Source organism: Desulfovibrio aminophilus DSM 12254, assembly GCF_000422565.1.
GTDB lineage: Bacteria > Desulfobacterota > Desulfovibrionia > Desulfovibrionales > Desulfovibrionaceae > Aminidesulfovibrio > Aminidesulfovibrio aminophilus.
The window spans coordinates 1-54,350 of record NZ_AUMA01000018.1 but is presented as its reverse complement, the minus strand read 5'-3'; the positions used below and the strand labels follow the sequence as shown (position 1 = coordinate 54,350).

The window sequence follows — 54,350 nt, the reverse complement described above, 5'->3', positions numbered from 1 at the left end:
TTGTCCGTGGCCCCGCGCACGTCGGCCACCACCTCGCGCAGGCGGTCGGCCATCTCGTTGAGCGAGCGGGCCAGCACGCCGATCTCGTCCTTCTGGTCGATGTCCAGGCTGCTGGTGAAGTCGCCGTGGCTCATGGCCTGGGCGAAGGCCACTCCCTTGGTAACCGGACCCGTGATGGCCCGGGTGAGGAATATCCCCAGAAGCACGGAGAGGGCGAGACCGACGCCGACGCCCGCCAGGGTCATGAATTTGGCCGCGGCTGCGTCGGACAGCATGGCCTTGGACGCTTTCTGGGCCTCTTCCTTGTGGTGCTCGGCCAGCTTGTTGGCAGCGACGATGACGTTGTTCGTGCGTTCCCGGGACTCGCCGAAAAGCACGGTCGCCATGCCGTTGAAGAGCTCCTGGGCCTTGGCCGCCTCCTCACGCATTGCACGGAAATGTTCGAAGACGAGTTCGGCGGAGGGCACGGTGACCTGCTGCAGCACGGTCTTGGCCCGGTTGATATCCCCCTCCTGGACGGCTTGCTTGGCGTCCGCCACCGATTTGTGGAACGCGGCGTGGGGGGCCTTGAGCTTTTCCAATTGCTCCGTGAGGAGCTTGTTCTCCGTCTTGAACGAGGCCATCCATTTGCCGAAGGCGCAGGCCGTGGGGTCTTCCCCGCCCTCGAAACTCTTGCCGGAGAAGATCGCCTGGGCCAACATCGCTTCCAGCTTGTAGTGGTCGCCGCGGAATTGTTGGAGGTCCGCCTGCAGTTCGTCGGGTTTCAGGATGTCGTTTTCGGCCAGCCGCTTGGCCATGTCCAGCGCCTTCGCGTTGGCGGACTTGGTTTCGGCCACGCGGCTCTTCACGTCCTCGAAGAGCTTCCCGGCTTCAGGGGACACGTCCAGGGCGGCATAGGCATCAAAGGCCGAGGAGTATCTGTCCCTGGCCTTGTCGATGTTCGCGAACTGGCGGGCACGGTCCTCGCGTCCCACCTCGGCGCTCATGAGAGTCCGCAGCGCCTGCCCGACGGCGTACATTTCCGCACGCACGGTGAGCGACTCCTGTACGCCGGGCAGGTCTCCCGTGGCGATCCCGGCGCTTTGGGAAGCGAGGCCTGACAACTGGACGAAGGCCGTGACGCCCACCGCCAGGGTGATGGCGGCGGTGAGCAGGAATCCTCCGAAAAGCTTGATGGCGAGCTTGATGTTTTTCATGGGCCCCCCGGCATAATGTGATTACTTGCTCATATTAGCTCCAATTGGAGTGGAAACGTCAACCGGAGGGAAAAATTTATAAGAAGCGGGCGAGGGATTGGATGGGGGCGCAGGCAGGATGAGAACGGTCAGGCACGAGGGGCGGTCCGGCGGAATATAGGCGGAATACAGACCGGCCAGGGCTGCGCTGAAAGGTCGAGGGCAAAATGCGTCGAGGAAAGAGTTGAGAACGAGGTTTTTTTCGGGGGCGGCTGTGCATTTCAAGTGAGAACAAAAACGTGGGGTGCGTCTAATGCGTCAGAAATACGAGGGAAGAAAAAAGCCGCCCTGCTTGCGTCCCGCGGAACCAGTTTTGAAGGTTTCGCGGATACCGGCTTGGGAGCCTCGACCCGGCCGCGTGGTGACGTTTTATCCCAAGGGGCAAGCATAGCGTCAGATCGAATATAGAGCGATTGAAACATGGAGTCAATGAATACGGACAAAGAAAAGCCGCCTTGCTCGAATCCCGGAGCGCCCCGTTTGTGGACGCTTCGGATACATCCCGGGGGAATAACCCCTCTCCCTCCCGAGAGTCGAGCAGCACGGCTGAACGGAATATAGACTAGCTGAAACATGAAGTCAGCCGGGCCTCGGAGCGCGCGGACATGGTCTAGTCAAGATCATTCATGACTCCGGGGAACCTTACCCCAAGAAGGAGGGTCAGCAGGTCACGCGCCAGGATATGCTGGATTTCCCCCGCGTGGTGGGGGATTACGCGCCCAGCGCCGTGGAAAAGAAAAAAGGGACGCAATCCCGCGTCTGGGTTGTGCCGGGAGAACGCGGGGGGCAGGTCATCCATGTGGCCACGCTGTTTGTGGATAAGGATCACCGCCCGCACCTCGTGACCTCCCACAAGGCCAATGAGGGTACACCGTCTACTCCCTCCAGGCTGTACACGGACAAAGAAAAAGCCGCCCTGCTTGCGTCCCGTGGGACCAGCTTTCCAGGTCCCCCGGATACCGGCCTGGGCCCCTCCACCCGGACGACCCAAGGGGCAAGCATAGCGGCTGAACAAAATATAGGGCAGCCGAAGCGCGAGGTCAACTGGGCCAGGGAAGGCGCGGACCCGGCCGGGGCCGCCCCGGCTGCCGGGGGGGCGACCAGCCGTCCGGAAGGCATGACTGATGGCTCGACCGAAGAAGCAAAGCCGGTTGGAACACACGGTCGGTGTGCGCCTGAGTCTGCATGATTATTCGGAGGCTCAAGTACGAGCCATGACATACGGCTTGCCGGTATCCGCGTGGTTGCGCGAGGCCGCGTTTGGTCGTCGCTTGGCGAAGGCGCGGCCAGCGGTGAATCACGAGGTATGGGGACTGTTGGGGAGGCTTATAGCGACTGTAAAGTCCCCTGTTCTAGGGCCAGCTAGGAGTAGAGACTCTGGGTTGGAGGTTCAACTTCTACAATACCCGCCAGCCATATTCCGTTTTTGGCGGCAAGAAACCGATGAAGATATATGAGAATGGCCCCATCCAGAGGAAGAATCTCATCTGGTCTGGGCCGAGAGAGCGGCGTAGCTCTTGAACCTGTCCACCTTGAGACCGTCACCCCTTGCTCCGATGAAACAAGACCATCTCTGACCATGCGGCTCCTGGAGTATGAATACATCTGTCCGCACGTTTCGAGAGTGGAAGCGATCAACGCAAGGGAATTGTAGATTGTCACTGGCGCTATAGCGAACGTTGCTCCATTCGTCTGAGGGGGCGAGTGGCCGAAGTATACACGGAATTGACTGGCTGCACCGACAGCAGCAATGCCTTATTAAATCAACCAGATCGTCCAATAGATGGCGGCCATTTTTTTAGGTAATTCCTAGCCAGACCGGACCTGTGATATGGGAGTCTGGCCATGAGAAGTTGCCCTCAATGTGATGGGGTCTGGGCGTACAGTCTGTCCGACGGCCGTTTCAAGTGTCGGAGATGTGGGCATCGCTACAGCTGGCGTTCGGTGTGGGGCTCCAGCCGCCTGCCGGAAAGCACGAAACGCCGCCTGGTGGAGTTGTTCGCCTTCGGGGTTCCGGTGTACCGCCAGCGGTTTCGTGAGGACGGCAGCAGCGCGGCGAAGGAGCGGTTTTACCGCCTGCTCCGCGCTTGCTGCGCCTACCGCGAAGGATTGCGCGAACCGTTCGAAGGGGCGCTGGAGTGCGACGAATCCACGTTCGGCGGCTCCCGCCACGGCAAGCGCGGCTGGGGCGCGGCGGGTAAGGTGATCGTCTTCGGAATCATCAAGCGCAACGGCATGGTCAAGGCCTCGCCCATCGCGGCCCACAACAAGGTTTCGGTGATGGGCGAGATTCAGGCTCACACCCGGCCGGGATCATTGTACTACACCGATGACTGGCAGGCTTACGCCACACTGCGGATGCGCGGGGAGCACGTGGTCATCCGCAAGGAGAAAGGCAGACCCAAGGGCCGCGACCACATCAACGGCATCGAAGGCTTTTGGTCCTACGCCAAGACCTGGTTGGCTCCGTTTCGCGGTGTTCCGCGAAAATTCTTTCACCTTTATCTGGGTGAAATTTGTTTTCGGTTTAATCACCGTCATGAGGACATTGAAAAGCAATTAATAAAGCTTGTTAAGTCTGTTTCCATAAAGCAGATCGACAAAACTTTGGTCCGAATAGGCTAGGAATTACCTTTTTTTATGGCGCTACGAGCAATTCAGTCACTTCATCAAGATTGAAATTGAATGCATGAGTCGGCGCTTCGAAAACTTTCGAGGCTTCCGCCGCGGCCAAGGGAATTTCCGTAAGCAGTTTATGAGCCAAGACTCTGTCCAAACGCACAGTGGGGACTGAGCAGCTTATTGTGGCGATGATTTTCCCCGAGTCATCAAAGACAGGCGCGGCAATGCATCGTATTCCTTTAAAAAGTTCTTCAAAATCCAAGCCGATACCTTTTTCCCGCGTAGATTCAATTTCTTTGTATATCAAATTTATTTTATCTGAATTTATATCTATATTTGTACGGCGCAATTCCTTAATGAAATTGCGCAATTCATCTTCGGTCAAGAAGGCAAGGAAAACTTTTCCAGATGCGGATAGATATGCCGGAAAAGATGTTCCGACAATCGAGTCCATCTGCAGTGCGTGGCCAGAAGTATTTTGGTGAACAACAACCATTTCTATGCCTGAGAGAACACTCAAATTTACAGTCTCATCAACTTTTTCGCGTAATTTTTGTAAAATCGGTTGAAGAAGGGCCGTCATATTGCTTTGAGAAACAATCTGTTTGCCCAGCTTGTAAAACTTCAGAGTCAACGCGTAGGCTCCACCTCGCTCGACTTGACGGACATACCCCAGGTCTTCAAACGTCCGTAAAATCCGTTGCAGTGTCCCTTTTGGGATAGAGCAGGCGGCGCTGAGTGTTTTCAACTGCCAGTTGTTTTTTGTCGCCATTGTTTCCGCGACGAAAAGAGCTTTTTCTAAAGAAAGCATCATATAATATTTGTCATCCTGTGGCATTGTCACCCCGGAAAAAGATTTCTGGCGTCGACCCTTGTCGAACCTAACTTGAAAAGTGTTCCTTTTTTCAATACCGTAAAGTAAATATTATCGAATTTCAGACTCCTTGTCCAGCCAGTCAGGTTTGCTGAGTAAATGCACGCCATCTTTTACAAGGGAAATGCACAGAGCGAAAGTGAATATCATCATCGGGAAGCCGGCAAGGGAAATCAACCCACGCACGGGTTCTATCCCGCCAGATATGCAGAGGACATAGGCGATCAATCCGACGACGAGTCCCCAAATGATCTTCAATTTTCTGGGAGGTTCTTCATCGGCCTGCACTCCTTTTGTCGATATGATCGCCAATGTCGACACCAAGGAATCCGTCATCGTCGCGAATGAGAAGATGATTATTATAACGAAGATGGACATGAGAACCTTGCTGAATGGGAATTGCGAAAAGAGAATGTATACCATTGACTCAAGACCGAATTTTTGTATTCCGGACCAGACATCGACCAGGCCGCTCCACTGATAAAAAACCGCCGTTCCGCCGAAAATTGAAATCCAGAAGTGGCAGAATATCGTCGGCGGGATGACATTTATGAGAATGAATTGGCGGATGGTCCTTCCTTTTCCCATCCTCGCCAGGAAATGGCCGAGCAGCGGCGCGAAGATGAAAAATATCTCCATATACGGAACGAGCCATTGCATTGGCCATTTGTCGTTGATCTGCATCGTGTTGAGAAGGGTGCTGTTGCGGAAGAAATTGTTCGCGAAATATCCGAAGGATTCGACACCAATTCCAAGAATGAAAAGGGTTGGACCGGAAAAAAGAACCAGCGCCATCAAGAAGAAGAAAGCTCTTGTGTTCCCTGTTGAGAGGATGCGCATACCTTTGCGTAATCCGGAATAAGATGAAATGACGTATATCGGAATGATGATCGCAGCAGAAACGCCCCATGTGACGGGGCCTGGGGTATAGTCGAATATTATTCCAGTTCCGCTGCCGATTTGCATGAGGCCTGCGCCCATGCTGGTCGCGATCGCGCAACAGAGTGAAAAAAGACAGATCGCATGGATGACGGCTGTCAAGACAGGACGATACTTGGTTGGAAAAATCGCGTACATGCCTGCAGCGACAGATAATGGGTAATTACGATTGTAACTTACCAGGGCGATGGCGACGCCACAAATTGTATAAAAACAATATTGCGCTATGGTCCAATGCAAGGTCGTTTGCGCGACGGCGAAAACTCCAGCGTCTTTGGATCCCGGCTCGATATGCAGGCTGAGGGGCGGCTGCATCATGTGAAAGATGGGTTCGCCCATGGCCCAGAAGAGTATCCCGATGCCGATGCAGCCACAGAGGGAGAGAGCGAACCACTGCCAAAACGTGAACTCGGGCTTGGCGTCTTTCCCGCCGAGGCGGATGTCTCCGATGGGTGAGAGGGCTATCCCCACGGTAAACATGACGATGATGATGCCGAGGGAGACCTCCAGCCAGCCGAAGTTCACGTGAATCCAGTCCATCGTGCGGGCCAGGATGCCGACGAGCCCTTCATTGTACACCAATCCCATCCCGATTCCCGTGAGCAGGAGAACGAAACCCGGCCAGAATGTGTAGTGGTTGAGCTTGTACCTTTCCTCTTGCGACCTTGCTTCTCGCATAATCGTCCTTCCTCCATCCGAAGAATGTCCCGGCGTGCGGGGCGGATGTCACGGAACCGAGCCGTAGAGTCTGTCCAAGCAGGGCGGAGATTCCTTGGCGTTTTCCTTCTGGTGGCGTATGCTTGAACGGCCCGTATTGTAGTACATCGTTCCATTTTGTGGTAAGACTAAAAGGGATAGGAACTGATGTCAACGGGCAAGCGCGCTTTTTTTGGGGAGCAAATTTTCACTGAGAGCACGGAGCGGGCGATTGGATGAGGGTGTTTTTTTACGAAAATTTGCGTCGCATGGGGGTGGTGACGGTTGACGGCATTGGCGGCTTTCGGTAGGGTTCAATTTAATGGTACGTCGTATCGCATTACGGTACGACGTTGCGCGGGTGAGCTCGCGCGTATACGGTACGATATACCGCTTTGTGGAACAACTGGGTAGCAAAGATTTCACCGAGGGAGCTATGAGCCAGGAAACCATGTTTTTGAAAAACACGGAAACATTCGCCGAGAGTCTTGCCCGGTGCGGGGTGAAGTATCACTTCGCGTATCCGATCACTCCGGCGACGGATGTCATGAAGCGGATGGCGGTCATCCTCCCTAAGTACGGCGGGGAGATGATGCAGATGGAAAGTGAGTTGGCCGTCTCCAGTGCCCTGGCTGGCGCCGCCTGCACCGGGAAGCTGGTGGCGACGTCGAGTTCAGGGCCGGGCGTGACACTCATGCACGAGGCCATTGGATTCATGTGCGCGGCGGAATTGCCCTGTCTCGTGGTGGATTCCATGCGTGTCGGCCCCGGCGATGGGGACATCCTCGGCGCCCAGAGCGATTATCATGTCGCCACCCGCGGCGGCGCGCACGGCGACTATCGCGTGATCGTCCTGGCCCCGGCTTCCGGACAGGAAATCGCGGACATCATGCCGCATGGCATCAGGCTGGCATACAAATACCGTACGCCCGTCATGTTCCTGCTGGACGGCGTGAGCGCCCAGACCACGGAATCCACCACTCTTCCCGCCTACACAGACTATTCCGCCGAATTCGACACCTCTGGCTGGGCCTTCACCGGAACGCAGGACCATCCCAAGCGGGCCCTCATCACGGGCAGCTATTCTCACCAGGATGGCTACGAGATGAATGAGAAACTCCGCGCCAAGTATGAAAAAATCCGCGAAAACGAGCAGATGTGGGAAGCCGAACAGGTCGAGGACGCCGAACTGGTGGTCGCCGCGTTCGGCATTCACGGCCGCATGTGCAGGGACATGGTCGCCAAGATGCGGGGCAAGGGCAAAAAGGTCGGGTTCATTCGGCCGATCACCTTGTGGCCGTTCCCGGACCGCGCCTTCGCCGTGCTGCCTGATTCGGTGAAGAACATCCTGGTCGTTGAAATGAATCTCGGGCAGATGGTGGATGATGTCAGACTGGCCGTCAACGGGCGAATCCCTGTCCATTTCCTCGGCAAAACCGGCGGGGACATGCCCATGCGCACCCTGGCGGAGATGATCGCCGAAGCAGACAGGATTCTGGGGGAGTAAGCAATGGAAAATCTGAGCGCGAAATACGGGAAAACATTAAACCTGGACAAGCTGACCAGCTACTGTCCGGGTTGTGGGCACGGCATCGTGACCAGGCTTGTGGCCGAGGCCATCGAGAGCCTGGGTATCATGAAGCGGACGATCGCCATCGTCGGCATCGGCTGCGGCGGATTCTCCCATCACTATATGGACATCGACGCCATCGAAGCCACCCACGGCCGGGCGCCGTCCTTCGCCGAAGGGTATAAGCTGGCCCGCCCGGACAACATCGTCTTCACCTATGCCGGCGACGGGGACACCTGCGCCATCGGCCTCGGCGACTTGCTGCACGCGGCCAACAAGGGCATGCCCATCACGACCATCATGGTCAACAACACGGTGTTCGGCATGACCGGCGGCCAAATGTCGCCCACGACCCTGGAGGGCCAAGTCACGACCACGACGGTGAAGGGGCGCGCCGTTCCGCATCAGGGTTACCCTCTGCTGGTGCCGGAAATGATGCGGGCCATGCCCGGCGTGAAGTATCTGGCCAGAGAATCCGTCGCCACCCCTAAGGCCATCCGCAAGGCCAAGAAGAGCATTCACAAGGCGTTCGAGTGCCAGGTCAAGGGGTTGGGCTATTCCTTCGTGGAGGTGATTGTTCCCTGCCCCACGGGTCTCAAGATGAAGGTCAAGGACTCTTACGCACGGTGCGCCAAGGAAATGACTGAGTACTTCAAACCTCAGGTCTTCAAAGACGAAACGGAGCAGGGCGATGCTGCATAAATGCATGTTTTCTGGTTCCGGCGGACAGGGATCCGCGCTCATGGCGAAGATGGTCTGTCTTGGCGCGATCAAGGAGAATCTGAAGGTCGTCATGACCCAGACCTACGGGATTGAGCAACGTGGCGGCGACTCCACCGCGTACGTGATCGTTTCCGACGTCCCCATCGGCAGCCCGATCGTGGAAAATGACGCGAACATCGCCGTGGCCCTCAGTCAGTCGATCTATGACAATTGTTTCGAGGCGGTCGTACCCGGCGGAAAGCTCTTCACCAACAGCTCGATGGTGGAGGCGCCGAAGGAGGCCAAGGGCTTCGATCAGGTTCTCCTCCCGGTTTCGGACAAGGCGGTTGAACTCGGTACCGTGCGCTGCGCCAACATGGTCATGCTGGGCGCGGTCATCGCCGGGACTCATCTGCTGAAGCTGGAAACGGTCGAGGAGGTCGTCAGGGAAACGCTCGGCACGAAAAAGCCTCAACTGGTGGAACTGAACATCGGCGCGGTGCGCGCCGGATATGACGCTGTGAAAAAGGGGTCCCGGCAATGAGTGAGAAGCATCACATCATCGACACCCGCCGCTGCAAGGCGTGCGGACTCTGTGTGGACAATTGCCCCAAGGAGGTCCTCTCCCTCGGCAGCGCGATCAATGGCCAGGGATACAACTATGTTTTCCAGGAACATCCAGAGAAGTGCATCCTGTGCGATATCTGCGGCACGGTATGCCCCGATATGGCCATTGGTGTCGTGACGAACAATTAAAGGAACCATTCTTGGAACATTCCGGGGATGATCGTCATAAGGAGCTTTTCTCATGAGTGATCTGGTTCCCTTGTTTCAGCCGAAAAGCGTCGCCCTGATCGGCGCTTCTTCCAATTCGAAGAAGTACGGCTATTGGACGGCGAAAAGCCTGATCGAAAACGGATTCGAAGGCGACATCCACCTCGTCTCCCGCACCGGCGGCGAGATTTTCGGCCATCCCACCTATCCCGATATTCTTTCCGTTCCCGGCGACGTGGACATGGCCATCATCGCCATCGCTCCCAATCACATTTTGCCCGTCATGGAGCAGTGCGTTGAAAAAGGCGTCAAATGCGCCATCGTCGTCTCCACCGGATTCGGTGAAACCGGGCCGGAAGGCAAGGAGCTTGAGCGCAAGATGCTCGAGATAGCTCGCAAGGGTAACATGCGGGTGCAGGGGCCGAACTGCATGGGCACCTACAGCGCGGTCAAGAGCATGAACGCCAGCATCATCGACTTGGCTCCCGGTCCCATGAGTCTTGTCTTGCAGAGCGGCAACTTCGGCATCGACATCAACTTCAACGCCAAGTCCAGAAACCTCGGCTACAGCTGTTGGGCGACCATCGGAAATCAGCTGGACATGAGGTTCCATGACTTCGTGGAATACATCGAGGCCGACGACGACACCAAGGTTCTCCTCTTGTACATGGAAGGCCTCCGGGTCGAGAGTGAGGAGGACGGCCGCAAGTTCATCAAGGCCGCCCAAAAGACGGCGGCCAGGGTGCCCATCGCGGCGATCAAGATCGGCCGTAGCGCGGCTGGGGCCCGGGCCGCCGCGTCCCATACCGGATCTCTTGCCGGAAGCGAAAAAGTTTTTGACGCCGCACTGCGGCAGGCCGGGGTCATCCGCGTGGACACCCCCCGCCAGCTCCTGGACGCCGCGGAAGCCTTCTCCAAGTGCAAGCCCGCCAAGGGCAAGCGCATCGCCATCCTGACCGATGGAGGCGGCCATGGGGTCATGGCCACGGATTTCGCCGAACGGTTCAACCTGGGGGCGCCGGTCCTTTCCGAAGCCACTCAGGACAAACTGAAAGAAATCCTCATGCCGCATTGCCCCATCAAGAATCCGGTAGACCTCGCCGGAACGCCTGAAGCGGACATGTGGGTGTTCGATCGTTGCCTGGACGTTTTGCTGAAGGATCCCGACGTGGACGGCGTCGTCATCGTGGGCCTGTACGGCGGCTACGCCGACCTCTCCGAAGAGTTCAGGATCCTGGAGATGGACGTGGCCAAGAGCATGGTCGAAAGGATCGCCGCAAGCGACAAGCCGGTCGTCATGCACTCCATCTACCAGCCGCAGCAGCCTGAGTGCTTGAAATACATCAGCGAGCACGGCGTCCCGGTGTTCGGAGAGGTTGATGCCGCGGTCAGGACCATGGGAGTGCTGGCCAGCTATGCCGACATCAAGAAGTCCCTGCGGGAGGAGGCCGACGGCGAGTTGGCGGATATGCCCCACGACCGCCGGGAGAGGGTCGGCGCCATCATCCAGGCGGTCAGAGCGTCGGGACGCACCAATCTCGTCGAGACCGAGGCCCGGAACGTGCTCCGTTGTTACGGCCTGAACATCGATGAAGACTATCTGGCGACGAGCGCTGATGAGGCCGCCGCCTTTTATAAGAGGATAGGCGGCAAGGCGGTCATGAAAATCGTCTCTCCCGACATCCTGCACAAGACCGATGCCGGGGGCGTGGCCCTGAACATCGACTCCGAGGCCAAGGCTCGCGAAGCCTACGAGCAGTTGGTGAAGAACGGACGCAGATATAAATCCGAAGCCGACATTTTCGGCGTCATGGTGACGCGCATGCTCCCCGGCGGAGTGGAATGCATCATCGGTTCAAGCCACGACAACACCTTCGGGCCTACGGTGATGTTCGGCCTGGGGGGAATCTTCGTGGAGATCTTGAAGGACGTCTCATTCAGGGTCGCGCCGGTGAACATGCCTGAATGCCGGAAGATGATAAGAGAAATCAAAGGACTGGGCATGCTTCAGGGCGCCAGGGGAAGCAAGCCCTGCGATCTTGAGGCTCTGGCTGAGACAGCGTGCATCATTTCCCACCTCGTTGATGAAATGAAAGACGTGGTTGAGGTTGATCTTAACCCTGTATTCGCGCGGGAAAAGGGTCTGTCCATAGCTGATGCAAGAATCATCTTGCGCAGTTGAAGTATATTTGAACAAACTTTTAGTATAAGGATTGAACCATGAGAGACGTCAAACGCTATCCAACGACTACTGGTGAAAGCTGGCTCGAAATGTCAGCCTACAAGCATCATCAGTTCAAAAGGCATACGGAAATCAGGGATGAGTACGATTATATCGTCGTCGGCGCGGGGTATGGCGGACAGGCCGCAGCCCGGCACCTCGCCGAGCTGCATCCGGATGCGAAGATCGCGGTGTTCGAGGCGATTCTCATCGGAAACAACGATAGCGGCAAGAACGCCGGTTTCATCATCGACGTTCCTCACGATTTCGGCGACCAGGGGAATTCTTCTTTCGTGGAGAACCAAAAGTACTTCGAGCTGAACACGTTCATCATCAAATGGATGGAAGACACGATCAAGGAAAAGGGAATAGAAGACGTCGACTGGGATCACTGCGGAAAGTACTTGTGCTGCGCCGAGGAAAAGAGCTTCAAGCTGATCGACCACGAGATCGCTGAACTCAAGAAGATGAATTGTTCATATGAAGTGGTCGAAGGCGAAGACCTGTATCGCCGCACAGGGACAAGGTACTACAAAAAGGCCTTGTACACTTCTGGAACCGTGCTCATCAATCCTGCCGACGTTCTCCGCGGGTTGTTCAGCGTGATGCCTGAGAATGTCGATGTTTTTGAAGAATGCCCGGTGATGCGCATCGATGAGGAGCAGCCGGCGGGCATCGTGCTCCGCAACGGCAGAAAGATTTGCGCGAAATTCGTCCTGGTGACCGGCGGGCCTTTCATCGAAGAATTCGGAATTGTGAAGAGTGTTTTTTGCCCGGTGCTTTCGTACGGAGCGTTCACCAGGCGGTTGAACGACGAAGAGATGAGCCAGATGGCCGGCGTCAAGCCGTGGGGATGCACGGCTGGGCATCCCGCCGGGACGACGGTCCGCTTCACCCGCGACAATCGTATCTTCGTCCGCAACGGGTTCTCCTTCGCGACCGATCTCACCACCTCGCACCAGCGTATCAGACGGGCCATCCCCAAGCTGCGGAAGGCCTACGAGAACCGCTACCCGAACCTCAAGCACGTCAATTTTGAATTCATCTACGGCGGCATGATCAACATGACCATGAACTACCGTCCGTTGATGATGCAGAAACATCCCACGGTGTTCGCCTCAGCCTGCGGCGAAGGCGCGGGCGTCGCCAAGACGAGCCTGCTCGGCTACTACCTGGCGGAATGGGTCAGCGGCATGCCGAGCGAAAACCTGGCCTTCCTCAAAAAAATCTCCACTCCGAAACGGCTTCCCCCCGAGCCTTTCTTGACCATGGGCGCCGAAGCCAGGCTCTTTTACGAAGAGTTCAACGCCAAAACAGAGATCTAACGCCCTACCCCTAACCCGCTCCTGTCGAATGGGAGGGGCGCCGTTCACAGTCGGCGCCCCTCCCGCAGGAGCCTCGCACTGAAGGAGCGTCGCATGAAATTCATCAATTCCGAAGGATCCGCCGAAGTCGTAGGGCCTTACAGCCATTGTGTGAAGGCAGGAAACACATATTACATCTGTGGACAGGTGCCCTTTCATCCTGTCAGCGGCAAGGTGGTCGGAACCACGATCAAGGAACAGGCTTTCCAGACCCTGTACAACCTCAAGATGGTGTTGGACTCCGCCGGGCTCGACATTTCGGACATCGCGAAGACGAACGTCTTCTTGACCAGCATGGATGACTTTGACGGATTCAACGAAGTCTATGCCGAATTCATGGGGAACCACCGTCCGGCTCGGCTGTGCCTGGGGGCCAAGGAGATCGCCCATGGCTGCCTGCTGGAGCTGGATGCGATCGCCTTCAAGGAATAATTCGCGTTTAGGGTGGCATGCCAGTTCTACAAATATTACGGATAGTTGAGGAGGAGGTGTGCGATGGCGTCTCAGGGACGACAAATCATGAGTTTTGAAGATGCTCCATTTTCACCCGTTCACAAAAAAATCGCGGCCGGTACCTTCATGGGCCAGGTTTGCGATGGATATATCCTCGGTATCGTCGGTATCGCCCTGTCTTACGCCACGGGGGCTCTGGCACTGGACGGATTCTGGATGGGACTGATCGGCGCGGGCGCGCTCTTCGGCATCCTGCTCGGGAGCCTCCTGACCGGAATCATCATCGATTGCGTGGGAAGAAAGGGCGCCTACATGCTGGTCGCTGTCTTCAGCCTGGCTCTGTCCGTGGCCCAGTTCTTCCTGACCGACCCCCTGCACTTGGTCATCGCGCGGTTCCTGCTCGGGATGTGCGTCGGCGCCGACTACACCATCGGCGTCGCGTTGCTCAGTGAATGGACCCCCGAACGGATCCGGACGAAGATGATGAGCTGGCTGATGGCTGCCTGGACATTCGGCTACATCATCTCCTACTTCGCCGGTTTGTTCATCGCCTCCATGGGCGACCTGGGCGAAAACGGATGGCGCTGGATCATCGCCTCCTCGTCCGTGCTCGCGCTGCTCACCTTCCTCGTGCGCCTGGGCTCCCCGGAGTCGCCGGGCTGGATGCTCACCAAGAAGCGCGGCGATGAGGCCTTGGGCCTGATCCACCGCTATCTCGGTGCGAACTACGGCTTGCCCGTGGAAAAGAAACAGACCGCTTCCGCCTCCTTCTTCAGGCTCTTCAGCGCTGAACTGTGGCGGAACACCATCACCTCCTGCACCTTCTTCCTCTGTCAGGTGCTTCCGTTCTTCGCCATCTCCATCTTCTTGCCGGTGGTCGTCAAAGGGCTGAACATCGCCAATCCCCATGCGTCCGGGATGATGTACAACGGGTTCACCATGGTCGGCGTCTTGATCGGCATTTTGATCGCCGACAAGATCTCGCGCCGCGCCTTCCTGCTCTGGACGTTCTACGGCGCCGCCGCGATCCTGACCCTGATGACGGTCTGGCGGAGCATGCCTCCCACCATCGCCCTCATCCTGCTGGGCGCATTCTCCACTGTCCTGGCCATCTCCATCGTCGCCGAGTGGTTGTATCCGCCGGAGCTCTTCCCCACGGAACTCCGGGGCTCCGGCGTCGGCCTGACCATCGCCGCCAGCCGCATCGGCGCCGGCATGGGCACCTGGATGCTGCCGATCGTCACGGAGCAGTATGGAGTCACCGTGACCCTGACCTGCTGCATCGCGACGCTGGTCATCGGCGGCCTCGTCTGCCAGGCCCTTGCTCCTGAAACCTCCCCGCAATTCGCGGGGAGAAACTCCAAGGCAGTCCCCTCCATATCCCGGGTATAAAAAGATCCTCCGGGATACCCCGCCACCGTGATGCCCCCCGGCCTGAGTCGGGGGGCATCACCTCTTCACATCCCGGCGAAGGGAGCGGACGCCTATCGAGAGCCGACGCCCGACGACGCATTGCCCCTTGGAGTTGATGAACGGAAATGGTGCGCAACGTTTGGATAAACAGCAGTGAGGCCTCCGGCGACATGTATGCCGGAGCCCTGGCCGGCGAACTGCTCCGGCGCGACTCGTCGCTTGAGATCGGCGGCATGGGGGGGGCGATGATGGCCCGGGGGGGAGCCAATGTGCATTTCCCGATGAGCCGCATATGCTTTGCCGGTTTCATCGACGTCTTGCGGGGCCTGCCGGGAATCTTCCGCCTGCGCCGGGAAATCATCAAGTTCTGGGAAGGGAACCGCCCGGACGTGATCGTCATGGTGGATTGCCCGGACTTCAACCTGCCTCTTGCGAAGGCGGCCCACGCCTTGCACATCCCGGTGTTTTACTTCATGGCGCCGCAATTCTGGGCTTGGCGGCAGGGCGGCCTGAACATCTTGCGGGAATGCGTGCGGACGACTCTTTGCGCCTTGCCTTTCGAGCCGCGATATTTTCATGGCAGGGGCTGCCGGACGCTGTATGCCGGGCACCCGCTCCTGGATATGATTCCCCTTCGGACCCTGGATGCGTTGCGCCCCGACCCGCATCGCATCGGCATCATGCCGGGAAGCAGAAAAAAAGAGATCTCCTTCCTCTTGCCGGAATTTGCCGCGGCGGCGGCCAGAATCCACCGGGAAATGCCCGAAACGACTTTTCACATCGCCCGGGCCCCGGGCATCGGCGCGGATATCCTGCGGCGGTTCTGGCCCGAGGATCTGCCCGTGGACATCGTGGAGCCGGAGAACAGGTTCCAGATGATCCGCAGGTCCGGTTTGGTCCTGGCCGCATCCGGAACGGCGACCCTGGAAACGGGGCTCATCGGCACTCCCACCATAGTCGCCTACAAAATCGATTCCCTTGCCGCATACGTCCTGCGCAAATTGGCCCTATCAAAAATGGTCAGCCTGACCAACATCCTGCTCAATAAGGAACTCTTCCCGGAATATCTCCAGGAACGAGCCACCGCCGAGAATTATTACAAGCAAATGGCGGCTTGGTTGAACAACCGCGATTTGCTGCTGGATATTCGTCGCGAGTTGCAAGAGTTGCGCAACGCCGTCGGCCCTTCGGGAGGCGTCCGATTCGCGGCGGATATGATTCTCGCACAACAATAGAGAAGTGAGAAATGAACGTCGGATTCATCGGAACTGGCAACATGGGGGCCGCCATCATCAAAACGCTTCAGAGCGTGGACGGCTTTACTGTTTTCGGACTGAACCAAACGCGAAGCAAATTGGAGACGCTGGCGAGGGAAACAGGGCTCACTCCCTGTGACGACATCCGGGAATTGACGGATAAATCGGATTTTGTCGTTCTGGCGGTAAAGCCGCAACAGGCTCAAGCGGTATGGCCCGACCTGGTACCGGCCTTGACGCGGGAGAAGTGCTTGGTTTCCATCGCAGCGGGCCTGACCCAGAAGGATCTGATGCGCGGCGTGGGCGGCATTTGCCCCGTCGTCCGGACCATGCCCAACAGCCCTGCCCTGATCGGAGAGGGGGTGACCGCCGTATGTTTCGATGATCCTGCACTTACCGACAGGCAAAAACAGGCCGTCCAGGCCATGTTTCAATATTCGGGTGATGTACACGTCCTGCCTGAACAGCTGTTCGACGTATTTACCGCAGTGATCGGTTCGGGACCGGCGTTCATTTTCTATCTCATCGAAACCATGATCGAGTCTGGAGTGGAGTTGGGACTGGAGAGGGAGAGCTCTTCTCGAATGGTTAAGAAAATGTTCCGAGGCGCGAGTCTCATGGCTGAACAATCGACTCTGCATATCAGCCTGCTCAGGGAAATGTCCGTCGCGCCACGTGGTACAACCATCGCGGCCTTGGCTCATTTCGATCATGCCGCCGTGCGCGGGAACATCATGGATGCGATCCGGGTGGCCTTCAATCGCAGCGTGGAGATGGGGGGCGGGTCGGCCTCATAGGTCCATGGGAAAAGGATCAGACGCAATCTGTTCTAGGCTGCTGCTCGTCGTGCGGATGCTTCTGGCTCTCCGTAACAGTCCTCCGTTCCAGAGCTGGAGACGAGAGAGGCTCTGGGGCGACGGTGTCGGGGAGGCTGGACGGCACCCTTCTGACCTCAGGGCTGTGGATTCTTCTGGCGTCATGCGTCAGAGGGATTCATGGGACTACTCTTCATTTTCACTGCGGATGAATTTCCCTGCCGCATCTTGGATCCCAGTCAATCTGTCGAACGAGAGCGCAACGTCAGCCTGCTCAATCTGATCGTTCTGGCCCATGCCTGCGGCGTGGGGCTGGGCGTCTTGCTGGAGGGTGTGGACGAGAACGGGCGGTGATGTTTCGGGCCGCTACCCCCGCGGCGTTTTCAGCGCGCCGTGATCCGCTGCGACAATCGTCTCAAGCAGTTCATCGCGTTTCTGTTCCAGCCTCTTCATGTCCTTTCCGATGCTCAGCAACTCCGTGTGAGCCCGCCGTATCCGTTCCGCCTCTTCCGGCGACAGCGTCGGCAGGGGCAGATCGCTCATGTCCGCGGTCTTGATCTGGGGCACGATGCCGCCGGTGACGAGCCGGGCGATGTGCTCCTGAGTCTCCCGCGACCGGAGCTGGTGGAAGAGGCAGATCGGGTCCGCGCCGTCGCGGGGCCGGAGCACCTGGAACGACTGGCTGGGGATTCAGTTCGGCCCGCAATCCTCGGGCGCCAGGACGACCTTGCCCACGGCTCCCTTGCAGCAGAAGAGGATGTCGCCGGGACGCAACACCTGGCTTCTCTGGGCTTCGGACAAGGCCCCCGAATAGACCGAACCCTTCACCGGCCGCCGGAGCAGACCGTCGGTCTCGATGTCTCTTATGGCGGCCTCAAGGAAGAGGTGCTCCTCGGGAACCGTTTCCCCGGGCGCGAGACGCCGGGCGCCGGGCCAGGCCTGCCCCCGGATGCCTTGGACGAGCAGGCGCAGGGGCTTGGTCTCGGCTTCCTTGGGCACGGGCGCGGCGTCCCGGACATGGCGGCGCGGAGTGATGTCGCAGTCGGCCTGGACCAATGCTTGACCCCCGAGGAGGCGGACGCGATCCGAGCGACCCTCCCGCAGAAGGCCCGCCACTTCCCTCCAGCCTTTGAGCCTCGCCTGGGTGGACCGCGCTCCTTGAGCAGGTCGTGAAAGCCTCCGGAGGCGTCCAGGAGCCGGACCGGCGCGCCCGCGTGGCGCTCGGCGTCCAAAACCAGCAGGGCGGGGTTCCAGCGGGTGCCTGGAATGAGATTGACCGGCAACTGGATCACCGCATCCAGAACACCGGCCCCCAGAAGCGAGGCCTTGAACAGGCTTTCGAGCTTCCTGCCCGCGGCCAGAAAGCCCCAGCTCACCAGGGCCGCCAGACGCCGGCATCGCCCGAACAGGAGCTCGAGTTTCTGGACGACGAGCCGGATGTTGACGCGGCCAAGGCCCGCGCCATGCGCCAACGCATGAAGATGGTGGCGCGGCAGGTGGCGATGAACCCCGATGACGGAATCGACCTTTGAGGACACGCCCATGGCAACCAGAACCCGCCTGAATCTCTATTTCGACCCCGCGCTTATTCCGCAGATCGAGGCGATGGCGCTGCGTCGCTCGGTGGTGCGGCGCCGCAATGTCTCGAAATCCGCCATCGTGGAGGCGGCCGTCATGTCCTATCTGTCCGGCGATTCCGCCGGCCAACTCGAAGCGGCCATGTCGCGCCGTCTGGACAAGCTCGGCCGGCAGATCGACACGCTCGACCTATATCTCGCCGTCCTCGGCGAGATGGTCGCGCAGTTCATCCATTTCTGGATGATCATCACGCCGTCGCTTACAGGAGCCGCACAATCCGCTGCCCGGGCGAAAGGAGCAGAGCGGTTCGAGGGTTTCTTGCAGAATCTCGGCCGGCGTCTGGCGACCGGTGACAGGTTCCTGAGAGAGCTTTCGCGAGATTTCGAGCACGACAGCGCATCAAGGTGGGAACAAGACGATGCTGTTGAATGAAATCCAAGCTTGGGAAAGCCGTGCTTGTTGACGAAGCTCAGACTTCAAGCTAACGGTGCGCCATGGATAACGAAGGCGAAATCCTTATACTTACCGGAACTCCCGGCGCGGGGAAGACCACGGCCGCACAGCTTCTGGCTATGACAACGGGATCGCCGAAAGTTCATCTTCATTCAGATGATTTTTGGCATTTCATTAAGAATGGAGCGGTTCCTCCCTATTTACCCGAGGCTCATAGGCAAAATTCTGTTGTCGTCGAAGTGCTCGCAAACGCTGCGGCCGGATATGCCAGAGGTGGCTATTTTGTGATAGTGGACGGCATCATCGGTCCATGGTTTCTGGAGCCGTTCAAGGCGTTGTCTCTTCCGCTCCACTATGCAGTTCTTCGTCCATCATTGGAGAATGCTATTCAGCGCTGCCGTGAGCGCGGCGACGAATCGATTACTCCAGAAGCTATTGCAGCCCTCCACAACCAGCTCTCTTCACTTGGAGAGCTTGAACGACATGCCATCTTAGTTGATGGAAAGTCACGCGAAGAAATGGTGAGCGCATTAGCCGAAGCTGTTCATAGCGGGGCGTTTCGTTTGTTGCCTTGAACGCAAACTGCCATCGCGTGCTAGCTTCGACGGAACCCATCCTATTTACCGCCGTTCGCCGCAGATCACCGCACGCAGCTAGATACTTGTTGAACCGGCCGGATTTCGGTCTCTCTTAATCGACCCCGATCCGGGGATCGTTTGTCGCGTCCCCCAAGAAGCCGGGGCCGACATGACCAACAATCACCAAAGACCGGAAGCCATTGCACGCGGCGCACGTATGTTGCGCACGGCATTGGGGCCGGCAATCGCGCGACTGCTCGAAGACCCCGCCGTGGTCGAGGTGATGTTGAACCCGGACGGGCGGTTGTGGATCGACCGCCTTTCCGAAGGGCTTTCCGATACGGGCGAGCGTTTGCCCGCCGTCGATGGCGAACGTATCGCGCGGCTGGTCGCCCATCATGTCGGCGCAGAGGTTCATGCCCGCAGCCCCCGCGTCTCGGCGGAATTGCCGGAGAGCGGTTCGAGGGCCTGTTGCCGTCCGTGGTCGCCGCCCCGACCGTCGCCATCCGCAAGCCCGCCGTCGCGGGCGTCCTGGCGGACGCCACGGAGCGAGCCTTCGCCGACGAGGCCGACCCGACCTCCGGGGTCTTCCCCGCGCACGCGGGGTAGTTGATGAGGGCCCCGACCTGACGGGGCGAAAGAGAGGGTCTTCCCCGCGCACGCGGGGTAGTTGCGCACCGGGGCCCTGACCGCCTTCTACATCGAGGGTCTTCCTCGCGCACGCGGGGTAGTTGCGTAGGGAATGGGCCCGGCCCGCGCTGGGGGTGGGGCTTCCCCGCGCATGCGGGAGTAGTCCCTACGCGGCGGAAACGGGCCGCAAGCCGGGCATCGTCCTCATCTTTGAACGCCCTGGCGACCTCCGCAACATGGGCCGCATCCAGGCCGTGGACGCCGCATTCGGCCTGGGGCTCACCGTCTGGACCGTGGGACCGGCGGCACCCTGACCTGGCTTCTGTTGACCGGCTGCCAGATAGCGGTTATTGTTCAAATGGCGGCGTACCCTGACCCTCTCCCGGGGGGGGCCGAAGCAAGGGTGCCGTCGGCCCAGCTGGCCCGGGACTGCTGGGCTTTTTTCATGGCTCCCGGTACAGCAACGCCGCAGCGCCCGCCGCGTCGAGCGCCTTGCGCCGTTGGTCGTCCAGATAGCGCAACAGATCCTCATCCCTGCCCATCGGCGGGAACACCGTGCTCCCGCTCCACTGCCTGCCGCCGTAGAGGCGGAACACGGCGAACCCTCCTCTCTTGCGGTCCTCCCCGGCGAGCAACCGGATGAGGTCTTCCCCGCGTACGCGGGGGTAGTCCCGACGTGATCTGCTTCTCCGGCCGTGGTCATGGCGTCTTCCTCGCTTGCGCGGGGATGGACCGGCTATTGCCGAGGGGGGCCTGTCTCCCCCCATTTCCCCTCACGCTCCCCGTTTTTTCCCCGCTAAACGGTCCACCAGTCGGTCAGCCCGAAGATGCGCATAGCGCACGAGCATTTGCAGCGTCTTGTGGCCGGTGATGCTCTTGATCTCCATGATGTCCAGGTCGGTGTTCTCGAACAGGCGGCTGGTGGCCTCGTGCCGGAGATCGTGGAAGGTCAGGCCGCTGATGCCGGCCTTGCGGCAGGCCTTGCTCATGGTGTGGGTGATGCCGTCCTTGGAACAGCCGAACACCGAACCGGAGAGGTTGCGGGGCAGGCCGCGAAGCAGGTCGAGGGCCGCGGGGGAAAGAGGCACGGTCCGGGGATCGCCGTTCTTGGTCTTGGGCAGCAACAGACAGCTGGTCCGCAGGTTCACCTGGCTCCACATGAGCGAGGCGATTTCCGAGCGACGCATGGCGGTTTCCAAGGCGAAGAGCACCACCGCGCGGAAGGAGGGCGGGCAAGCCTCAAGCAGTCGTTCTTCCTCGCCCCATTCCAGACGCCGCTGCCGACCTCCCGGAAGCTTGGGATGCGGCGTCGTCTGCACCGGATTACTCAGACTTTCCATTCCCCAGGCGGTCCGAGCCAGATTGAACACGCGTGAGAGAGTGGCCAGATCGAGGCGGATGGTGTTGGCGGCCATGCCTTCTTCCTCACGTTCCCGGATGAAGTCCGCGATGTCCTTGCCTCGGATGGCCGCAAGCATTTGGCTGGCGATCTTGCGTTCCTGGAGCTTGTGCGCCCGGCGGGCATCCGTGGCCCCGGCCGCCAACTGCGGGGTGTATTCCCGGATGAAGCGCTCCAACGCCTCGGCCAGCGTCGTGGTCTCGGCCTCCTTGCGGGAGATGAAAACGCCCCGATCCATTTCGGACTCAATGGACCTGGCCCAGGTTTCCGCGTCCACCCGTGTGTCGAAGGTGCGGGTCTGGACGGGATGGCCCTGCCTTCTGATGAGGACTCTCCACTGCCTTGGTCCACGTTTCTGGATAGTCGCCATGGGGCCCCTCTTTTTGGGGCGACTGTACCAAAATTGTACCAAATGTGGAAGTGGACATAAAAAAGGGTCGGATGAATCATCCAACCCTTTGTTTTCTCTGGAGCCGGCGATGGGACTTGAACCCGCGACCTGCTGATTACGAATCAGCTGCTCTACCAACTGAGCTACGCCGGCCCGATGGAGGAAGGATTGATATACAACCAGGGCATCGCAAGTCAAGACCCGGGGAGCGGCGTCCATCGGAGCGGCCGGGCCGCTGTACACGAGGGGCCGCTTCGTGCTAGCAGGGGTGCGGTTTCGCAGTCAGGAGCGGGCGCATGTTCGATCGCCATTATTACAAATCGCTGACCCGGAGCATGGTCCTCACCGTGTTCCTCGTTTCCCTGACGCCCTTGGCCCTGGTCAGCGCCATCACCAGCTACCAGTTTCACACTTCCTACAAGGACCGCGTCAATGCCCACCTGAGGGAACTGGTCCTCAAGCACAAGCGCAACATCGACGGTTTCCTGGCCGAAAAGCTGGCCGTGATCCGCGTCCTGGCCGACCTCATCCCCGAGAGCCGTTTCCGCGATCCCGCCGCGCTCCAGACCATCCTCAAGAGCCTTCAGGACCGTCACCACGGCGCGTTTGTGGACATGGGGCTGGTGGACGCCCATGGGGTCCAGGTGGCCTACGCCGGTCCCCTGCGGCTGGAGCGGGCCCGCTACGCCGAGACCCGCTGGTTCCGCGAGGCCATGCGCCACGAACTCTACGTCAGCGACGTCTTCCTGGGGTTGCGCGGTTCGCCGCATTTCATCGTGGCGGTAAGGGTGCGGGCCTCTGGAGCGGAGTGGATATTACGCGCCACCGTGGACTTCGAGAGTTTCAACGAGTTGGTCGAGAGCGTGGCCGTGGGGCAGACCGGCTTGGCCTACATCGTCAACAACCAAGGCGAGTTCCAGACGCGGCCTCGGCGCGAGGCCGCCGTGGGCCCGGCGGAGATGCGCGGCATCCTGGCCCGCGCCTCCGAAGGAGCCGGGCGTGGCGATTTCTCTCCGGAATCCGCCGCCGCCGGGATCAGGATGTCCCAGGCCGCCGTGGCCCTGGACGTGATCCACGGGTCCGCCGGAGGCGGGGACGTCTTGCTGCTCACCGCGCCGCTCAAGGACGGGGCCTGGACTCTGGCCTATCAGCAGGACGAGGCCGACGCCTACGAGAGCCTGTACCACGCCCGCAATCTTTCGCTCTTCGCCATCCTCGGGGGCGGCGTGGGCATCCTGCTCATGGCCGTGCTCGTGTCCAACCGCATGGTCAACCGGATCGTCGAGGCCGACCGCGAACGGGACATGATGAACGAGCAGGTCATCGAGGCGGGCAAGCTGGCCAGCGTGGGCGAACTGGCCGCGGGCATCGCCCACGAAATCAACAATCCCCTGGCGATCATGCTCGAGGAGGCGGGCTGGGTTCTCGACCTCCTGGACGACGAACATCTCCGCAGGCACGAGAGCCACGCCGAGATGGTTCGGGCCCTGAAGCAGATTCGCCAGCAGGGCGGCCGCTGTCGGGACATCACCCACAAACTCCTGAGCTTCGCCCGCAAGATCGACCCCACGGTCAAGCCCGTGCAGGTCAACGAGATCGTGCGCGACATGGCCGCCCTGTCGGATCAGCGGGCCCATCTGGCCAACGTGCGCATCAGCGTGGACCTGGCCCCGGACCTGCCCGAGATTCCGGCCTCGCCCTCGGAGTTGCAACAGGTTCTGGTGAATCTCATCAACAACGCCATCGACGCCATGGAGCGTGGCGGTGAGCTGAAGGTCAGCACCCGCCTGGAGGGCGCGTCCGTCATCCTGGACGTGGCGGATTCCGGCATGGGCATCCCCAAGGCCAACATGGCCCGCATCTTCGATCCCTTCTACACCACCAAGCCGGTGGGCAAGGGCACGGGGCTCGGGCTGTCCATCTGCTACGGCATCGTCAGGAAGATGGGAGGGGAGATCAGCGTGGACAGCGTGTTGAACCAGGGCACGGTCTTCCATATCCGGCTGCCCCTCGAGGAGGCCCGGGCGTGAGCGGAAACGGAGCCGAGGCCCGCGCGGCGGGCGTGCGCGTCCTTTTGGTTGACGATGAGGCCGCATTTCTGGAAACCTTGCGCAAACGCTTGGCGCGGCGCGGGCTGACGGCCGAGATCGCCATGAGCGGCGAGGAGGCCCTGGATGTCCTGGCGCGGGCCCAGGAGATCGACGTTGTTCTCCTGGACGTGAAGATGCCCGGCCTGAGCGGCATCGAGACCCTGCAACGGATCAAGGTCGCGCATCCCCTGGTGGAGGTCATCCTGCTCACCGGCCACGCCACCCTGGAGGGTGCGGTGGACGGCATGCGCCTGGGCGCCTTCGATTACCTGATGAAGCCCTGCGAGATGGACGATTTGCTGGCCAAGGTCTTCGAGGCCAAGGCCCGCAAGACCGAGTTGGAGGGCCGGGCCGCCGGAGGGGGAGGGACGCCGTGAGCGGAGCCGTTCGGGTGCTGCTGGTGGACGATGAGGCGGGTTTCACCAGCGTGCTCAAGAAACGCCTGGAGCGCCGTGGCTATGCCGTGAGCGTGGCCCTGAGCGGGGCCGAGGCCCTGCGCGCCCTGCGTGGACAGGACTTCGACGTGGCCGTGGTGGATCTCAAGATGCGCGACATGGACGGCCTGGAGATCCTCGACGTGTTCCGCAAGATGATTCCGGAGATGCCGGTGATCATGCTCACGGGCCACGGCTCGGAGACCGCCGCCCATGAAGGGCTGGCCCGGGGGGCCTTCGATTTTCTGCTCAAGCCCTGCGAACTGGAGGATCTCATGGAGAAGCTGAACGCCGCCGTGGGCGCGGGCGGAGAGGGCGCATGAGTCTGCGTGTGCTGCTGGTGGACGACGAGGCCGAGTTTTTGGAGACGCTCTGCAAGCGTCTGGCCCGCCGCGAGGTGGAGGCCTTCACCGCCTCGAGCGGCGAGGCGGCCCTGGCGTTCCTGACGGCCGATGAAGTGGACGTGGTGGTCCTGGACGTGAAGATGCCCGGCATGGACGGCATCGAGACCCTCAAGCGGATCAAGGAGTTGCGGCCGGAGCAGGAGGTCATCATGCTCACCGGCCACGCCAGCATGGAGGCGGCCATCCAGGGCATGCAGCTGGGAGCCTTCGATTACATCATGAAGCCCACGGACATCAGCCAGCTGCTTTACAAGATCGAGGACGCCCGCAAGAAGCACGGGCTGAAGGCCGGGACCGCCCGGCGCGACGGAGGCGGCGGCCGCTGAGCCGGCCCCCGCGACGCATGACGCTACGCGACTGGTTGCCCTTTCTGGGCGGGAAAAAGAAGGCCCTGGGGGACGCGGCCGCCCTGCGGGCTGAATTCTCCAGCCGCTACCATCACTTCAAACTTTTCCTCAACGCCAACAACTCGGTCCACGAGCTGATGACCGACATCGAGGAGGGCCTGCGCGGTACCCGGCCCTTTGGGATGCATTTCGTGCGCGCCGTGTGCACGCGCCTGTCCACGGCGGTCTTCCAGCTGGTCAAGCACCTGGACGCGTTGGCCCCGGGCAAGTACGCCGAACTCTACGCCCGCTTTGACGAGACCCAGAAACAAATCAATCCCAGCGTGTTCCCGGACAAGGCCAGGGCCGGCGGGCCGCTCATCCTGCGGCTGCGCGAGGTGGGCCGTGAGCACGTGGACCTGGTGGGGCCCAAGATGGCCCACCTGGGCGAGATCAAGAACCGTTTGGGTGTGACCATCCCCCGGGGCTTCGTGATCACGGCCGAGGCCTATCGTCGGTTCATGGCCGAGAACGATCTCCAGGTGGAGATCGACCGCCGCATCCAGGCCGCCGAGGTGGTGGCCACCGAGGACATCTTCAACCTGAGCTCCTCCGTCCAGCAGCTCATCGTGGCCGCGCCGCTGCCCGCCGAGGTGGAGGAGGCCATCCTGACGGCCTTCGACATCCTCCGCGACAGCGAACAGGTCCCGGACCTGCACGTGGCCATGCGCAGCAGCGCCCTGGCCGAGGATCTCGTGGACGCCTCCTTCGCCGGGCAGTACCGCTCCAAGCTGAACGTCAGCGCGGAGGAACTCATTTCGGCCTACAAGCTCATCGTGGCCTCAAAATACAGCCTCCAGGCCATCGCCTACCGCCTGCAGCGGGGCATCCGCGAGGAGGACGTGGCCATGTGCGTGGGCTGCATGTCCATGGTGGACGCGGTGGCCGGGGGCGTGACCTATTCGCGCAACCCGCTCAACGCCCACGACGAGGCCGTGCAGGTCCACGCGGCCTGGGGTCTGCCCAAGGCCGTGGTGGACGGCTCCACCGAGGTGGACCTCTACCTCGTTTCGCGCGCGGCCCCGCATCGGCTCGTGCGCCGCGAGATCGCGGAAAAGCATACCCGCTACGCCTGTCTGCATGAGGGCACCTGCCGCATGGAGGTCACCACCCTGGATTCCTCCCGGCCCTGCCTCACCGACGTGGAGGCAGTGGAGGTGGCCCGCGTGGCCCTGGCCATTGAGGAATTCTACGGCCTGCCCCAGGACGTGGAATGGGCCCTGGCCCCGGACGGCACGGTGGAGATCCTCCAATGCCGCCCGTTGACCACCTCCGAGGAAGACGCCCTGGGAGCCGAGGAGGTGGTGCCTGAGGACGCCCGTTTCGGCACGGTGTTGCTCAAGGGCGGGGTCGAAGCCAGCCCCGGTGTGGCCGCCGGGCCGGTCTACGTGGTGCGCAAGGACGCCGACGTACTGGCCTTCCCGCGCGGAGCCGTGCTCGTGGTGGCCCACGCCCTGCCGCGCTGGGCCGCGCTGCTCACCCGGGCCGCGGCCCTGGTGGCGGAGCAGGGCAGCTTGGCCGGGCACCTGGCCACCGTGGCCCGCGAGTTCGGCAAGCCCGCCCTGGTGGGGCTCAAGGACGCGGCCTCGGCGCTGGAGCCGGGCCGGATGGTCACGGTGGACGCCGGAGGACACACGGTTTTCGACGGCCGGGTGGGGGAGCTTCTGGCCCGGGCGCGCGCACCCAAGAACCTCATGCTCGGAAGCCCGGTGTACTCGGCCCTGGAGGAAGCCGCGCGGCACATCCTGCCGCTGACCCTCCTGGACCCCGGATCGCCGGATTTCCGGGCCCGCAACTGCCGGACCTTCCACGACATCACCCGCTACAGCCACGAAAAGGCGGTCTGGGAGATGTTCCGCTTCGGCACGGAGCACGATTTTCCCCAGGCCGCGGCCAAGCAGCTCGTCTGCGGCGTGCGCAAGCAGTTCTGGGTGGTCAACCTGGACGACGGCTTCGCCGGGGAGGTGCTGGAGCCCTTCGTGCGCGTGGACCAGATCACCTCCATCCCCATGCTGGAGCTGTGGAAGGGGATGAACGCGGTGCCCTGGGAGGGACCGCCGCCCGTGCATGCCCGGGGCTTTCTCTCGGTGATGTTCGAGGCCACGGCCAACCCCGAGTTGGAACCAGCCACCCAGGCCGAGTTCGCGGCCAAGAACTATTTCATGATTTCGAAGCACTACGTGAGCCTGCAATCGCGCTTCGGGTTTCATTTCTGCACCGTGGAGGCCTTGGTCAGCGAGCGGGCCTCGGAGAACTACATCGCCTTCCAGTTCAAGGGCGGCGCGGCCAACATGGAGCGCCGCGTCCTGCGCGCCAAGTTCGTGGCCGACATGCTCGCGGAGTTCGATTTCGGCATCCGTCTGCGTGAGGACAGCCTCACGGCCCGCCTGGAGGACCGCGAACAGACCTTCATGGAGCAGCGTCTGCGGGTGCTCGGCTACCTCGTCATCCACACCCGCCAACTGGACATGGCCATGACCGACGCGGCGGCCATCGCCGAACGCCGGGAGCGCATGCTCAAGGACATCCGCGAACTGCTTTGATGCCGTTATTTTCCCGCCCCGGAAGTCCGGCGCTTCTTGCCCGGCGGGTGCTCTTGCGCTAGGTTCGCCCCATGAGCCGACCTCCGCAGCCCCGATCCGGCTTCACCATGCTCGAACTCATCGTCGTGGTGATCGTCCTCGGCCTGCTGGCCGCGGTCGCGGCCGGAGTCGGCGGGTTCATGGACGTGACCGTGAACAGCCAGGCCGGGGTGCTGCGGGACCAGATCCGCTACACCCAAATCCGGGCCATGCGCAGCGGCGGAGTCTTCGGCCTGAAGAGCTCCGCCGGAACCCTGTGGCTTTTTTCGGGCACGAACCCGGACAGCTCATCGGCCCGCCTGCCCCTGCCCGGCGAGACCTCGGTGAACGTGACCCTGGCGGACAAGGGGGTGGGGCTGAACGCCTTCACGCTCTTCTTCGACGCCGCGGGCAGGCCCTACAGCGCCTATTCCAGCGCTTCCAGCAACACTCCGGTGAGCGGCGCCTCGCCCTTGACCATACAGGTGACCCGCGCGGGCGGAACCGAGAGCCTGTCCCTGTCGATCACGCCGGAGACGGGATTCGTGCCATGAGCGGATCACGCGGCTTCACCCTCCTGGAGTTGATCATCACGGTGGTTCTGGTGGGGCTCCTGGCGGCCATGTTCGTACCGGTCATGGGCACCCAGCTGACGCGCAGCGCCGACCCCGTGGGGCGCGGCGTGGGCGAGGCCCAGGCCCTTTCCGACCTGGAGGCCGTGCTGCGGGAGTACGTGCTCTACCTGAACACGGATACGAATCCGGCCGGAGTGTTGGCGCACATGGCCTCGACCTACGCGGGCAACAGCAGCGTGAGCCTGTCCTGGATCAAATTCGACGCGGCGACGCGCAATGAAACCAGCGGAACCTCCTCGGACAACGACGGGCTCAAGGTCACGGCGAAGGCGCCGGGCGGCTTCAGCTATTCCATGCTCCTGACCAACGAACGGAACGCCACCAGCTATGACCCGGTCAACTACTGATCCCTCCCGCCGCGCCGTGCGCGGCATGACCCTGGTGGAGCTGATCGCGGTCATCGTCATCCTGGGCATCATCGGCACGGCCTCGGCCTTCTTCTTCGCCACGGGCATGAAAGGCTTCAGCCAGACCCGCTCCAATTCGAACCAGGCTCTCAAGGCCGAGGCGGCCGTGGAGCGCATGAACATCGAGCTGCGGGACATGGAAGGCGATGGGTCGAAGCGGGTTTACGTGACGCCGAACGTCTCGATCCAGTATCGGTCGAGCGCCCTGTCCGGCACGGCCGACCGGACCCTGGCCTACGACTCCGCCGGCAAGCGCATCACCCTGCTCGTGTCCACGGACGGCACGGCCCGTACGCTCATGGACGACGTCTCCGCCTTCCATCTTTCCGCGGACACGAGCCGGGATCTGGACGGAAAGGGATCGCCCAACGAAATCTCGGCCGTGAACATCGACTTCACCTCGGGCGGGCAGACCTACACGCTCCAGATCCTGCCCAGGAACTTCCTCTACCTATGAGTGTGGGAGGATCGGACATGCGGCAGACACAACGAGGAGCGCTTCTGCTCTACGTCATCGCGGCGGTGGTGGTCTTTTCGGTCCTGGCCGGAACCATGGCCGCCCACTTCAGCCTGTCCACCCGGGCCTCGGCCCACTACGACTGCCAGAAGGCCGCCCGGCTCATGGCCGAGTCCGGCATCCGTTACGCCACGAGCAATCTGCGCGCGGCCACCAACTCCGCCGACCTGACCGCGCGGGTGAACGCCCTGAACGGCCAGACCTTCTGGATGGCCGACGGCTCGTCCTTCGCTTTGACGGCGGTGGCCGGGGGGCAGGGCTACATCGTGACCTCCACGGGCTCCTCGCCTTGCGCGGGTGACGCGACCATCACCGCCGGCCTGACCCGTGATTTCGCCGTGGCCGTCGGGGGTGAGGGCATCATCTCCTTCGCCGACGGCGACCTCTCCGGCTTCGAGGCCGTTCCCGGCTCGGAGGGGACCGAGACCGTGAAGATCATCAATGATACGAGCAATCCCGCCAACAGCAGCGTGGAACTGGGCGGCGGCACCATCAAGGACAACTTCGGGGCGCTCTGGTATGGCGGCGGCAAGGGCGACTGCGTCAACGGCAACTGCACCCTGGGCAACGGGGTGCGGGCCTACTTCGAGTTCCAGTTCAACTCCGGTTCCGACGGCGACGGATTCATCTTTTCGCTCATCAGCGCGGAGACGAACACCAGGAGCGTGGGCGGCGACACGAGCATGGGCGAACTCATGGGCTACGGCGGCACGGGCTGGGACGGCAAGGGCCTTGTTCCCCCCAAGATCGGCCTGGAGTTCGACATCTACCCCAACGAGTGCAGCTCCACCCTTTGTAGCCCTGGATCCCGCTGTGACAGCACCTACGACCACATCGCCTTCGTGCTCTGGGGCGACGAGGCCGGCGTGAGCGGGACATGCTCGGACAAGAAGAGCAAGCGGCGCTACGACGACAACCGCCACGGCGCGGGCACGCTGGGCAGCACTTCCGTGCCGAAGAACGCGAAGTCGGGGGAGACGGGATTTTATACTCGGTCCTCGAACAACTGGATGCAGAACGGCGGCAGCTTCCGTCTGCGCTACGAGCTGACCCGGCAGACCACCCCGGCCAGCGACGGCAACTACTGCTATGAGCTGCGGGCCTGGCTCCAGTCCACCAGCTTGACGATGCCCGCTGGAATGGACGACGTGACCAAGGACTATGCCCCGGCCCCGGACATCCAGCAGGTCTTCTATCTCTCACCCGCGCTGCACGCCCAGTTCGACCACTTCTACTTCGGCTGGACCGAGGGCACGGGCGCGGCCATGCAACTGGCGACGTTGCGCAAGTTCGCCCTGGACTTCAAGCCCGCGCTTCCGGCCCAGAGCATCCCTCGATCCTCCAATCTCCGGGCCCACTGGTCCATGCGGGCGGTGAGCGGCAGCACGGTGCAGGATATCGTCGGTTCGCGCAGCGGCACGGCCTATGGCTCCTACGACTGGGTGCCCGGCACGGGTTGTCCGGACTGTTCGGCCCTGCGTCTTTATGGCTCCAACTCCGACTACGTGCAGGTTTCGGACACCGGCGGCAGTTCCCTGGACCTGACCTCGGCCGGCACCATCGCGGCCTGGATCTATATCCCGGACGCCTCCAGCCTGAACAGCTACGCCGGGCTGGTGCACAAGGGCGCGTCCGGGGATTTTTCGGACGAGGTCTACAGTCTGCAGCTCTGGCCCACGCGCCGCCTGACCCTGGCGGTGATCACCTCCGCGGGAACCTCCTACCAGGTGATCTCCGCCGACTCGATCCCGGCCCAGGGCTGGCACCATGTGGCCGGAACCTGGGGCAGCGGGGGCATGCGCGTCTTCATCGACGGGGTCATGAACGGACAGGACGGCGCCAGCCCCACGGCCCGGACCAACAACGCCTCCCTGCAGGTCGGGGCTCAGATCGTGCCGTCCTGGCGGTACTCGAACAGTTATCCGTTCAACGGAATCATCGACGAGGTCATGCTCTACAACGTGGAGCTGAACGCCGCCGAAATCGAGACGCTCTACAAGAACAGCCCATGGGGGCAGGGGGAATGATGCGTTTGCGGCTGTCGATCCTGGCCCTGGTCCTGGTGCTGCTCGTTCCGGCTTCCGGCGGGGCCCTGGTGGCCCGCGAGGACTACGCCGGGCCGGGCGATCCGCCGGAATCCCTGCCCACGCGGGCCGAGGCGGCGAGGAAGACCGGCAACGTGGCCCCGCGCCGCCAGGAGTCGAAGCGGGCGCAAGGTGCCCCGCAACCCGGGAGCGTCGGCAACGCCACGGAGTCCGGCGCCGGGACGTCCTCCGAATAACCTCGTCCGCACCATCTCATTCATTTCGGCGCCGCCCCATTTGGCCCGGTCCTTGAAAGCCCCCTCCCTGGATGACGGCGGGTTCCGGCCGTCTCATGCCTTCGGCCCGCTTTTTGTCCTTCAATGCCGAATGGTTGCCGGTCGAGCGCCGGGAATGGCCGAGACCCTGTCCGCCTTGCGGTTGAACAATTCTGTTCAGCTCGGGGCCGGATGTTCGGCAAAATTGTGAAGCCACCGGCCGTCGCCGGGGCGCGGGCTGAGTCCGGGAGGGATTCGTGAACCGGAAGCATGCCGTCTTTGTCTACGGGACATTGAAGCGGGGCAAGCCCAACCATTTCTTTTTGCGTGGGGCCCGTTTTCTTGGGCGGGCGGAGACCGTGGAGCCTTACGCCCTTTTCGAGGACGAGTACCCCATCGTATCCAGAACCCCGGCCGTGGGTCCGGTGCTCGGGGAGGTCTACGTCCTGGACGAGAAGGCCCTGCGGAGGCTGGACGTGCTTGAACAACATCCGGAAATCTACCGCCGGGAGCAGGTGCCGATCCGGCTGGAGGGGGGAGCGGTGCGGGAGGCTTGGCTCTACTTCCACCCCGAGCCTTCGGGGCGGCTCATCCCTTCCGGGGACTGGTCCGGGCTGGACACGGACCCCGACGACGAACCGCCGGTTTCCGGCTGACGGCCCGGCAACAGCAGGATGTCCGCCAGTTCTCCGGCGGCCTGTCCCGGCCCCGGAGGCGTGACGGCCAGACCGTGGGCCTGGAGCATCTGGCCGCGCGGGCAGAGTGTTCCGGTCAGGGGGGTGGCCAGGAGGCGGGCGTCGCGCAGAGCCAGGGAGCAGGGCGTGAGTCGCTGGGCCCGGTCCGAGCCCTTGAGCGGGGCCGTGAGCAGGGCCCGGGTCCGCGCGGGCGGAGCGGCGATTCCCCGCAGGGCCAGCAGGGCGGGCAGGATCAGGGCGTGATAGGCCGCGAACACGGCCGGAGGCGTCCCGGGCAGGCCGAAGAGCAGGGTCCGCCCACGCCGGAGCGCCAGGGTGCTCTTGGCCGGGTGCAGGGCCAGGCCCCGGAAGATGGGGTCGAACCCGGCGGCCGTGGCGGCGGAGAGGGAGAAGTCCCGGTCGCCTGGTCCGGTTCCGCCGGTGGTCACCACGAGGTCCGCCTCCGTCCGGAGCAGGGTCCGGACGATGATTTCCGGTTCGTTGGGGCAGACCGCCGCCTCGACTTCACGGACGCCGCATTCCAGCAGCAAGCCCCGCAGCAGAAACAGGTTGTCGGCCACCAGCAGGGGCCCGTGCGCTCGCCGGGCCTCCTCCAGGGGCACCAGTTCGTTGCCCACGGCCAGGACCAGGGCCCGGGGCGGCGGCACGGCGCGGATTTCCCTCCGGCCCAGGCTGGCCAGGGCCGCAGCGGCGGCCGATCCCAGAATCTGTCCCCGGGAGAGGATCACGGTGCCCTGGGCCAGCTCCGAACCCGGCAGGCGCACACCCCGGCCCTCGGGCACAGGGGCCGTGAGCGTCACCGTTTCCCTCGCCAGGGATATTTCCTCGTCCGGGGCCACGGCGTCGGCCTCCTGGGGCAGGGGCGCGCCGGTGAGCACGCGGCAGGCCAGACCCGGCTCCAGCGGGTGCGCCGGTTCGGTGCTCGGGCGCACGTGGCCGTTGACGGTGAGCCGCAGGGGCTCGGCGGCCGAGGCGGCCAGGGTGTCGGCCGAGCGCAGGGCCACCCCGTCCAGGGCCGAGCGGGCCTGGGCGGGAACGTCGTGGTCCGCGACGACGTCTTCGGCGGAGGCTAGGCCCAGGGCCTCCGCCAGAGGCAAGGGATGCGGGTCGGCCGGTTCGGCGGCCGCCAGCAGGAGTTTCACGGCCTGTTCCAGGGAGATGCGGCTGTTCATCGATGATCCGGGGCCGGAATCAGGCGGCGCAGGGCCTCCAGATCGTCCGGGGTGTTGGCGTTGGCGAAGGAAACGAGGTCCGGATCCGCGCGGCGCAGGTCGCCCACCGGCACGGCCCGTACCCTGACCCGGGGAAAGAAGCGGATGATCTGGAACTGGTCCGCGCGCAGCAGATCCTCCACCGGTCCCAGGCAGGCCGCGCGGGAGTACAGGGCGCAGAGCGGCTCGTAGTGGCCGTTTTCGCGGATCGGGGCCACCAGGTCCACGTCCGGCCCCAGTTCGGCCAGCAGGGCCCGCACCAGGGCGGGTTGCAGGAAGGGCGTGTCGCAGGCCGTGACGAAGACGAAGGGCGTCTCGGCGTGGAACAGGGCCGCGTGGATGCCGGTGAGGGAACTACGCTGCGGATGGCGATCCGTGACCACGGGCAGGCCGGTGTCGGCGAAGGGCTCGGCGTCGCGAGCCACCACCAGGACGTGTTCGAAGAGGCCGCCGAGAGTCCGGGCCAGACGGCCCAGAATCGGCTCGCCGCCCACTTCCAGCAGGGCCTTGTTCACCCGGCCCATGCGCTTGCCCTCGCCTCCGGCCAGGATGGCCCCGGTCACGTCCGCGCGTCGTTCTCCGGTCTTCATGGCCGCACTGTGTCAGAAATCATCACGGCGAACAAGAAAAGGGCGGTTCCGGGGTTTGAAAAAAAAGACCGGCGAGGCTATGCTGTCGCACACTCCCCGTTGTCCGACCAGGAGAAACGCGTGAACCAGGGCATGGATCTGCAAGCCTTTTTCGAACCGCGCACCGTGGCGGTCATCGGGGCCTCGGACAAACCGGGCAAGATCGGCCACACCGTGGTGGCCAACATGCTCGGCGCGGGCTTCGCCGGGCGGCTCATTCCGGTGAACCCCAAGGGCGGGACCATCGAGGGCCTGCCCGTGACCACCTCGGCCGGAGATCTGCCCAAGGGCCTGGACCTGGCGGTCATCGCCGTGCCCCGCGACGCGGTCCTGCCCGCCCTGCGCGAACTCGTGGAAATCCGCGCCAAGTCGGCCATCGTCATCACCGCCGGATTCAAGGAGGTGGGCAAGGAGGGCTTCCTCCTGGAGCGCGACATGGCCGCCCTGGCCGCCGAGAGCGGCATGGCCCTGCTCGGGCCCAACTGCCTGGGCATGATGAACACCGGCCATGGGGTCAACGCCTCCTTCGCGGCGGGCCAGCCCTCCAAGGGGCCCATCGCCTTCTTCTCCCAGTCCGGCGCGCTCTGCGTGGCCATCCTGGACTGGGCCCTGGGCGAGAACATCGGCTTCTCCAAGTTCGTGAGTCTGGGCAACAAGGCCGCGCTGGACGAGTCGCGCATGCTCGAATACCTGGGCCGCGACCCGAACACCAAGGTCATCCTGGGCTACATCGAGAACGTGGAGCACGGCCAGGAGTTCCTGCGCCAAGCCGCCGCCGTGACCCGCGCCAAGCCGGTGATCATGATCAAGTCCGGCACCACGGCCGCCGGAGCCAAGGCCGCCAGCTCCCACACCGGAGCCATCGCCGGGTCGGACGCGGCCTACACCGCGGCCTTCCGCCAGAGCGGCGTGATCCGGGTGGCCGACGTGGAGTCCCTGTTCAACCTGGCCGAGGCCTTCTCGCACCAACCCCTGCCCAGGGGGCCCAACCTGGGCATCGTGACCAACTCCGGCGGTCCCGGCATCCTGGCCGCCGACGCCTGCGAACGCTCCCGGCTGCACATGGCCTCCCTGAGCCCGGCCACCATCGCCAAGCTGCAATCCTTCCTGCCCAGCTTCGCGGCCCTGTACAATCCCGTGGACATCATCGGCGACTCGGACCCGGCGCGCTACAAGCAGGCCATCGAGGCCGTGCTCACCGATCCCATGGTCCATTCCCTGCTGGTCATCCTGACTCCGGTGGCTTCGGTGGAGGTGGAGGCCACGGCCCAGGTCATCGTGGACCTCTCGCGGCGCTCGGACAAGCCGATCTTCGCCTGTTTCATGGGCAAGAAGCAGGTCGCCCCGGGGCGGCGCATTCTCCAGGAGGGGGGCGTGCCCTGCTACGCCTTCCCGGAACCGGCCATCCGCAGCATCGAGAGCATGTACGTACACGCCCTGAACCGGGCCCGGCCCGAACCGGTGTACCCCGAGGTCGTCCGCGACCTGGAGCGGGCCCGCGCGGTCATCGACCGGGCCGTGACGCGCGGCCTGACCGAGATCGTGGAGTTCGAGGCCCAGGAGATGCTCGCGGCCTACGACCTGCCCACCCCGAAGACCATGCTGGCCCGGGGCAGCGACGAGGCCGTGGCCGCGGCCGAGGCCATCGGCTATCCCGTGGTGCTCAAGATCGCCTCGCCGCAGATATCCCACAAGTCCGACGTGGGCGGGGTCAAGGTGGGTCTCGCCGACGCCGCGGCCGTGCGCGCGGCCTTCTTCGACATCACCACCCGGGCCCAGCGCCTGCGCCGCGACGCCTACATCGCGGGCTGTCTGGTCCAGGAGATGGCCCCCAAGGGCTCCCGGGAGGTCATCATCGGCTTCAAGCGCGACGAGCAGTTCGGGCCGTTGCTCATGTTCGGCCTGGGCGGCATCTATGTGGAGATATTGAAGGACATCGCCTTCCGTCTGGCCCCGCTGTCGCGGGCCGACGCCTTCGAGATCGTGCGCGAGATCAGATCCTACATGCTCCTCAAGGGCGTGCGCGGGGAGCAACCGGTGAACTTCAAGGCCATCGAGGACATCATCCTGACCATGTCCCGGCTGGCCCTGGACTTCCCGGAGGTCTACGAGGCGGAGTTCAATCCCGTCCTGGTCAACCACGAACGGGCCGTGGTGGCCGACGTGCGCATGACCCTGCATCTGAACGGTCCGGAAACGCACAGCCAAGAATAGGGCCCTCGCGGGCCGGGGAGGTCGTCATGGTCGGCGTGTACGTGGGTTCCACCGCCGGGTATTCGGGCAAGAATCTCATCGCCATGTCTCTGGGGCTCAAGTTCCAGAAGGAGGGCCTGAACGTCGGCTACATGAAGCCGGTGGGCGCGGTGCCGCGCCGCACCGGGGACAAGGTGGGCGACGAGGACGCCTTCTTCGTCCAGGACGTGCTCGGCCTGGACCAGGACCCCGAGCTGGTCACGCCCGTGCTCGTGACCCGCGACTTCACGATCAAGGCCTTCACCACCGGCTGCGGCGACCTGCTCTCGAACATCGGCCGGGCCTACGCCAAGCTCTCGGAGGGCAAGGACGTGATGCTCATCCAGGGCTCGGGCACCTTCCTCGGCTCGGGCACCTACTGCGGGGTGGAGGGCAGCCGGGTGGCCGCCTCCCTGGGCGCGAAAACCGTGCTCGTGGACCGCTACCAGAAGGAACTGCGCTACGACTACATCCTGCGCAGCAAGGCCGTCGCCGGAGACGACCTGGCCGGGGTGATCTTCAACGACGTCCCCGAATCCTACATGGAGGAGGCCACCGGCCTCATCCAGCCCTTCCTGGAGAAGAAGGGCGTCACCGTGCTCGGGACCATCCCCTCGGACCCGCTCATGGGCGCCATCAAGGTCACGGACCTGGCCGAGCGCCTGAACGGCAAGGTCATCTCGGCCCAGGGCAAGGGTGAGCGGGTGGTGGAGAGCTTCCTCATCGGCACCATGCAGGTGGAGAACTTCCTGACCCACTTCAAGCGCCACAAGAACTCGGCGGTGATCGTGGGCGGGGACCGCTCGGACGTGCAGCTGGTGGCCCTGGAGGGCAGTTCGCCCTGCCTCATCCTCACCGGCAACCTCTATCCCAACGACATCATCCTGACCCGTTCCGAGGTGCTGGAGACGCCGATCATCGTGGTCCGCGAGGACACCTTCACCGTGGCCAAGAAGATGGAGAACATCCTCACCAGCCACAAGCTGCGGGACATGATCAAGGTCAACCACGGGGCCCAGCTGGTCATGGCCAACGTGGACTACGCCCTGCTCAAGAAGCGCGTCGGGTTGTAGGAGCTGGAAAACGAAAAGAGGCGCGGTTCCCGGTGAGGGGCCGCGCCTTTTCCGTTTCCTAGGGGCGAAGGCTAAAGGATATACCGCGACAGATCCCGGTCCTCGACCACGTCCTGGAGCTGGGACTGGACGTAGGCCCGGTCGATGGTCACGCTCTGGCCGCCCCGGTCGGGCGCGGCGAAGGACAGTTCGGCCAGGAGCTTCTCCATGATGGTGGACAGCCGCCGCGCGCCGATGTTCTCGGTTTCCTGGTTGATCCTTTCGGCCATGGCCGAGATTTCCTCCAGGGCCTCGCGGGTGAAGTCCACGGTCAGCCCCTCGGTCTCCAGCAGGGCCTTGTACTGCACGGTGAGCGCGTTCTTCGGCTCGGTGAGGATGCGGTAGAACTCGTCCTTGCCCAGGGCTTCCAGGGTTTCGCGCAGGGGGAAGCGGCCTTGGAGTTCGGGGATGAGGTCCGAGGGCTTGCTCTGGTGGAAGGCCCCGGCGGCGATGAACAGGATGTGGTCGGTCTTGACCATGCCGTACTTGGTGTTCACCACGCAGCCCTCGACCACGGGCAGCAGGTCGCGCTGCACGCCTTCGCGGGACACGTCCGGCCCGCCGTGTTCGCTCCGGGCCGCGATCTTGTCGATCTCGTCCACGAAGAGGATGCCGTCCTGTTCCACGCGTTCGCGGGCGGCCTCCAGAACCTTGTCCATGTCGATGAGCTTGTCGGCCTCCTCGGCCGCCAGCACCTCGAAGGCCTCGCGCACCTTCATCTTCTTGAGCTTCTTCTTGTTCGGGAACATGCGGCCCAGGGTCTCCTGCATCTGCATGCCCATCTCCTCCATGCCGGGGATGGCCGCGATCTCCAGCTGCGGGCCGGACTGGGAGCGGACCTCGACCTCCACGACGCGCTCGTCCAGCGCTCCGTCGCGCCAGAGCTTGCGCAGCTTCTCGCGGGTGGAGGCGTCCTTTTCGGACATGGGTTCGGCGGAGGCCGGGCGCATGAAGAAGCCCGCGCCCTGGGCCTGGGGCTGGCCGCCGGGCACGAGCAGGTCCAGGAGGCGCTCCTCGGCGTGCTCCTCGGCCTTGACCCGCACCTTGTCGCGTTCCTCGGTCTTGACCATGTTCACGCCGATCTCCATGAGATCGCGGACCATGGACTCCACGTCCCGGCCCACATAGCCCACCTCGGTGAACTTGGTGGCCTCGACCTTGAAGAACGGGCACCCGGCCAACCGGGCCAGGCGGCGGGCGATCTCGGTCTTGCCCACGCCCGTGGGGCCCATGAGGATGATGTTCTTGGGCGCCACCTCGTCCCGCAGCTCCGGGGCCAGGCGGTTGCGCCGCCAGCGGTTGCGCAGGGCGATGGCCACCATGCGTTTGGCCGCCTTCTGCCCGATGACGTACTTGTCCAGTTCCGAGACGATCTCCCGGGGAGTGAGGTTGCTGCTCATGACGCGTCGGTTCCCTTGCCCGCCTCGCGGGTCAGGATGGTCAGGTTGTCGTTGGTGTAGACGCAGATCTCGGCCGCGATGCGCATGGCCCGTTCGGCGATCTCCCGGGCGGGCAGCTCGGTGTTCCGGGCCAGGGCGCGGGCCGCGGCCAGGGCGTAGGGGCCGCCCGAGCCGATGGCGGCCAGGCCGTCGTCGGGCTCGATGACGTCGCCGGTGCCGGAGATGATCAGGATGGTCTCCGCGTCGGCGGCCAGGAGCATGGCCTCCAGGCGACGCAGATACTTGTCCGTGCGCCAGTCCTTGGCCAGCTCCACGGCGGCCCGGGTGAGGTTGCCGGAGTGGGCCTCCAGTTTCTTCTCGAAGCGTTCGGACAGGGTGAAGGCGTCGGCGGTGGCCCCGGCGAAGCCGATCATGACTTTGTCCTTGTAGATGGAGCGGACCTTGCGGGCGGTGTGCTTCATGGCGATGTTCTGGCCCATGGTGACCTGGCCGTCTCCGGCCATGGCCACGCCGCCCGCGTCCTTGACCGCCAGGATGGTGGTTCCCTTCAAGTCCACGATTGCTCTCCGCTGATTAGAGGATGGCGTGGGCCAGCGCGGCCCAGCGGTCCAGGTTTTCCTGGCCGAAGAGGGTCAGGCGGATTTCGGACACGAGGCCGTCCTCCAGGCCCCGGCGCAACTCGGCCAGGGCCAGCGGCGCGGCCAGCTCCACGGGATAGCCGTAGGCCCCGCAGCTCAAGGCCGGGAAGGCCACGGCGCGGCACTCCAGTTCCCGAGCCAGACGGAGGCTCACGCGGTAGGCCGAGGCCAGGAGTTCCGGTTCGCCGGACAGGCCGCCGTGCCAGACCGGGCCCACGGCGTGGATGATCCATTTGGCCTTCAGGCCGAAGCCGGTGGTGACGGCCGCCTGTCCCGGAGGAACTTCGCCGTTTTCGGTGATGTGGGCCCAGCAGGCGGTCTGGAGCAGATCCCAGCCCGCGGCCCGGTGGATGGCTCCGTCCACGCCGCCGCCCCCGGACAGCCGGGAGTTGGCCGCGTTGACCACGGCGTCGGTGTCGGAGAGGGCGATGTCCCCGGCCAGGAGAACGAGTCGGCCCGAGCCGAAGGACCAGGAGTGGCCGGAATGGCCGTTGGGTCGCGTCCGCACGATTGTTCTAAATAAGACGTGACGCGCCCCTGGCAAGGGGTCAGACCGCGTCTTCGCGCAGGGAGCGGATGGTCGTGGCGTAGGCCTTGAACACGTCTTCGCGGTTCATGAGGCCGACCAGGGCGTGGGGATCGTCGGGCGAGACCACGGGAATTTGGTCGTAGTCCGTGTCCACGAAGAGCAGCAGCGCGGTGTAGAGGTCGTCGTCGGGCTTGAGCAGGGCCACGCGTCCGGCCAGATCGTGGACCACCACCAGGTCGAAGAGTCCTTCCTCGAAGAGCAGGCGGCGCACGTCGTGGATGGAGAGGATGCCGGTGAAGCGTCCGGTTCGGTCGCGCACCGGGAAGCAGATCTGGGCCGTGTTGGCGATGATGTCCGTGAGGGCCTTGAGGGTCGTTCCCTCCTCGAGGATCGTGACCCGGGAGGGGGTGAAGCGGCCCTCTACGGTGAGATGTTCCAACACGTTGATGGTGGCGTCGGACACGTGGGCCGGGGAGTCGAATTTGTCGTCCACCTGATGCTCGTAGAGCGAGACCTTGCGGCAGAGCACGATGCACAGGGCCGAGGCCAGCATGAGCGGAGCCAGCAGGCCGTAGCCCTTGGTCAGCTCGCAGACCATGACCAGCGGGCCGATGGGGGCCTTGGCGATGCCCGCGAAGAAGGCCGCCATGCCCACCAACACGTAGCCTCCGGGCTGGCGCGCGATGTCCGGCCACCACTGGTGGGCCAGCTGGCCCACCACGCCGCCGCTCATGCCGCCCACGAACAGGGCCGGGGCGAACATGCCGCCGCTCATGCCCGAGCCGATGGTCATGGAGGTGGCCATGGTCTTGCCGATGACGATGGCGAAGAGCATCAGGGCCGGGATCTGCCCGAGGATGGCCAGTTCCAGCCAGCCGTAGCCGCCGGACAGGACCTGGGGGAAGAACGCGCCCAGGAGTCCCGCGCCCAGGCCGCCCAGGGCCGTGGTCCACATGAGCCCCACCTTTTCCTTGAGCGGGAAGAATATCCGGAACTTGAACCAGCGGAAGGTCCGCACGTAGAGCCAGCCCGCCCCGGCGCAGGCCAGGGCCAGCGCCGTGTAGAAGAACAGCTCCCGGGGGTCGCGGAATTCGAAGTGCGGGATGCCGAAGATGGGTTCGGAGCCGAAGAAGAAGGTGAACACGGAGTAGGCCGTCACCGAGGACATGATCGAGGGCAGCAGGGCCTCGGCCTCGAAGTCCTCGCGGTAGATGACCTCCACGGCCGTGAGCGCGCCGCCCAGCGGGGCCCGGAAGATGGCCCCCAGGCCGCCGGCCGCCCCGGCCAGCAGGAGCAGTCGGCGCTCCCGGGCCGAGAGCTTGAGCCGCTGGGCGAACCAGGAACCCAGGCCCGCGCCCATCTGGGTGATGGGGCCCTCGCGCCCGGCGCTGCCGCCGGAGGCGATGGTGAAGATCGAGGCCACGCCCCGGATGATCGGCACCAGGGGCCGGATCAGGCCGCCTTGCTGGTGAAAGGCCTTGATGGTGGCGTCGGTGCCGTCGGTGCCGCCGCTGACGGTTTCGGGGATGAAGCGCTGCACCACGTAGCCGGTGATCAGGCCCACGGCCCCGGTGAACAGGGGCACGAGCCAGGGACGGTAGGCCCCCAGCGGGGTGGCGTGGTGCAATTGTTCCCCGGCCGGGGCGGGCAGGCTCAGCCCGGCCAGATCGTGCAGCAGCACGGTGCGGAAATATTCCACGGCCCAGAAATAGGCCGCGGCCACCAGGCCGGTGACGGCGCCGACCACCACGCCGTACGCCAGCCAGCGCAGGGAACGGGCATGGCGCAGGGAGACCAGGAGGGCCAGTGCGCGTCGCGGCAGGTCGGCGAGGGTGCTCATCTGCCCGGGCCGGAACGGGTTGCCTCCCGGGGGAGGGTGGCGGGCTGGGCCTCGGGCTCGGAGAGGATGCGCCCGGCCAGATCGATGTCGGCCTGGATGCGCGCGCGCAGGGCGTCCAGGTTTTCGAACTTGCGTTCGGAGCGCAGACGCTGGACGAAATGCACCCGGATGCGGCGGCCGTAGAGGTCGCCCTTGAAGTTCATGATGTGGGCCTCCACCGAGACGGCCGTGTTGCCGAAGGTGGGGTTGGTGCCGATGTTGGCCACGCCGGGAAGCACTGCGTCGTCGACCTCGACCCAGACGGCGTAGACGCCGGTCTGGGGCACCAGTTCGTCCACCAGCCTGAGGTTGGCGGTAGGGAAGCCCAAAAGCTTGCCGCCCCGGTTGTGGCCCTGGATGACTTCGCCGCGCACCTGGTAGAAGCGGCCCAGCAGCGGCCGGGCCTCCCAGACCTCCCCGGCCTGGACCATGTCGCGGATGCGCGTGGAGCTGACCACTGCGTCGCCCAGGGTCACGGGCTCCAGGCGCTCCACCCGGAAGCCGTAAGTCCGGCCCAGAACCTTGAGGGTTTCGTAGTTGCCCGAGCGGCCCTTGCCCATGGCGTAGTCGTAGCCGATGATCAGCTCGCGCACGGAAAGGCCCCGCACGAGATATTCACGCACGAACTCGTCCGGCGAGAGGGCGGCCATTTCGCGGGTGAAGTTGAGGACCAGGGTGACGTTGGGACCGAGCGAGCCGATGAGTTCCAGCTTCTGTTCCATGAGGGTGATGAAGGGCGGGGTGCGGCTGCCCAGGAGAACGCGCAGGGGGTGGGGCTCGAAGGTCACGACCACGCTGACCAGGCCTTGGGCCCGGGCCCGGCGGCAGGTCTGGTCGATGAGTTTCTGGTGCCCCAGGTGTACGCCGTCGAAATTGCCTATGGTGACACAGGAGCCGGCGATGGCGCCTTCCAGCTCCTGGAGGGTTCTGGCCACGATCATGAGTGCTCGTCCCAATGAAATGTTGACGAAAGGATGGAGCTAACGCAAAGCGGCGCGCGTTTCAAGGGGCGGTTCCCCGTCACATGCGCAGCTCTTCGCGTTCCTTGCGGAAGGCGTCGAACTCCTCCACCTGCTTCTTCTGGTCCGGGTTCGTGGCCATGGAGCGGGCCTTCTCCAGGTGGAACTCGGCCTGTTTGCGGTTGCCTTGGAGTTCGAAGGAGTAGGCCAGGTTGAGATGGCCGCCGAACTGGTCCCCGGATTCGCCCAGGAGCCGGCCCATGTGGTAGCGCACTTCGGGGTCGTCCGGCAGATCCTTGACCACCTGGCGCATGGAGGCGATGGCCGCCGGGTATTGCTTGTACTCGCCCAGGAGCCGGGCGTTGTAGAACAGGGTCAGGGCGTCCGAGGGCCTGAGGACCAGGGCCTTCTGGAGCAGGGGCTGGGCCTTCTGGAAGTCGCCCTGGCGGAAGTAGAAGATGCCGGTTTCGCGCAGCGCCAGGGGATCGTTGGGCATGGCCGCAAGGGCCTTCTGGAAGGTCCGCTCGGCCTCGCCGATGCGGTTCACCCTGGCCTGCACCACGGCCAGCCCCAACTGGTCCAGGGGGGTCAGGTCACCCTTGTTGTTGTACCAGGCCAGGGCCACGTCCGCGGCCTGGAGCCTGGCCCGCACCAGGGTCTGCACGCGCAGGAAGGCGGTGTTGTCGGCCTTGCGGCGGGTCACCTCCTGGGGCATCCGGGCCACACGGTCCTTGATGTAGGCCACGCGGTCGGGCAGCGCGGGGTGGGTGGAGAGGTAGGAGGGGATCTTGTCGTTGCTCACGTACCAGCGGGCCTTCTGCATGATGTCGAAGGTCTCGGCCATTGCCAGGGGATTGTAGCCCGAGGCGGACATGAAGTTGAGGCCCTGGTGGTCGGCCTCGCGTTCGTTCTCATTGGTGTATTTGAGGAAGGCCGAGGCCGCTCCGGCCTGGGAGCCCATCATCAGGGCTCCACCGAGGTTCTGCATGTTGGCCCCGCCGCCGGCGATGCCCAGGAAGGCCCCGGCCAGGGTGCCCGCGATGGCCCCGATGCTGGCCAGCCGCATATCCGCCATGCGCTTGGCCACGTGGTGCTCGGTGACGTGGGCCAGTTCGTGGGCCAGCACGGCTGCCACCTGATCCTCGGTCTGGAGGTTCAGGATCAGGCCGGTGAAGACGTAGACGTAGCCGCCGGGAACGGCGAAGGCGTTCATGGAGCCGTTCTGGATCACCGTGGTCGTGAAGCGGAAGGGCTGGGGCGGCACGTGATCCACGAGGCGCTTGACCAGACCGTTCACGTAGGTCGTGACCTCGGTGTCCTCCACCAGGGGCATGTTGCTGCGCACGTAGGCGTCGAACTTCCGCCCGGCCTCGATCTCGTCGGAGATGGTGAAGTCGCCCCAGGCGGCCCGGGCCTGGACGGCGGGGAGCAGCACCAGCAGCAGGGCCAGGAGCAGACTGCACGAGATGTGGGCGGCGTTTCGCATGGGGCGCGCTGTCCTTGTTCGCATGTGGGCCATATTACGCGCTTGGCCGGGCGGCGCAACGGGTATCCGGGAGCCCCAAAACGAAAGGACGCGAACCCGCCGGGCTCGCGTCCTCGCCAAGGCTTCGCCCGGGGAAGCCTACTTGTTCATCATGTTCAGGAATTCGCGGTTGCTCTTGGAGCCTTTCATCTTGCCCAGGAGGAACTCCATGCTGTCGATGGGGTTCATGGGCGCGAGGAGCTTGCGCAGGATCCAGACCCGGTTGAGGACTTCCTCCTCCAGGAGCAGCTCCTCCTTGCGGGTGCCGGAACGGTTGATGTCGATGGCCGGGAACACACGCTTCTCGGAGAGGTGGCGGTCCAGGTATATCTCCATGTTGCCGGTGCCCTTGAACTCCTCGAAGATGACCTCGTCCATGCGTGAACCGGTGTCGATGAGCGCGGTGGCGATGATGGTCAGGCTGCCGCCTTCCTCGATGTTGCGGGCCGCGCCGAAGAAGCGCTTGGGCCGCTGCATGGCGTTGGCGTCCAGACCGCCGGAGAGCACGCGGCCGGAGGACGGGGTCACGGCGTTGTAGGCCCGGCCGAGACGGGTGATGGAGTCGAGCAGGATGACCACGTCGCGTTTGCGTTCCACTAGGCGTTTGGCCTTCTCCAGGACCATCTCCGTGACCTGCACGTGGCGGGTCGGCGGCTCGTCGAAGGTGGAGCTGATGACTTCGGCGCGGACCGTGCGCTCCATGTCGGTCACTTCCTCGGGCCGCTCGTCGATGAGCAGGACGATGAGGTAGACCTCGGGGTGGTTGGCGTTGATGGAGTTGGCGATGGTCTGCAGGAGCATGGTCTTGCCGGTGCGGGGCGGGGCCACGATGATGCCGCGCTGGCCGCAGCCGATGGGCGAGAGCAGGTCGATGACGCGCGAGGAGTAGTTCTCGCCGCCGTTTTCCATTTTGAAGCGTTTGTTCGGGTAGATCGGGGTGAGGTTGTCGAAGAGGACCAGATTCTTGGAGTACTCCGGCGGCTCGAAGCCGATCTCCGAGACGCGCAGCAGGGCGAAGTAGCGTTCACCCTCCTTGGGCGGACGGATCTGGCCGGAGATGACGTCGCCCTTGCGCAGGCCGAAACGGCGGATCTGGGAGGGCGAGACGTAGATGTCGTCCGGGCCCGGCATGTAGCTGTACATGGGAGAGCGGAGAAAGCCGAAGCCGTCGGGCAGGATTTCCAGCACGCCTTCGCCGAAGATCTGGCCGTTCTGCGAGGCGCAGGCCTGGAGCAGGGCGAAGATCAACTCCTGCTTGCGCAGGCCGCTGGGGTTCTCCACGTTGTAACGGGCGGCCATGTCCATGAGTTCGGACATGCTCTTGTACTTGAGGTCGGTGAGGTTCAGCCGTTCGCCGCCGTTCTGGGAGGAGCCGTTGGTCAGGTCTTGGTCGTTTCCGTTGTTGCTCATACGTTGATCGTTGGGTTTTGTGGTCTTGGGGTCATACGGACCCCGGGGCGGAGCCGTCCCCCGCGCGCCCGGAGGCTTCCCGGTCGCGCGCCGGGGCGGGGATGTGACGGAGCCTGGTTCGGGGGTGAAACAAACGCTATCCTGCGGGCGTTCCCGGCCGCAAAAAAGGCCGACGCCGAAAAACCTCGTTTTCTTATTGGCAACCTAGGGGGGAAACCGGATGCAGCACCCGGGCGAACGATGACGGCGGCTTGCGCGCCGCCCCGGGCGGTCAACCCGGGGATTAACCGAAAGGAGTCATGTTGACAAGGGCCTCAGGCCCGCTTTTCCGACTTTTCCTTCTCCCGAAGCTGCAAGACGTCGCTGAACATCTCGGTGATCCCGGCCTTGATGTCCTCCTGATCCCTGTTGACGGCGTAGGCCAATTCCATGGAGACGAGGTTCATGGCCTGTTCCAGGAGCCGCCTCTCCCCGAAGGACAGCTCCTTGTCCTTGCCGATGAGGAAGAGTTCCTTGAGTACGTACGCCACATCCGCCAAGTCGCCGCTTTTCAGTTTTTCCGAGTATTCGCGATAGCGGCGGTTCCAGTTCTGGCCGGTGTAGCCGGTGAAGTCGGAACGGTCGCGCAGGGATTCGAAGATGGCCTGGCCGGTGCGCAGGCTGCACACCGGGCGCAGTCCGACGTTGGGCGCGTTTTTCACCGGGACCATGAGGGTCACGTTGTTGGAGAGAATACGCACGATGTAGAAATCGGCCTTGACCCCGCCGATGACTTGGCTTTCGATACGCTCCACCCGGCCCACGCCCTGCGAGGGATAGACGACCAGCTGATTGATCTGAAACACGTAAGGCTCCTTCGGGCTGCGGGCGGCTGAGATCGGGAAAAGCACCAATGGGAGGGTATCAAGAATCTCCGGCGGAGTCCATGCCGGGGGCGTCCTCATTTCCTTTTACCCGGAAGGCGTTCAGGAACTGCACGGCCAGGGCCTCGCCGCGCCGCAGGAAAATGTCCAGTCCCTTCGCGGCGGCGGGCAACACCTCGGCGACGACCGCGCGCTCCTCCGGTGCGAAGGTCTCCAGAACCCAGCCCGCCATGTCGCGTTTGACCGTCGGTCTGCCGATGCCCAGACGCAGGCGCCAGAAGTCCGGCCCGCCCAGTTCCTCGATGATCGAGGCCACGCCGTTGTGGCCGGCCGAGGAACCGCCGCGCTTGAGCTTCATGCGGCCCAGGGGCAGATCCAGCTCGTCGTGGACCACGACCACGGCCTCGGGCTGCAGTCCGAAACGCCGGGCGAAACGGCCCACCGCCAGTCCGCTCCGGTTCATGTAGGTCATGGGCTTGAGCAGCAGCCAGGGCGCCCCGCCGAGGTTGGCCGTGTAGGCCAAGGCGTCGCCGCTTTCCTGAAGCGGAGTCAGGCGCATGCTCTTGCGTGCGCGGGCCATGCCCAGGAGGTGATCCACGAGGAGGAAGCCGTAGTTGTGGCGGGTCTCCGCGTACTCCATTCCCGGGTTGCCCAGTCCGGCGAGGATGCCTTTGAGCGTCATGGAAATCCCTGGGGCCGGTGCCCCGGTTTCGCGACAGGCGGGGGCGGCGCCGCCAGAAAGGCGAAAAGGGGCTCCGGTCGCCCGGAGCCCCCAGCAAACGACGATTCGCTGGAGAGGCTACTCTCCGGCCTTGGCGGCCTTGGCGGGCTCGGCGGCAGCGGCGGGAGCCTCGCCTTCACCCTCGCCCTCGGCCTCTTCGGCCGGGACGACCACGCCGGCCACGGCGTAGTTGTCGTCGATCACGGCCTTGATGCCGGCGGGCATGGGCACGCTGGCCACATGCACGCTCTCGTTGATGTCCAGGGCGCTCACGTCGACCAGAATCTTTTCCGGGATGTCCAGAGGCTTGCCCACCACTTCACAGGTGTCGCGGAAGAGTTCGAGCACACCGCCCTTGACCACGCCGGCGGGCTTGCCGGTGAGTTCGAAGGCCACATGGACGCGGATCTCCTTGTTCAGGTCGACGCCGCGGAAGTCCACGTGCTGGGGACGGGGCTTGACCGGATCCATCTTCATTTCCCAGATGAGCGAAGGCAGCACTTCCTTGGCGCCGCCCTTTTCGATCTCCAGTTCGAAGACTTGGGAGCCGCCGACCTTGGCGTAGAGCTTGGTCAGGGGCAGCTCCAGGACCTTGACGGCCACGTTGGCGCCTTTTTCGTCATAGTAGACGCCGGGGATGAAACCCTGCTCACGCAGGCGGTGGCAGGGGCCCTTGCCCGTCTCGGTGCGCTCCTGCACGCTCAACGTCATGAGTTTCGCCATAATGATCGCTCCTTGCTGCGGCCTCGGCCCGCACGGCGGGGACGGCCTGAAGTTTCTTTCGTCCTATACGAAAAGCACGCTCACCGAGGATTCGGTGTGCACGTTGTTGATGGCCTTGGCCAGCAGGGCGGCCATGGACAGAACCTTGATCTTGGAACAGGCCAGCTTGCGGCCGTCCAGGGGGATGGTGTTGCTGACCACCACTTCGCTGAAGGCCGAGTTCTCCAGGCGGTCGATGGCCGGGCCGGAGAGGACGGGGTGCGTGGCGCAGGCCAGAACCCGCTCGGCGCCGTTGTTCATGAGCACGTCCGCGGCGGCGCACATGGTTCCGGCGGTGTCGATCATGTCGTCCATGACCACGGCCACCTTGCCCTTGACGCTGCCGATGAGGTTCATGGCCTGGGCCTGGTTGGGCGCGTCTCGGCGTTTGTCGATGATCGCCAACCCGGCGTTCATGCGCTTGGCGTAGGCGCGGGCGCGTTCCACGCCGCCCGCGTCGGGCGAGACCATGACCATGTCGCCGTCCACCCGGCGCAGGTAGTCGAGGAACACGGGCGCGGCGAAGAGGTTGTCCACGGGGCAGTTGAAGAAGCCCTGAATCTGGCCCGCGTGCAGGTCGATGGTCACCAGGCGGTGCATGCCCGCGGCGGTGAGCATGTCGGCCACCAGTTTGGCGCTGATGGGCGCGCGGGGCACGACCTTGCGGTCTTGGCGGGCATAGCCGTAGTAAGGCATCACGGCTGTCACGCGTCGGGCGCTGGCGCGCTTGAGGGCGTCCAGCATGAGGGCCAGCTCCATGAGGTGGAAATTCACCGGCGAACAGGTCGGCTGGACCACGAAGACGTCGTCGCCTCGGACGTTCTCGCCGATCTCGATGCGGATCTCGCCGTCGCTGAACGTCTCGCGCAACGTGGGCGAAAGCCGGCAGCCGAGATGCTCGCAAATGGCCTCGGACAGCGAAACGTTGGCCGATCCGCTGATGATTTTGAGTTCCCCGTGCATGGTCATGCCGCCTTGCATCTCCTCGCAATAAAAATCTGGCTGGGGTGGAAGGACTCGAACCCTCGAATAACGGGACCAAAACCCGTCGCCTTACCGCTTGGCCACACCCCAGTGGAAGTCCTGGACATACGTGCGGTCCTGGCCCCGCGCCAGGTTCCGGGCAGTCTCCAACGCTGTTTCCTTTTGCCGGAACAGGGCGAAGATGCTGGCTCCGCTCCCGCTCATGGCCGCCGCGGCCGCCCCGGCCGCGATGAGCCTCTCCTTGATCCGCCTGAGTTCCGGGAACGCCGGGAAAACAACGTTCTCGAAGTCGTTGAACAGGGTCAGGGGCAAAAGGGAACTTGGGTTTTTAGTCCCCCTTTCATCGCTTGTCAAGAATCCTGGAGCCGTTGGCGGGCGGTCCTTGGCGGCGGTCTCGTCGAAACGGGCGTAGGCCCAGGCCGTGGGGACGCGCACATCCGGACAGACCAGCACCAGGGTCAGGCCGTCGAGGTCCGGCTCCGTCGGGGTCAGGCGGTCGCCGATGCCCCCGGCGCGCGCCGGACGGCCCAGGAGAAAAAAAGGCACGTCCGCGCCGAGGTTCGCGGCCAGCGCCGAGAGCCGGTCGCCCGGGAGCGCGGCGGCCCCGGCCTGGGCGTTGAGAAAGAGCAGCATGGACGCCGCGTCCGAGCTGCCGCCGCCCAGTCCCGCACCCGTGGGAATGCCTTTCGTCAGGCGCACGGCCAAGTCCGGGGCGAAGCCCGTGGCCTCGGCGTAGCGTCGCCAGGCCTTGACCACCAAGTTGTCGGGGCCCTCCAGGGCGTGGTCCGCGCAGGACAGCGTCAGGCCCGATCCCGGGGCCCCCGGGGTGACCTCCAGAACGTCGCGGGGCTCGGCGAGAGGCAGGAAGAGAGTGTCCAGTTCGTGGTAGCCGTCGGCGCGACGGCCGAGGATGCGCAGGAAGAGGTTGATCTTGGCCGGAGCCGTGAGGGTCGCCGCGAACGTCATGATCCATTCAAGATAGCGCAAAAAAAGCGGGGGGAGAAGCCCAGGACCTCCCCCCCGCTCTGTTTTTCGTTTGTCCTGCTATTCCAGCCCGATGGTGCGGAAGATGTTGCGGCCCTGCCGTTTCAGCAGGAGCATGACCACGCCGCGTTTCTTGCCGTCCTCGCGCACGATCTTCTGGAACTCGGCAACGTTGGAAACGGGATTCTGGTTGGCCTCCAGGACCACGTCGCCGGGCCGCACGTCGGACTGGGCCGCGGGCGATCCCTCGCGCACGCCGGTGATGACCAGCCCTTGCGGCTTGTCCATGCCCAGGGCGCGGGCCTCCTGGGGCGAAACCGGCCGCACGCTCACGCCGATCTCCTCGGCGGCCTGCTCCTTGGTCTGCGGGCCGCCCTGTCCCTGTCCGCGCTCCATGGCCGCGATGTTCGGGCCGCGCTCCTCCAGGGTGACCTTGCGGGAGATTTCCTTGCCCTGACGCCAGATGCCCAGGGTGGCCTTCTCGCCGGGGGCCATGCCCGCGATGGTGCGCAGCAGGGCCGCGGAATCCTCCACGGGTTCGCCGTTGACCTTGAGGATGACGTCGCCGGCCTTGACCCCGGCCTTGTCCGCCGGGTCGCCGGGCGAGACGGCCGAAACCAGCGCGCCCTTGGCGCCGGGCAGGCCCAGGGCCTTGGCCGTGTTCTCGTCCACGCCCTGGATGGTCACGCCCAGCCAGCCGCGCTTGGGCGTCTTGCCGGACTTGAGCTGGTCCAGGATCTTGGCGGCCATGTTGCTGGGGATGGCGAAACCGATGCCCTGGCCGGAGGCGATGATGGCCGTGTTGATGCCGATGACCCGGCCGTCCAGGTCGATGAGCGGGCCGCCGGAGTTGCCGGGGTTGATGCTGGCGTCGGTCTGGATGAAGTTGTCGAAGGCGCCCTGGCCGATGATCCGGCCCTTGGCGCTGATGATGCCGGCGGTGACGGTGTGGCCCAGGCCGAAGGGGTTGCCGATGGCCATGACCCACTCGCCCACACGCAGGGCGTCGGAATCGCCGAAGGAGAGCACCGGCAGGTTGTCGCCGGCCTCGATCTTGAGCAGGGCCAGATCGGTTTCGGGGTCGCGGCCCACGATTTTGGCCGGGTACTCCTTGCCGTTTTCCTGGAGCTTGACCGTGATCTGGTCGGCGTCGGCGATGACGTGGTTGTTCGTGGCGACATAGCCGTCGGAGGAAATGACGAAGCCCGAGCCCAGCGAACTCATCTTGCGCGGCTGCATGGGCATGTTGCCCATGAACTGGTCGAAGAATTCGCGGAAGGGGCTGTTGGGCTGGTTCTTGAGGAATTCCTGGAGCGGGTTGGTGGCCGGAGCGGTCTTCACCGTGCTGATGTTGACCACGGCCTTTCCGGCGCGTTCCGCCAAGTCGGCGAACTCGGGAAGGGAAGCCTTGGCCGCGGCCTGGATCGGCAGGGCCAGAAGCAGGGCCAGGACGAGCAAGGCTGACGGTTTCCTGAATGACATGAATCCTCCTTGGGGGCGCGGCCGGGAACGCGGGCGCCTCAATCGTATCCGCGAGTATAGGGCCTTTTCCGCGCTTGTAAAGGGAGTGGGACCGGGCGATGGCGACCGGCCTTGCTCGCCGTGGCCTTTTGGGATAGGTTCCCTTTCCCGCTCTTGAGGCGGTTCGTGTCCCCGTAGCTCAGTTGGATAGAGCGATAGCCTCCTAAGCTGTAGGCCGCAGGTTCGATTCCTGCCGGGGACACCAAATGGAAATTCAAGCATGTCCGAGAAGGACCAGAAAGCCCCGGGAAACCGGGGTTTTTGTTGGTTTAGTGTCTACCGACGTGCGCCGAAGTGCGTTGACAACCGGACAACGGACCGGATAACTTACCGGACAACAGGGGCAGTTATCCGACTCTGCCCGAGGAGTTGTCCGGTGGCGCTCACGAACGTAGCTGTACAGGGCGCGAAGCCCAAGGCAAAGCGGTACATCCTCAAGGATGAAAGGGGCCTCTATCTGGAGGTTGCGCCTTCGGGCGGGAAGTGGTGGAGGTTGCGCTACTGGCTCGCCGGGCGTGAAAACCGCTTGAGCCTCGGCACCTTCCCCGAGGTTTCGCTTGCCCAGGCCAGGGAGCGCCGCGACGAGGCCCGCAAGCTTCTGGCGCAAGGCATCGACCCGAGCGCCGCCAGGAAAGAGAGGGCCGAAGCCCAGGCCGGAGGAGAAACTTTTGAAGCCGTCGCCTCGGAGTGGTTCGAGCGGTTCCGTAAAAAGTGGACCGCGCCCCACGCCGGGCGCATCCTGACCCGGCTTCGGAAAGACGTGTTCCCCTTCATCGGATCACGGCCTATTCACGAAATCAACGCCCCGGAACTTCTGACGGTCATGCGCCGCATCGAGGCCCGAGGGGCCATTGAGACGGCGCATCGGGCCTTGCAGAACTGCGGGCAGGTCTTCCGCTACGCCGTGGCCTGCGGCAAGGCGGAGCGCGATCCTTCGGGCGATCTTCGGGGAGCCCTGACCCCCACCAAGGAAAAGCATCACCCGAGCATCACCGACCCCAAGGAACTCGGGGAACTCCTGCGGACCATCGACGCCTACCAGGGCTCCCACGTGGTCCGCTGTGCCCTACGGCTGGCCCCCCTGCTCTTTGTTCGGCCTGGGGAACTCCGCCATGCCGAGTGGTCCGAGGTTGACCTTGAAGCGGCAGAATGGCGCATCCCGGCCGAGAAAATGAAGATGCGGACGCAGCATATCGTGCCCCTGTCCCGGCAGGCCGTCGCGGTCCTACGGGAGCTTCACCCCCTGACCGGCAAGGGCAAGTATGTCTTCCCCGGCGTCCGGTCCTCGGCCAAACCGATGAGTGAGAACACGGTCAACGCGGCCCTGCGCTACATGGGCTACTCGACCGACCAAGTGACAGGCCACGGCTTCCGGTCCACTGCGACAACGCTCTTGAATGAACAGGGCTGGAACCCGGACGCCATAGAGCGCCAACTTTCCCATGCCGAGCGGAACAAGGTGCGGGCGGCGTACAACTTCGCGGAGTTTCTTCCCGAGCGCCGCCGCATGATGCAGGCATGGGCGGACTTCCTGGACGGCCTTCGCCAAGGCGGCAAGGTGATCCCGATCCGGGCGGCAAGCGGAGAATGAAGCACGGCCCCGGCATCGTGCCGGGGCTTGCCGATAGAACGGCCCGGGGGAGTGTTTCGCCGCACCCCGCCGGGCCTGACCAAAACCCGAACTGTGGAGGTTCGAGAAATGGCTGACGTGAAGGATACCACGACCGGAGGCAATCTTTCCAGCGCCCGGCAGGTTGAAGTGCGGGCGCAACTTCTCTTCCTCGCGGATTCCCTGACCGCCCGTGAAGGGCTCGCCCTGGAAGGCGAGGCCGTCTATGGCCTGGGGAACACGCTGCGAGACTTGGCCGCCAAGCTGGACGAGCCGCTTCCCGCCGCCAAAGGGGATTGACGCCCGGCCGAGAGGCGGGCTATCTTTCAGACCGACACATGAAGAGTGCGTGAGGGAACTGGCCCGATGACCGCACGGCAACCTGCGAGATGCAAGGTGCCAAAGCCAGCCCGCAAGGGGCCATGCAATGCAGACTCAACCAATGGCCCTCCGCACGGAGGGCTTTTCATTTTCTGGCCGAGGTCCGCCCTGCCGGGTTTATCCGCCGCAAGAGTCCCCCCAAAAAACCGAAGCGGAGGCTTGGAATGTACGGAGCAATCATAGGCGACCTCGCGGGAAGCCAGTACGAACGGCACAACTACCTTTCGACAGACTTCCCGCTCCTGGACGAGCGGAGCTTCTTCACCGACGACACCGTGCTTACCGTCGCCACGGCGGAGGCCATGCTCACCGACCAGGACTTCGCCGCCGCGTACCGGAAGTGGGCCGGGAAGTACCCCGGCCGGGGCTACGGGCCGATGTTCCGGCTGTGGGTGGGCAACCCCGACATGGGGCCCTACGGCAGCCCCGGGAACGGGGCCGCCATGCGCGTGTCGCCGATCCCGTTCCTCATGCGGGGCGGGGGCGTTTGGGATATGATCGTGATGGCCGGTTCCAGCGCCAAGGTGACGCACAACTCAAAAGAAGGCGAAGACTGCGCGGCTTACTTGGCCATGACCATCTGGTTCTATCTGCACGGGGAGGACGGCCT

General features: G+C 63.6%; 57 protein-coding genes, 3 tRNA genes and 1 riboswitch. Of the genes, 35 read left to right on the top strand and 25 right to left on the bottom strand.

From position 1 onward, the window contains the following. Positions 1–1,196, bottom strand: a 1,196-nt coding sequence (locus H587_RS0111760) for a HAMP domain-containing protein (protein WP_027176443.1), incomplete at its 3' end; no start/stop codon positions are given. 1,163 nt (positions 1,197–2,359) lie between these two features. Here H587_RS0111760 and H587_RS21415 point away from each other — a divergent pair. Next, on the top strand, positions 2,360–2,692 hold the full coding sequence (locus tag H587_RS21415; protein WP_425387188.1) for a plasmid mobilization protein: 333 nt from the start codon (positions 2,360–2,362) through the stop codon (positions 2,690–2,692). Between the two features lie 532 nt (positions 2,693–3,224). Then, positions 3,225–3,860 (top strand): IS1595 family transposase, encoded by a 636-nt coding sequence (locus H587_RS0111750; RefSeq protein ID WP_211219506.1) that lies wholly within the window; start codon positions 3,225–3,227, stop codon positions 3,858–3,860. A 13-nt stretch (positions 3,861–3,873) separates the two neighbouring features. Here the strand turns inward: H587_RS0111750 and H587_RS20310 are convergent, their stop codons facing one another. Continuing rightward, on the bottom strand, positions 3,874–4,695 hold the full coding sequence (locus H587_RS20310; RefSeq protein WP_084630679.1) for an IclR family transcriptional regulator: 822 nt from the start codon (positions 4,693–4,695) through the stop codon (positions 3,874–3,876). A gap of 87 nt (positions 4,696–4,782) precedes the next feature. Then, entirely contained in the window at positions 4,783–6,348 is a 1,566-nt protein-coding gene (locus H587_RS18370) for a BCCT family transporter (protein WP_051202726.1), read from the bottom strand. Between the two features lie 454 nt (positions 6,349–6,802). Here H587_RS18370 and H587_RS0111740 point away from each other — a divergent pair, with 454 nt between their 5' ends. From H587_RS0111740 to H587_RS20625, 11 genes are all read left to right on the top strand, one after another. Next, a complete protein-coding gene (locus H587_RS0111740) occupies positions 6,803–7,873 on the top strand; it encodes a pyruvate ferredoxin oxidoreductase (RefSeq protein WP_027176440.1) in 1,071 nt (356 codons plus the stop codon). A gap of 3 nt (positions 7,874–7,876) precedes the next feature. Continuing rightward, entirely contained in the window at positions 7,877–8,638 is a 762-nt protein-coding gene (locus tag H587_RS0111735) for a thiamine pyrophosphate-dependent enzyme (RefSeq protein ID WP_027176439.1), read from the top strand. Then, positions 8,628–9,182: a 2-oxoacid:ferredoxin oxidoreductase subunit gamma family protein gene (locus tag H587_RS0111730; protein WP_027176438.1), complete on the top strand. Its 555-nt coding sequence runs from the start codon at positions 8,628–8,630 to the stop codon at positions 9,180–9,182. The genes H587_RS0111735 and H587_RS0111730 overlap by 11 nt, the downstream gene beginning before the upstream one ends. Next, positions 9,179–9,394 carry a 4Fe-4S binding protein gene (locus H587_RS0111725; protein ID WP_027176437.1) on the top strand — a complete coding sequence of 72 codons (216 nt, stop codon included), beginning with the start codon at positions 9,179–9,181 and terminating at the stop codon, positions 9,392–9,394. Before H587_RS0111730 ends, H587_RS0111725 begins: the two co-directional genes overlap by 4 nt. 52 nt (positions 9,395–9,446) lie before the next feature. Continuing rightward, the gene (locus H587_RS21275) at positions 9,447–11,594 is read left to right on the top strand and encodes an acetate--CoA ligase family protein (RefSeq protein ID WP_027176436.1); all 2,148 of its coding nucleotides are present in this window, start codon (positions 9,447–9,449) and stop codon (positions 11,592–11,594) included. 38 nt (positions 11,595–11,632) lie between these two features. After that, positions 11,633–12,958, top strand: coding sequence for an NAD(P)/FAD-dependent oxidoreductase (locus H587_RS0111715; protein WP_027176435.1), 1,326 nt, complete (start codon positions 11,633–11,635; stop codon positions 12,956–12,958). Between the two features lie 93 nt (positions 12,959–13,051). Then, entirely contained in the window at positions 13,052–13,429 is a 378-nt protein-coding gene (locus H587_RS0111710; protein ID WP_027176434.1) for a RidA family protein, read from the top strand. A gap of 147 nt (positions 13,430–13,576) precedes the next feature. Beyond that, positions 13,577–14,842: an MFS transporter gene (locus tag H587_RS0111705; protein ID WP_245560874.1), complete on the top strand. Its 1,266-nt coding sequence runs from the start codon at positions 13,577–13,579 to the stop codon at positions 14,840–14,842. A 146-nt stretch (positions 14,843–14,988) separates the two neighbouring features. Further along, entirely contained in the window at positions 14,989–16,098 is a 1,110-nt protein-coding gene (gene lpxB / locus H587_RS0111700; protein WP_034609286.1) for a lipid-A-disaccharide synthase, read from the top strand. A gap of 11 nt (positions 16,099–16,109) precedes the next feature. Continuing rightward, on the top strand, positions 16,110–16,916 hold the full coding sequence (proC, locus tag H587_RS0111695; protein WP_027176431.1) for a pyrroline-5-carboxylate reductase: 807 nt from the start codon (positions 16,110–16,112) through the stop codon (positions 16,914–16,916). A gap of 198 nt (positions 16,917–17,114) precedes the next feature. Continuing rightward, entirely contained in the window at positions 17,115–17,288 is a 174-nt protein-coding gene (locus H587_RS20625) for a hypothetical protein (RefSeq protein WP_156904538.1), read from the top strand. A gap of 12 nt (positions 17,289–17,300) precedes the next feature. Here the strand turns inward: H587_RS20625 and H587_RS0111685 are convergent, their stop codons facing one another. Together H587_RS0111685 and H587_RS0111680 are read right to left on the bottom strand one after the other, a co-directional pair. Next, complete coding sequence (locus H587_RS0111685) at positions 17,301–17,603, bottom strand: restriction endonuclease subunit S domain-containing protein (RefSeq protein ID WP_027176430.1); 303 nt, start codon at positions 17,601–17,603, stop codon at positions 17,301–17,303. A gap of 21 nt (positions 17,604–17,624) precedes the next feature. Further along, a complete protein-coding gene (locus tag H587_RS0111680) occupies positions 17,625–17,990 on the bottom strand; it encodes a hypothetical protein (RefSeq protein ID WP_156904537.1) in 366 nt (121 codons plus the stop codon). A gap of 113 nt (positions 17,991–18,103) precedes the next feature. On the opposite strand from H587_RS0111680, the gene H587_RS0111675 reads away from it, so the two are divergent. From H587_RS0111675 to H587_RS20305, 3 genes are all read left to right on the top strand, one after another. Further along, the gene (locus tag H587_RS0111675; protein WP_156904536.1) at positions 18,104–18,466 is read left to right on the top strand and encodes a hypothetical protein; all 363 of its coding nucleotides are present in this window, start codon (positions 18,104–18,106) and stop codon (positions 18,464–18,466) included. Between the two features lie 10 nt (positions 18,467–18,476). Beyond that, positions 18,477–18,944 (top strand): hypothetical protein, encoded by a 468-nt coding sequence (locus tag H587_RS0111670; protein ID WP_027176427.1) that lies wholly within the window; start codon positions 18,477–18,479, stop codon positions 18,942–18,944. Positions 18,945–19,006: 62 nt separating this feature from the next. Next, complete coding sequence (locus H587_RS20305) at positions 19,007–19,540, top strand: AAA family ATPase (RefSeq protein ID WP_084630677.1); 534 nt, start codon at positions 19,007–19,009, stop codon at positions 19,538–19,540. Positions 19,541–19,655: 115 nt separating this feature from the next. Here H587_RS20305 and H587_RS21410 read toward each other — a convergent pair whose 3' ends face one another. Continuing rightward, positions 19,656–19,961 carry a hypothetical protein gene (locus H587_RS21410; protein WP_027176426.1) on the bottom strand — a complete coding sequence of 102 codons (306 nt, stop codon included), beginning with the start codon at positions 19,959–19,961 and terminating at the stop codon, positions 19,656–19,658. 53 nt (positions 19,962–20,014) lie between these two features. Between H587_RS21410 and H587_RS21405 the strand changes: the two genes are divergently transcribed. Both H587_RS21405 and H587_RS0111655 read left to right on the top strand, forming a co-directional pair. Then, positions 20,015–20,152 (top strand): hypothetical protein, encoded by a 138-nt coding sequence (locus H587_RS21405; protein WP_281167636.1) that lies wholly within the window; start codon positions 20,015–20,017, stop codon positions 20,150–20,152. Between the two features lie 122 nt (positions 20,153–20,274). Then, on the top strand, positions 20,275–20,487 hold the full coding sequence (locus H587_RS0111655; protein WP_156904534.1) for a hypothetical protein: 213 nt from the start codon (positions 20,275–20,277) through the stop codon (positions 20,485–20,487). Positions 20,488–20,616: 129 nt separating this feature from the next. Here the strand turns inward: H587_RS0111655 and H587_RS20620 are convergent, their stop codons facing one another. From H587_RS20620 to H587_RS0111640, 3 genes are all read right to left on the bottom strand, one after another. Beyond that, complete coding sequence (locus H587_RS20620; RefSeq protein ID WP_156904533.1) at positions 20,617–20,769, bottom strand: hypothetical protein; 153 nt, start codon at positions 20,767–20,769, stop codon at positions 20,617–20,619. A 177-nt stretch (positions 20,770–20,946) separates the two neighbouring features. After that, positions 20,947–21,810 carry a site-specific integrase gene (locus H587_RS0111645; RefSeq protein ID WP_169432775.1) on the bottom strand — a complete coding sequence of 288 codons (864 nt, stop codon included), beginning with the start codon at positions 21,808–21,810 and terminating at the stop codon, positions 20,947–20,949. A gap of 230 nt (positions 21,811–22,040) precedes the next feature. Then, positions 22,041–22,116, bottom strand: a tRNA-Thr gene (locus tag H587_RS0111640). Between the two features lie 143 nt (positions 22,117–22,259). Between H587_RS0111640 and H587_RS0111635 the strand changes: the two genes are divergently transcribed. The 11 genes from H587_RS0111635 (at position 22,260) to H587_RS20295 (ending at position 32,352) form a co-directional block, all read left to right on the top strand. After that, a complete protein-coding gene (locus tag H587_RS0111635) occupies positions 22,260–23,993 on the top strand; it encodes a sensor histidine kinase (protein WP_027176423.1) in 1,734 nt (577 codons plus the stop codon). After that, the gene (locus tag H587_RS0111630; RefSeq protein WP_051202724.1) at positions 23,990–24,430 is read left to right on the top strand and encodes a response regulator; all 441 of its coding nucleotides are present in this window, start codon (positions 23,990–23,992) and stop codon (positions 24,428–24,430) included. The genes H587_RS0111635 and H587_RS0111630 overlap by 4 nt, the downstream gene beginning before the upstream one ends. After that, positions 24,427–24,810, top strand: a complete 384-nt coding sequence (locus tag H587_RS0111625; protein ID WP_027176421.1) for a response regulator — start codon at positions 24,427–24,429, stop codon at positions 24,808–24,810. Before H587_RS0111630 ends, H587_RS0111625 begins: the two co-directional genes overlap by 4 nt. Then, positions 24,807–25,217, top strand: coding sequence for a response regulator (locus tag H587_RS0111620; RefSeq protein WP_027176420.1), 411 nt, complete (start codon positions 24,807–24,809; stop codon positions 25,215–25,217). Before H587_RS0111625 ends, H587_RS0111620 begins: the two co-directional genes overlap by 4 nt. 17 nt (positions 25,218–25,234) lie before the next feature. Next, positions 25,235–27,820, top strand: coding sequence for a PEP/pyruvate-binding domain-containing protein (locus H587_RS0111615; RefSeq protein ID WP_027176419.1), 2,586 nt, complete (start codon positions 25,235–25,237; stop codon positions 27,818–27,820). A gap of 71 nt (positions 27,821–27,891) precedes the next feature. Further along, complete coding sequence (locus H587_RS18365) at positions 27,892–28,392, top strand: pilus assembly FimT family protein (RefSeq protein ID WP_084630675.1); 501 nt, start codon at positions 27,892–27,894, stop codon at positions 28,390–28,392. Beyond that, positions 28,389–28,820, top strand: coding sequence for a type II secretion system protein (locus tag H587_RS0111605; RefSeq protein WP_027176418.1), 432 nt, complete (start codon positions 28,389–28,391; stop codon positions 28,818–28,820). The genes H587_RS18365 and H587_RS0111605 overlap by 4 nt, the downstream gene beginning before the upstream one ends. Further along, on the top strand, positions 28,801–29,337 hold the full coding sequence (locus tag H587_RS0111600) for a type II secretion system protein (protein ID WP_084630674.1): 537 nt from the start codon (positions 28,801–28,803) through the stop codon (positions 29,335–29,337). Before H587_RS0111605 ends, H587_RS0111600 begins: the two co-directional genes overlap by 20 nt. 17 nt (positions 29,338–29,354) lie before the next feature. Continuing rightward, positions 29,355–31,424, top strand: a complete 2,070-nt coding sequence (locus H587_RS0111595; protein ID WP_027176416.1) for a LamG domain-containing protein — start codon at positions 29,355–29,357, stop codon at positions 31,422–31,424. After that, positions 31,424–31,678 (top strand): hypothetical protein, encoded by a 255-nt coding sequence (locus H587_RS0111590; RefSeq protein WP_027176415.1) that lies wholly within the window; start codon positions 31,424–31,426, stop codon positions 31,676–31,678. The genes H587_RS0111595 and H587_RS0111590 overlap by 1 nt, the downstream gene beginning before the upstream one ends. Positions 31,679–31,953: 275 nt before the next feature. Next, entirely contained in the window at positions 31,954–32,352 is a 399-nt protein-coding gene (locus tag H587_RS20295) for a gamma-glutamylcyclotransferase family protein (RefSeq protein ID WP_084630663.1), read from the top strand. On the opposite strand, the gene H587_RS19735 is transcribed toward H587_RS20295, so the two are convergent. Both H587_RS19735 and mobA read right to left on the bottom strand, forming a co-directional pair. Next, positions 32,256–33,563 (bottom strand): molybdopterin molybdotransferase MoeA, encoded by a 1,308-nt coding sequence (locus H587_RS19735; RefSeq protein WP_051202722.1) that lies wholly within the window; start codon positions 33,561–33,563, stop codon positions 32,256–32,258. The genes H587_RS20295 and H587_RS19735 overlap by 97 nt on opposite strands. Further along, complete coding sequence (mobA, locus tag H587_RS0111575; protein ID WP_027176414.1) at positions 33,560–34,192, bottom strand: molybdenum cofactor guanylyltransferase; 633 nt, start codon at positions 34,190–34,192, stop codon at positions 33,560–33,562. Before mobA ends, H587_RS19735 begins: the two co-directional genes overlap by 4 nt. A 132-nt stretch (positions 34,193–34,324) precedes the next feature. On the opposite strand from mobA, the gene H587_RS0111570 reads away from it, so the two are divergent. Together H587_RS0111570 and H587_RS0111565 are read left to right on the top strand one after the other, a co-directional pair. Further along, the gene (locus tag H587_RS0111570; RefSeq protein ID WP_211219507.1) at positions 34,325–36,445 is read left to right on the top strand and encodes an acetate--CoA ligase family protein; all 2,121 of its coding nucleotides are present in this window, start codon (positions 34,325–34,327) and stop codon (positions 36,443–36,445) included. A 26-nt stretch (positions 36,446–36,471) separates the two neighbouring features. Then, entirely contained in the window at positions 36,472–37,536 is a 1,065-nt protein-coding gene (locus tag H587_RS0111565; RefSeq protein ID WP_027176412.1) for a phosphotransacetylase family protein, read from the top strand. A gap of 71 nt (positions 37,537–37,607) precedes the next feature. Here H587_RS0111565 and hslU read toward each other — a convergent pair whose 3' ends face one another. From hslU to H587_RS0111495, 14 genes are all read right to left on the bottom strand, one after another. Further along, positions 37,608–38,975 carry an ATP-dependent protease ATPase subunit HslU gene (gene hslU, locus H587_RS0111560; protein WP_027176411.1) on the bottom strand — a complete coding sequence of 456 codons (1,368 nt, stop codon included), beginning with the start codon at positions 38,973–38,975 and terminating at the stop codon, positions 37,608–37,610. Next, a complete protein-coding gene (hslV, locus tag H587_RS0111555; protein ID WP_027176410.1) occupies positions 38,972–39,532 on the bottom strand; it encodes an ATP-dependent protease subunit HslV in 561 nt (186 codons plus the stop codon). The genes hslU and hslV overlap by 4 nt, the downstream gene beginning before the upstream one ends. Before the next feature lie 16 nt (positions 39,533–39,548). Continuing rightward, complete coding sequence (locus H587_RS0111550; RefSeq protein ID WP_027176409.1) at positions 39,549–40,121, bottom strand: macro domain-containing protein; 573 nt, start codon at positions 40,119–40,121, stop codon at positions 39,549–39,551. Between the two features lie 40 nt (positions 40,122–40,161). Further along, on the bottom strand, positions 40,162–41,982 hold the full coding sequence (locus H587_RS0111545) for a chloride channel protein (protein WP_027176408.1): 1,821 nt from the start codon (positions 41,980–41,982) through the stop codon (positions 40,162–40,164). Then, positions 41,979–42,962 carry a bifunctional riboflavin kinase/FAD synthetase gene (locus H587_RS0111540; RefSeq protein ID WP_027176407.1) on the bottom strand — a complete coding sequence of 328 codons (984 nt, stop codon included), beginning with the start codon at positions 42,960–42,962 and terminating at the stop codon, positions 41,979–41,981. Before H587_RS0111540 ends, H587_RS0111545 begins: the two co-directional genes overlap by 4 nt. Before the next feature lie 79 nt (positions 42,963–43,041). Beyond that, positions 43,042–44,466: a M48 family metalloprotease gene (locus tag H587_RS0111535; RefSeq protein WP_051202718.1), complete on the bottom strand. Its 1,425-nt coding sequence runs from the start codon at positions 44,464–44,466 to the stop codon at positions 43,042–43,044. A gap of 138 nt (positions 44,467–44,604) precedes the next feature. Then, complete coding sequence (gene rho, locus H587_RS0111530; protein WP_084630661.1) at positions 44,605–45,915, bottom strand: transcription termination factor Rho; 1,311 nt, start codon at positions 45,913–45,915, stop codon at positions 44,605–44,607. Positions 45,916–46,229: 314 nt separating this feature from the next. Next, positions 46,230–46,760 carry a CarD family transcriptional regulator gene (locus H587_RS0111525; protein WP_027176404.1) on the bottom strand — a complete coding sequence of 177 codons (531 nt, stop codon included), beginning with the start codon at positions 46,758–46,760 and terminating at the stop codon, positions 46,230–46,232. A 58-nt stretch (positions 46,761–46,818) separates the two neighbouring features. Then, positions 46,819–47,460, bottom strand: a complete 642-nt coding sequence (gene pth, locus H587_RS18350) for an aminoacyl-tRNA hydrolase (RefSeq protein WP_051202717.1) — start codon at positions 47,458–47,460, stop codon at positions 46,819–46,821. 117 nt (positions 47,461–47,577) lie between these two features. Next, complete coding sequence (locus tag H587_RS0111515) at positions 47,578–48,222, bottom strand: 50S ribosomal protein L25 (protein WP_027176403.1); 645 nt, start codon at positions 48,220–48,222, stop codon at positions 47,578–47,580. Positions 48,223–48,285: 63 nt separating this feature from the next. Next, positions 48,286–49,224, bottom strand: a complete 939-nt coding sequence (locus H587_RS0111510) for a ribose-phosphate diphosphokinase (RefSeq protein ID WP_027176402.1) — start codon at positions 49,222–49,224, stop codon at positions 48,286–48,288. Positions 49,225–49,260: 36 nt separating this feature from the next. Beyond that, a tRNA-Gln gene (locus H587_RS0111505) sits at positions 49,261–49,335 on the bottom strand. Then, a complete protein-coding gene (ispE, locus tag H587_RS18345; protein WP_027176401.1) occupies positions 49,315–50,211 on the bottom strand; it encodes a 4-(cytidine 5'-diphospho)-2-C-methyl-D-erythritol kinase in 897 nt (298 codons plus the stop codon). Before ispE ends, H587_RS0111505 begins: the two co-directional genes overlap by 21 nt. Positions 50,212–50,289: 78 nt before the next feature. Beyond that, positions 50,290–51,711 (bottom strand): DegQ family serine endoprotease, encoded by a 1,422-nt coding sequence (locus H587_RS0111495; protein WP_027176400.1) that lies wholly within the window; start codon positions 51,709–51,711, stop codon positions 50,290–50,292. A gap of 167 nt (positions 51,712–51,878) precedes the next feature. On the opposite strand from H587_RS0111495, the gene H587_RS0111490 reads away from it, so the two are divergent. From H587_RS0111490 to H587_RS0111475, 4 genes are all read left to right on the top strand, one after another. Next, positions 51,879–51,955 (top strand) — tRNA-Arg (locus H587_RS0111490). A gap of 171 nt (positions 51,956–52,126) precedes the next feature. Continuing rightward, on the top strand, positions 52,127–53,341 hold the full coding sequence (locus H587_RS0111485; RefSeq protein ID WP_027176399.1) for a tyrosine-type recombinase/integrase: 1,215 nt from the start codon (positions 52,127–52,129) through the stop codon (positions 53,339–53,341). A gap of 108 nt (positions 53,342–53,449) precedes the next feature. After that, positions 53,450–53,659, top strand: a complete 210-nt coding sequence (locus H587_RS0111480) for a hypothetical protein (RefSeq protein ID WP_027176398.1) — start codon at positions 53,450–53,452, stop codon at positions 53,657–53,659. Between the two features lie 33 nt (positions 53,660–53,692). Then, positions 53,693–53,788, top strand: a riboswitch (SAM riboswitch). A 116-nt stretch (positions 53,789–53,904) separates the two neighbouring features. Beyond that, on the top strand, positions 53,905–54,350 hold a 446-nt coding region (locus H587_RS0111475; protein ID WP_027176397.1), incomplete at its 3' end, for an ADP-ribosylglycohydrolase family protein.

Coding starts and splice junctions, on each gene's coding strand:
- H587_RS21415 (WP_425387188.1), top strand. CDS start 2,360: ATGGCTCGACCGAAGAAGCAAAGCCGGTTGGAACACACGGTCGGTGTG.
- H587_RS20310 (WP_084630679.1), bottom strand. CDS start 4,695: ATGCCACAGGATGACAAATATTATATGATGCTTTCTTTAGAAAAAGCT.
- H587_RS18370 (WP_051202726.1), bottom strand. CDS start 6,348: ATGCGAGAAGCAAGGTCGCAAGAGGAAAGGTACAAGCTCAACCACTAC.
- H587_RS0111740 (WP_027176440.1), top strand. CDS start 6,803: ATGAGCCAGGAAACCATGTTTTTGAAAAACACGGAAACATTCGCCGAG.
- H587_RS0111735 (WP_027176439.1), top strand. CDS start 7,877: ATGGAAAATCTGAGCGCGAAATACGGGAAAACATTAAACCTGGACAAG.
- H587_RS0111730 (WP_027176438.1), top strand. CDS start 8,628: ATGCTGCATAAATGCATGTTTTCTGGTTCCGGCGGACAGGGATCCGCG.
- H587_RS0111725 (WP_027176437.1), top strand. CDS start 9,179: ATGAGTGAGAAGCATCACATCATCGACACCCGCCGCTGCAAGGCGTGC.
- H587_RS21275 (WP_027176436.1), top strand. CDS start 9,447: ATGAGTGATCTGGTTCCCTTGTTTCAGCCGAAAAGCGTCGCCCTGATC.
- H587_RS0111715 (WP_027176435.1), top strand. CDS start 11,633: ATGAGAGACGTCAAACGCTATCCAACGACTACTGGTGAAAGCTGGCTC.
- H587_RS0111710 (WP_027176434.1), top strand. CDS start 13,052: ATGAAATTCATCAATTCCGAAGGATCCGCCGAAGTCGTAGGGCCTTAC.
- H587_RS0111705 (WP_245560874.1), top strand. CDS start 13,577: ATGGGCCAGGTTTGCGATGGATATATCCTCGGTATCGTCGGTATCGCC.
- lpxB (WP_034609286.1), top strand. CDS start 14,989: ATGGTGCGCAACGTTTGGATAAACAGCAGTGAGGCCTCCGGCGACATG.
- proC (WP_027176431.1), top strand. CDS start 16,110: ATGAACGTCGGATTCATCGGAACTGGCAACATGGGGGCCGCCATCATC.
- H587_RS20625 (WP_156904538.1), top strand. CDS start 17,115: ATGGGACTACTCTTCATTTTCACTGCGGATGAATTTCCCTGCCGCATC.
- H587_RS0111670 (WP_027176427.1), top strand. CDS start 18,477: ATGGCAACCAGAACCCGCCTGAATCTCTATTTCGACCCCGCGCTTATT.
- H587_RS20305 (WP_084630677.1), top strand. CDS start 19,007: ATGGATAACGAAGGCGAAATCCTTATACTTACCGGAACTCCCGGCGCG.
- H587_RS21410 (WP_027176426.1), bottom strand. CDS start 19,961: ATGAACCTCTGCGCCGACATGATGGGCGACCAGCCGCGCGATACGTTC.
- H587_RS0111645 (WP_169432775.1), bottom strand. CDS start 21,810: ATGGATCGGGGCGTTTTCATCTCCCGCAAGGAGGCCGAGACCACGACG.
- H587_RS0111635 (WP_027176423.1), top strand. CDS start 22,260: ATGTTCGATCGCCATTATTACAAATCGCTGACCCGGAGCATGGTCCTC.
- H587_RS0111620 (WP_027176420.1), top strand. CDS start 24,807: ATGAGTCTGCGTGTGCTGCTGGTGGACGACGAGGCCGAGTTTTTGGAG.
- H587_RS0111615 (WP_027176419.1), top strand. CDS start 25,235: ATGACGCTACGCGACTGGTTGCCCTTTCTGGGCGGGAAAAAGAAGGCC.
- H587_RS18365 (WP_084630675.1), top strand. CDS start 27,892: ATGAGCCGACCTCCGCAGCCCCGATCCGGCTTCACCATGCTCGAACTC.
- H587_RS0111605 (WP_027176418.1), top strand. CDS start 28,389: ATGAGCGGATCACGCGGCTTCACCCTCCTGGAGTTGATCATCACGGTG.
- H587_RS0111600 (WP_084630674.1), top strand. CDS start 28,801: ATGACCCGGTCAACTACTGATCCCTCCCGCCGCGCCGTGCGCGGCATG.
- H587_RS0111595 (WP_027176416.1), top strand. CDS start 29,355: ATGCGGCAGACACAACGAGGAGCGCTTCTGCTCTACGTCATCGCGGCG.
- H587_RS0111590 (WP_027176415.1), top strand. CDS start 31,424: ATGCGTTTGCGGCTGTCGATCCTGGCCCTGGTCCTGGTGCTGCTCGTT.
- H587_RS19735 (WP_051202722.1), bottom strand. CDS start 33,563: ATGAACAGCCGCATCTCCCTGGAACAGGCCGTGAAACTCCTGCTGGCG.
- mobA (WP_027176414.1), bottom strand. CDS start 34,192: ATGAAGACCGGAGAACGACGCGCGGACGTGACCGGGGCCATCCTGGCC.
- H587_RS0111570 (WP_211219507.1), top strand. CDS start 34,325: ATGGATCTGCAAGCCTTTTTCGAACCGCGCACCGTGGCGGTCATCGGG.
- H587_RS0111565 (WP_027176412.1), top strand. CDS start 36,472: ATGGTCGGCGTGTACGTGGGTTCCACCGCCGGGTATTCGGGCAAGAAT.
- hslU (WP_027176411.1), bottom strand. CDS start 38,975: ATGAGCAGCAACCTCACTCCCCGGGAGATCGTCTCGGAACTGGACAAG.
- H587_RS0111545 (WP_027176408.1), bottom strand. CDS start 41,982: ATGAGCACCCTCGCCGACCTGCCGCGACGCGCACTGGCCCTCCTGGTC.
- H587_RS0111540 (WP_027176407.1), bottom strand. CDS start 42,962: ATGATCGTGGCCAGAACCCTCCAGGAGCTGGAAGGCGCCATCGCCGGC.
- H587_RS0111535 (WP_051202718.1), bottom strand. CDS start 44,466: ATGCGAAACGCCGCCCACATCTCGTGCAGTCTGCTCCTGGCCCTGCTG.
- rho (WP_084630661.1), bottom strand. CDS start 45,915: ATGAGCAACAACGGAAACGACCAAGACCTGACCAACGGCTCCTCCCAG.
- pth (WP_051202717.1), bottom strand. CDS start 47,460: ATGACGCTCAAAGGCATCCTCGCCGGACTGGGCAACCCGGGAATGGAG.
- H587_RS0111515 (WP_027176403.1), bottom strand. CDS start 48,222: ATGGCGAAACTCATGACGTTGAGCGTGCAGGAGCGCACCGAGACGGGC.
- H587_RS0111510 (WP_027176402.1), bottom strand. CDS start 49,224: ATGCACGGGGAACTCAAAATCATCAGCGGATCGGCCAACGTTTCGCTG.
- ispE (WP_027176401.1), bottom strand. CDS start 50,211: ATGACGTTCGCGGCGACCCTCACGGCTCCGGCCAAGATCAACCTCTTC.
- H587_RS0111495 (WP_027176400.1), bottom strand. CDS start 51,711: ATGTCATTCAGGAAACCGTCAGCCTTGCTCGTCCTGGCCCTGCTTCTG.
- H587_RS0111480 (WP_027176398.1), top strand. CDS start 53,450: ATGGCTGACGTGAAGGATACCACGACCGGAGGCAATCTTTCCAGCGCC.